A 57,671-nucleotide genomic window follows, 5' to 3' on the forward strand; every position below is an offset into this window, starting at 1 on the left:
AAGAATCGGGCCCTGAAACAACTCAAGTCCCTGGGATACGAGGTCCACATCACCCCAGCAATTGCCTAACCCACCATCGTTTTCCTAGCAGATCCGGCCCCAACCCTCCGGCTCACCGAGAAGGCGGCGTCCCTCCGCCCAGCCCTCCACCGCCCGGCCCTCCACCGGGCGCCGAACCCGCGGTGGGCGTGGTGGCGGTGTCGACACGGACGGCGAGCGACACCTGGTAGCCCGACGTGGCATCCCCGGTCACCGTCGCCAGCTGCGACGCTCCCCCGTCGTCGCTAAAGACGTTGTCGTCGGTCAGAGACACCTGCGACAGGTTCGCGGTGGACCCCGAATACTCGGAGAGCGCGTAGACCGTCTTGCTGACGTCCGCGGGCACGGCGACCTGCGAGGTGGCGATCGCGTTGCTCGCATCCGTGATCCCATCGACCGTCGGGTACACCTCGAAGTGGATGTGCGGCCAGCGCCCCGTGTAGCAGGCCGGGAAGACCGAAGTGAACGAGACGGTGCCCGAACCGTCGGCGACCTGCACCCCGCGCAGGTAAGTTTCGTTCTCGATGCCGGAGGAGTACATCGAGTACCCGCCGGCGCTGTCGCAGTGCCAGACGTAGACGGCGGCATCCGTGAACGGGGCGTCGTTGCTGGCCATGTCGAGGACGGTCAGCGAGAGAGTCATCGGCACACCGGATGCCGTCGTGCCTCCGTCGAGACTGGACCGGATGTCGCTGCGGACGACGCCGGACTGCTCCAGCACGTTGACGCCATTGGAGCCGTCGCCGGGATAGGGCCCGGCGGTCTCGTCGGGGATCTCGCCTGCGCTGGTAGCGGCCGTCGACCCGGCCGAGTTGCCGCCGGCGGTGCCGGTCGAGCAGGCGGCGAGCGCGACGATGCCGACGCCCAGGCCCAGCAGGGTCAGGACGCGGCGGCGGCTGACCAGGGTGTGGAGGTCGAAGGCGACGCCCTGGTCGACGACCTCTTCGTCGGCCCGGTCGAGCAGCCGGCCCTCGTAGGGAGGACCCGCAGGGGTCAGATCTGGTTCGGGTATGCGACTCATGGTTACCTCTTCGACGTCGGACTCGTTCCGATGAAGTCCAGCATCGGCGACGTCTTTATGGATCGCCTATGAACTCCCTACGAGGCCACCCGGGAGCACCAACGCGGGAGAGGAGCGCCCGTACGAGCGTTCCCGCTCACTGGAGGAGCGCCAGCGACGAAGTGGAGGGAACCCCCAATGCGGGTGAAGGCGGCTGTCGAACCTCGCGTCCTAAACTGGCGGGCAGCCGCTCGTCCACCAGCAACCGGAGACCATGCCTGCTCGCGCTTCCCGGACCGTCGCCCTCTCTTTCGTGGGCATCCTGGTCGTCGGCGTCGGGATGGTGCTCCTCTGGCCCACGCCCGTCGACCGGGTGCTGCACAGTTCGCTGAACCCTCTACTCGATGGGCTCCGGGCCGCAGGCTTCCCGAGCATTTTTCGTTACGGCGTGCTGGAGTTCGCCGCCAACGCCGCGCTGTTCCTTGCTCTCGGTTTCGTGCTCGCCCTATTCATGCCGCAGGGCCGCCGGTGGATGGCGCCGACCCTGTGCGTGGCCGGCTCCTTCGCCGCCGAATTCACCCAGCTGGTGTTTCGCCCTGGCCGGCAGGCCGATCCGACCGATGTTCTCGCGAACTCGATCGGCGGGCTGGTCGGTACCGTCCTGGTGATTGCGATGCTTCGGCGGCGGGAACGGCAGAGCCACGGGAGGCATACAGCGCGCTGACCGCGCGCCGTTGTGTCGCGTTACTGCGCAGGTCGCAGGTACGCTCCGAGCGCCTCACGCGCATCCCGCGGCACGAAGCCGGTCGCCTCGATCTTCGCCAGGTCCAGCACGCTGTTCGTGGGTCGCGGGGCGAGGTCCTTCCCTGCCCCGTACTCGGCTGCGGACACACCGGTGACCGCATCGCGTCCGACACCGGCGATCTCGAAGACCTCGCGGGCGATATCGGCCCAGCTCTGTACCGGGCCTTCGTTGCTGAGGTTGTAGGTTCCGAAGGGCGCTTCCGTCTCCACCAGGTGACGGATGCCTGCGGCCAGGTCCTCGGCGAAGGTCAGCCGCCCGTACTGGTCGTCGACGACGCTCGGGCGGATCCCGCGCTGGGCGAGGGACTCCATCGTGCGGACGAAGTTGTTACCTTCGCCGATGACCCAGCTGGTCCGGACGACGTAGTGCCGCGGAACCGTACCTACGAGGGCGTCGGCTGCTGCCTTCGTCTGCCCGTACACGCCGAGGGGGCTGAACGCTTCCGTCTCGGGGTGGGTCTCCGCCGTGCCGTCGAACACGTAGTCGCTCGACACGTGCACGAGGGTGAGCCGGTGCTCGGTCGCGATCCGGGCGAGCCTCGCCGTGGCGTCGACGTTGACCGCCCACGCAGCTCGCCGACCTTCCGGCGTCTCGGCGGTGTCGACGGCGGTGTACGCGGCCGCGTTGATGACGGTGTCGTAGCTCGCCCACGGCACCGACTCGAAGTCGGCCGGATTGGTGAGGTCGAGCGTGGAGCGGGTGACAACGTCTGCACCAGGCAGCGCCCGGCGGAGCGCGGTTCCGAGCTGTCCGCCGCCAATCACGAGCGTCTTGAGCCGTGGGATGGGCACGACGTCGCCGAGGCGCGGGTGCGCGCGGTCCTTCGCCGAGGTCTCGGCATCCTCGAGTGCGATCGGCCACTCAATAGCCGCCGACTCGTCGGCGAGGTTGACGAACGCGTAGGACGCATCCGGCGACCAGTGGTCGTTGACGAGGTAGGTGTAGGCAGTGTCGGCCTCGAGGGTCTGGTAGCCGTTCGCCACGCCCCGGGGCACGAAGACGGCGGACGACGCATCGATCTCGATCGTGAAGGTGGCGCCGAAACTCGGCCCCTCGCGCAGATCGACCCAGGCGCCGAAGATCCGGCCGGTGGCGACGGAGACGTATTTGTCCCACGGCTCGGCGTGCAGTCCGCGGGTGGTGCCGATCGCGTCGTTGTAGGAAATGTTGTTCTGTACCGGCCCGAAGTCGGGAAGCCCCAGCTCCAGCATCTTGGCGCGCTGCCAGTTCTCCTTGAACCATCCCCGGTTGTCGCCGTGGACGGGGAGGTCCACCACCAGCAGCCCGGGGATGCCGGTCTTCGTCACAGTCAGGGGCTTGCCGGTTTCAATCACAGGGTGGAGAACTTTCTACTGGTTGGTGAGCTGGTACTTGGCTTCGGTGGCCTGCTTCTGCGGCAGCCACCACTCGCGGTTGTCGGAGTACCAGGCGATCGTCGCTTCGAGTCCCTGCTCGAAGTCGGAGAAGGCGGGGAGCCAGCCGAGTTCGGTGCGGAGCTTCGACGAGTCGATGGCGTACCGGCGGTCGTGTCCGGGGCGATCGACGACGTGCTCGTAGGCGTCGCGCGGCTTGCCCAGGTGCTCGAGGATGAGTTCGACGACCTCTTTGTTGTTGCGCTCGCCGTCGGCGCCGATGAGGTAGGTTTCGCCGATCGCTCCGCGTTCGAGGATCGCGAGAACGGCGGAGGAGTGGTCTTCGGCGTGGATCCAGTCACGCACGTTGAGCCCGTCGCCGTAGAGCTTCGGGGTGGTTCCCATGAGCACGTTCGTGATCTGGCGCGGGATGAACTTCTCCACGTGCTGGTACGGCCCGTAGTTGTTCGAGCAGTTGCTGATCGTCGCCTGCAGGCCGAAGCTGCGCACCCAGGCGCGGACGAGCAGGTCGGATGCTGCCTTCGTCGACGAGTAGGGGCTGGACGGGTTGTACGGGGTCTCTTCGGTGAACCGGGCCGGGTCGTCGAGTTCCAGGTCGCCGTAGACCTCATCGGTCGAGATGTGGTGGAACCGGGTGCCTGTGCGCCGGGCGGCCTCGATCAGCGTGTAGGTGCCGATGACATTGGTGGTGAGGAACGGGGCCGGGTCGTTGAGGGAGTTGTCGTTGTGCGACTCGGCGGCGTAGTGCACGACGGCGTCGTGGCTCTCCACAAGCGGGTTCACGACTGCAGCGTCGGCGATGTCACCCTCGACGAGTTCGAATCGGTCGGCGGGGAGCCCCTCGAGGGAGGCGCGGTTGCCGGCGTAGGTCAGCTTGTCGAGCACCGTCACCGAGTAGTCGGTGTTGCTGAGCACGTAGTGCACGAAGTTCGATCCGATGAACCCGGCGCCGCCTGTAACGAGGATATTTTTCATAGTTCTAATGCCTTTGCTGTCTGCCACAACACCTGCGGCGAAAGTCGTCGAGCCCCGAAAGCGAGCCTACCGCAGGCGCTGATTGGCCGAAAATTGCCTACCTGCACCTTGGCGCGCGTTTCCGAGGTGCGAGTTTTCAGACGGAAAGGGTCAGCGCACGCCTGAAGAGGGCCACGGCCGAATCAACGGCCGGGCGCAGCTCGCTCACCGAGCGCTCGTAGACGTCCGAAGGTCGCCGGTATGGGTCGATGACGTCATCATCATCTAGCGCACCGGCGGGGCTCACCATTCCACGCATCGCGGCGACGACGCCCGCCGTCTCGGCAAGCCGACCGGAGACATCGTCGAGTGGCAGCGCTGCGACGTGAGCAAGGTCGTCGTCGGTGACCTCTGCGGCGATCCGCGCGAATTCGCGGATCGTGAACGTGCGGCGAACGGCTCGCGGAGACAACTCTGCGACCGCCCTGCGGTGATCCCGCGACATGGCGAAGATCAGTTGGGCATCGTCGATCAATCGAGTGTTCAGCTCCCGGGCCACATGCTCTGCACTGTCGGCCACTCCGAGCCTGACGGCCAGCGCCGCCGACTGCGCGTCCATCGGTGAACCGACCATTCCCATGGTCCCGGCACTTGAGACTCGCACATCAGCGAGATCGGCGAGTGCCATCCGCAGAAGCTGCTCCGCGAGCGGGGATCGACAGATGTTGCCGGAGCACACAGTAAGAATGGAAAAGTCTGGCATTATCGCTCCGCTATGAGTCGGGTTCGGGACCGACGCAATCCAAGTTTCCCACACCAACAGCGACGCACTTCCTAGCCGCCGGGCGACGAAGACTGATACTCCGACAGCGTGTCGTCTCGGAAGTGCTGTTGCAGAACAGCGAGCTGGTCCCAGTCGACGTTGACCACCGATTGGCTCCCCTCCATGCCCGTTCCCCTGGTCGGCATGGTGAAGAATGCCACGTCCTCCATACGGATGTCACGAAGCTCCAGCCCGAGACCGGCCGCGTATGCGGAGGTGAAACCGGCATCGAGGGTGACAAACGGCGCGATCGACGACACCAGGTTACTGATGGTCATTGGGTTGGTGAGTGTTTCAGCGCTGAGGATCTCGCTCATCACACCCCTGATGAAGGCTTGCTGGTTGCGCACCCGCTGGTAATCGCCGTCAGTGAAGGCATAACGCTCGCGCACAAAGGCAAGTGCCTCTTCGCCCGTCAGGGTACTCAACCCCTCGGCGAAGACTTTTCCCTCCAGGTGATACGAGTCAAACGCCACCGGGTTGTTAACTTCAACGCCGTGCAGAGCATCGGTGATGCCTTTGAACCCCTCGAAGTCGACGATCGCGACCCGATCGATCCGGGAGCCGATGAGACCCTCGATGGTCTGAACGGCGAGTGGCACTCCCCCGAAAGCGAGGGCGGCATTCATTTTCGCTTTGCCGTGACCGGGAATGTCGACCCAACTGTCGCGCATGATTGACATGACCTGCACACTGTCGCGGTTCGCGGAGATGTGCACGACCATCATCGTGTCGGAGCGTGTTCCTCCGACATCGTCGATGTCGTCGGCGAGGGCGCCTCGGCTGTCCGATCCCATCAGCAGGATGTTCTGGGAGGTGGTCGCCGACACCACCGGGCGGGTTGCCTCCTCGGGAAACACTTCGCTGACGGCCACCTTCTTCGCGCTGTCGAAGGTGCTCGACAAATTCGCCGTATAAGAACCGATCACTCCGGCTGCCCCCACGAGCAACGTCGTGATGATGGCCACGACAATGACAAGAAGGGTGAGGAGGGCATTGCGCAGGTGATGGCCAGGGGGCGGCGTGTGGAACTCGGGGACGAACATCTGGCCGCCTCTGCGTCAGTCGGCGCGGCTCGGCATACGAAAGGTAGATGCCCCGAGCCGCGTGATGCGGCCCCCTCGTTGGTTGTGTTGGATCACCGCCCGCCCTGGGCAGCTTCAATCAGGGTCGACGACCCTCCGACAGACGCTTCTCGCGACGCTCGGCTATTTTCAGCAGGTTCACTATGATGAAGCCCACCGCCGAAAGAAGGGCGGTGTAGGTGCCACGCTCAAGAGTTGTGCGTACGGAATCGGCACTGACCGCCGCTCGAGCGCGGTCGCCGTGACCGTGCCGAAAATGGATCGCAGAAAGCGCCATTGCTGCTCCTCTGTCGGTGAGACTTGGTAAACTGAGCATATCTCACGAACCCCGTCAGAAACCCGATGTACCCCGTATTGGGGACCAGTACGGAGCGTGCGAATAGGCTGTCGATGGCCTTCAGCAGCGGTCCTCAAGTTCTCAGCCAGTACCCAGTGCTTTTGCAATGGAGGAGGCGTAGCCTGTAGGCATCGAGCGATGGCATTCGTTGACTTGTCCGAATCCCGCCGTACTCGCGTAGACAAATCCCCCCAGGACTGCCTGCGAAGAGGAAAAGAGGGCCCCGGCGATAGCCGAGACCCTCTTTTTTATTAAGTGGCCGCGCTCAGGATTGCAGCGCCGGCGCAGCTGGCTTTGGCATCCCCGTGCGACCGTGCTTGCGGGCGAGGGCGGGCCGCTCCACGACCAGACAGCTGAGGAACGCCAGCGGCGCCGTGAGAACCAGGCTCAAGGCGATGAACCCGGCCACAGGCATCCCGGTGCCGAGCGTGACGAGAGCCAGCAGCTGTTGCACCGGCCAGCCGTAGATGTAAATGCCGTAGGACATGTCGTACCGCGCCCCGACCCGGTGCAACGGCAGAACAGCGCTGAGCCGCAAGAGAAGTAATACGAACGGCAGGGCGGCGAAGGCTGCAGCAAACCCGACAAGCACGGATGCGACGATCACGAGGATGCAGGCGACCAACACCGGCCAACTGACGTCGATCGCACGACGGAACAAAAAGGCGAGCGACCCTGCGAAGAATGCCACGAAGAGCGGGAACACCGCGCCCGCCGACGGGCCGACCGTCAGCACCCCAGCCGTCGTCAGCACGACGAGAACCGTGGCAGCTCCGAACATCGCGACGACGAACACGCGCACCCACCTCTTCGGCAAGACGCTGACGAGCACCCCGACGAGGAGATAGCAGCACGCTTCCCAGAACAGCGTCCACAGAGGCCCGTTCCAGTAACCAGTGATCGGCACGCCGAGCAGCGTCGACTCGATGCCCTTCTGAGAGAGGAACTGCGCCGAGAGCGGCAGGTTGGTGAGCACATAGGTGACCGCGCTCGGTATCGAGTACGAGGCACCCGGCCGCAACAGCACCGAGAGGGGTGCAAACACGAACGCGACGACGAGGATGCAGACGAGGAAGGCGGGAAGAATCCGGAGTGCGCGGTTCCGATAATACGTCCCCGCGGACCTCGCCGAGAGTCGGCTGCGGGTGATGAGAAAACCGGAAATGCCGAAAAAACCGAGGACCGCCCAGGTGCCGAGGTCGATGCCTCCGAGCCTCGGTTGCAGCCCCGTACCGCTGAGCAGCCACGAGTGTGACACGACGACGAGCGATGCGAGCAGGAGGCGGAACGCGTTGAGCGAATTCCGCTGTGGATTGAACGTCTCGTCGAGGGTCATGTCACACCGCGCGGGTCAGCGTCGTCCGAGACCGATATAGCGCCACCCTGCTCCGCGCCAGGCGGCGACGTCGAGGCAGTTGCGTCCATCGACGACGATGGTGCCGTCGACGACGGAGGCCAGTTCTACAGGGTCAAGCGACCGATACTCGTTCCATTCGGTCACCACGACGACGATGTCAGCGCCCTTGAGCGCTTCAGCTGTGGAGCCGAAGGCCAGCTGCGGGTGCTTGAGCTTCGAGTTCGCGATCGCCTCGGGGTCGGTGGCGACGACGTGGGCGCCCAGCCCGTGCAGGCGCACGGCGACGTCGAGCGCGGGCGAATCACGAATATCGTCGCTGTTGGGCTTGAACGCCAGACCGAGTACGGCGACCTTTTTCTGGAATGCACTGCCGCCGAGCGCGTCGACGACGAGCTCGACGACACGGTCGCGGCGGCGCAGGTTGATCGCGTCGACCTCCTTGAGAAAGGCGACGGATTCTCCGCGGCCGAGTTCCTCGGCGCGGGCAGTGAAAGCGCGAATGTCTTTCGGAAGGCACCCGCCACCGAAGCCGACGCCGGCGTTGAGGAATTTGCGTCCGATGCGGGCGTCGTAGCCAATGGCATCAGCCAGCTCGGTGACGTCGGCCCCAGCGACTTCAGCGATCTCGGCCATAGCATTGATGAAGGAAATCTTGGTGGCGAGAAAAGCGTTTGCCGCCACCTTCACGAGTTCAGACGTGGCGTAATCCGTGACGACGAGGGGAGTGTCGGCGGCGATGGCCTGCGCGTACACCTCGTTAAGGATCGCGACGGCGCGCCTGGCTTCTTGGCGCGAAGCTCCCCCTCCGCCGCTGGCTGGAGGGAGCGAAGCGACCGAAGCCGAGGGATCCTCTCGCCGAACCCCATAAACCAGCCGGTCCGGAGAAATGGTGTCCTTCACGGCGTACCCCTCGCGAAGGAACTCTGGGTTCCAGGCAAGCTGAGCACCGGTTGGTTCGATGATCGCAGCGAGGCGCTCGGCGGTGCCGACGGGCACCGTCGACTTACCGACTACGAGGTCGCCCGGCGCAAGATGCGGCAACAGTCCCTCGATGGCAGCGTCAACATAGCTCAGGTCGGCGCCGGTGCCGCTCTTCTGCTGGGGAGTTCCCACCGCGACGAAGTGGACTACGCTGCCCGCCACGTCCGCCATGTCGGAGCTGAAGCGCAAAGACCCCGCTTCGATTCCGGCGATCAGCAGCTCAGGTAGGTCGGGCTCGAAGAACGGCGCCTTGCCCTGAGAGAGTGAGTCGATCTTCGCCCTGTCGACATCAATGCCGATGACGTCATGACCGAGCTGGGCCATAGAGGCTGCGTGGACGGCGCCAAGGTACCCACAGCCGATTACGGAGATTTTCATTGTTCTTCCAAACTATGGCCCCTGCAGGCGGCATACGCGCGAAGAAGGCCCCAGGCCAGAGCCTGGGACCTTCTTCGGTGATCAGTGTTCAGAGATCCGCTTTGTCGGGTTGCGAGTCTCTTAGTCCTGCGAGAGACGCTGGCGACGAACGAGCGTCATGACAGCGATGAGGCCTGCACCGAGGGCGAGTGCGCCACCGGCGGTCCAGAGAGCGAGAACCGGAACTTCGCTACCGGTGTCCGGGAGGTTGCCGCTACCGGCGTCGGATGCCGGAACCGTCAGGCTGGCGGTACCGATGTTGCCGTCTACGTCAGTGCCAGTGATCGAGTAGGTGCCTGACGCGTTCTCGGGCAGTGTCACGTCGAGCTCGATCGAGCCGTCAGCGTTGGACTTCTTCTCGAAAGAGGTGGTGGTTGCGGCCTTGAAGGCACCGAGGGTGACAACGCTGTTGCCAGAGACGGTGAACGAGACGTTGGACGATCCGGAGAACGCGTTCGGTCCGAAGACGATGGTAACGCTCTGACCGGGGACGATCGGGCCGACGACGGTGCCGTTGGAGTTGGGACCGTAAGCGTTGGCTGCTGCTGGTACGGCGAAGAACGCCATCGTTGCGAGCGCAAGCGTCGCGAGTACTTTTTTGAACATGGTTATAGACCCCCAGGACTATGGTTTTGTCGATCCGACATTGGCGTGTCTAGAACGACACGCTCCTACCATAGGGGAAAGTCGCAACTTAACGTTAGTTTCGATGTTTCGTGACGGTTAATTACGGGAGTCTGTTGGGTGTCCACTTCGCCCTGGAATGGTTGCTCTCCGAGGAAACCGAACTGTACCGTCGTGCTCTCGCCTGGGGCGAGTTCAATAGCAATTTGGCTCACCTGATACCCACCGTCAGTTGCCGGGAGATGAGGCACAGCTACTCCATCCCGCGCCACGCCTAGGTTCTGGAGTTCCGGAGTGCCGTAGACGTTGACTAACGTCTTGATGTTTCCGGGCGTTACTCCAAACGCCCCGCCCCCGGTCACGTACTCCGGGAACGTGGTCGGCGCGTCCACGGGTGCCGTGTTCGTCAAGGTCACCGAAACCCCGTAATGAGGCCGGCCATCCGCCCGGCATGTGGTCTGCCCATCTGCCACTTGAACGTCGAGGTAAAAGTCCATTTTCGACGCCGTGGCGTCGTTGAGGTACACACCGAACGGCTGTACCGCGTTGGTCTTCTGCGGAAGCGCCCCTGCGAGGGTTGTGCCCAAGAGTTCAACCTGTTCGGCTTCGACAGCACTCCAGAGGCTGATGCGGCGCTCTTCCCCACCCCTCGCGAGCGCAGCGATGAGTTTCACCGGGTCCAGATCGCCGCTCGCTACCTTGTCGAAGACCGCGGATGCCGCCGCTGCAAAGAAGAGGTCTTGCTGCGCTGGCTCGCTATAGCGGACGTAGACGTCGCGCAGGAGGAGGCTGACTGCGGTCTCAGCCGACAGTAAGTCCCCGGTGAGAAGCGTGATCGGCCCAGTGGCTTCAAGCAGGTAGGCCAATGCGACCGGATCGACGGAGAGCACTCCGCTGACTTCGGTGCCGTACTTTTGCTTCCACATTTCTCGCGCGAGCTGCGCAGATAGTGGGAACCGCGGCGTGAGGTTCACGTTCTGCATGAACTCGCCGGTGATGTCGCCGTAAAGCCCCCGGGTCTCGTCGGACAGAGGAAGCACCGGTTCGTCGAATCGAGCGAAACCAGAAGCAGCAGCCTGCTGACCTAGGTCGATACGCCCGGCTTCGGTGTGCAGCAGGGCGAGCGCCCCGGGAATACCCCCACTGGCCCGCAATTCGGCGGGGTTCTGGAAAAGAAGAAGAAAGTCCCGCGGCCCAGATGCTCCGAGCATGTCGGGAACAAGAACGACCGCTGTGCGGACGGCGTGCACGGGATCGGCGAGTGCAGCAAGCTGTTCGGCGAGTTGGAGCTTCGCGTTGCGAACCTGAACAATCGTGGAATCGGTGTCGATGCCGGACATCGTCGACTGTGCCTCGTCGATTGCCGACGCAGCGCGTTCGACCACCGGGCGGGCATCAATCAGCGGCTGGACATCGAGCGCGCCACCAGCGGGTTTGAAATCGGCAACCTCGATGGAGGCGGCGAGCTCGGTCAACGGACCCACGGCATCGTTAGAGAGGTTATCGACGACAGCGGCCAGTTCACGGAACGCCGTGAGGTTCGGCCCCACCAATGGCAGGAACTCAGCGATCCGCCATAACAGATCGCTGGTAAGCGACGCGGCTGTTGCGGCGTGGTTGTCGAGAGCCGCGGCCGTAGTCCCGATCTTGTCGGTCTCTTGAGCGATGACCTGGTCTTTCAGGGCCGAAGCTAGCGGAACCGCCGCTTCGATCTCGCTCTTCGCCATTAGGCCCCGCACGCCCACCCATGCGACAAAAGCGATGAGCACCAGAGCGAAAGCACTCACAACCCAAATTCGGGTTCGACTTTTTTCCGCTCGCCGTCCCTTCTGGCGACCGTGCTTCGGGGGTGTCATGCCTTCATCCAATTCGATGCCTCGACGTCTGCAATCGACGGCGATTAGTCGCGGATCGTGTCGACGTGCTCGCGGTACCAGTCGACGGTCAACTTCATCCCGTCTTCGAGGTTGATCTGCGCGGTCCAGCCGGCATCGGCAAGCTTCGAAACGTCCAGAAGCTTCTGCGGCGTTCCGTCAGGCTTCGTCGTGTCCCATTCCGTGACGCCGGTGAAGCCGACGACGCGGGAAATTGTCTCGGCGATCTCCTTGATGGTGACGTCACTTCCGGTGCCGACGTTGACTTGCTCCGGCCCGTCGTAGTGCTCCATGAGGTGGAGGCACGCAGCAGCCATGTCGTCGACGTGCAAGAACTCGCGACGAGGCGACCCGGTACCCCAGTTCGTCACGGTCTCGGCGCCCGACTTCACAGCCTCGTCATATCGCCGGATGAGGGCGGGCAGCACGTGCGAGCCCTTCGGCGAGAAGTTGTCGCCCGGGCCATAGAGGTTCGTCGGCATGGCCGAGATCCACGGCAGCCCATACTGCCGCCGCACGGCCTGCACCTGCAGGATGCCGGCGATCTTCGCGATCGCGTAGGCATCGTTCGTAGGCTCGAGGTGCCCGGTGAGCATGTACTCCTCTTTGATCGGCTGCGGAGCAAGCTTGGGGTAAATGCAACTCGAGCCGAGGAACAGTAGCCGCTCGACGCCGGCAGCGACCGCCGCGTCGAGCACGTTGGTCTGGATCTGCAGGTTCTCGCTGAGAAAGTCCACTGGGTAGGTGTCGTTCGCGAGAATCCCGCCGACCTTCGCCGCCGCGAGCACGACGTACCGGGGCTTGGTCTCAGCGAAGAAGTCGAAGACCGCCTGGCGGTTCTTCAGATCCAGTTCGGAGGAGCCGCGCCCGACCAGCCCGGTGAAGCCCTCTTTCTGCAGAAGGCGCCAGATGGCGGAGCCGACGAGGCCGCGGTGGCCGGCGACGTAGAACGTCGCGTCGCGCTGGAGTTCCCCGGGCGTGAAGTCTACGTTCTCGGCGGGCATTACTTCGTTCCCCAGCTCGTCAGCTTCGGGGCGTCGATCCAGTGTGTGCCGTCGTGCTTGAGTGCTTCGACGTCGGCGTCGACCATGATCCGGGCGAGCTCCGCGGTGTCGACCTCAGGAACCCAACCCAGCACGTCTTTCGCTTTAGACGCGTCGCCGACGAGGGCGTCGACTTCGGTCGGCCGGAGGTAACGTTCGTCGAAGCGCACGTGCTGTTCCCAGTCGAGTCCGGCCCGCGTGAACGAGGCCTCGACGAAGTCGCGCACGGTGAAGCTTCCGCCGGTCGCGAGCACGAAGTCGTCGGGCTCATCAGCTTGGAGCATGCGCCACATACCTTCAACGTATTCGGCGGCATATCCCCAGTCACGCACGGAGTCGAGGTTACCGAGGTAGACGACGTCCTGCTTGCCGGCGGCGATCGCGGCGACGGCGCGGGTGATCTTGCGGGTCACGAACGTTTCTCCGCGGCGGGGCGACTCGTGGTTGAACAGGATGCCGTTGACCGCGAACATGTCGTAGGCCTCGCGGTAGTTCTTGGTGATCCAGTAGCTGTACACCTTCGCGGCGCCGTACGGCGAACGCGGGTAGAACGGGGTCTCTTCGTTCTGCGGCGGCGGGGTGGCGCCGAACATCTCGGAGCTGGACGCCTGGTAGAAACGGCAGTGGATGCCGGACATCCGCACGGCTTCAAGCAAGCGGATTGTGCCGGTCCCGGTTGTGTCGGCGGTGTGCTCCGGCTCGTCGAACGAGACGCGTACGTGCGACTGCGCGGCGAGGTTGTAGACCTCGTCCGGCTGGATTTCACTGAGCAGGGTGACCATACGAGCGCCGTCACTGAGGTCACCGTAGTGCAGGAACAGTTTGGCCGTGGGGTCGTGCGGGTCAACGTAGAGATGGTTGATGCGCGAGGTGTTGAAGGTCGAGGCGCGGCGGATGAGACCGTGAACTTCATAGCCTTTGGAGAGCAGCAGCTCCGCCAGGTAGGAGCCGTCCTGGCCGGTGATTCCGGTAATCAGTGCTCGTTTGGTCACGCTGTTCCCCCTTGGGTGTCGGGCAGGCGCGCGCCGGCAGGGCGAGCTCGCTTCTCTGCCAGGCTTCTCAACCACTCAGCATACTGATCGATTGCGGCTTCTTCGCCGAGCACATCCTCCCGGTACCGCAACCCATTGCCTCCGAACCAGCGGCACCGCTCGGAATCTCTGCCGAGCGACAGAGCTTCCCGCACCAGCGCTTCAGGGTCTCCGGCTTGGATGATGACCCCGCCTTGCGCCGAGTTGACTTCACTTGCGGTCGCCCCATGAGCATCGGTCGCTGCAAGCACTGGGCGCCCGGTGCTGAAATATGAGGTGAGCTTGCTGGGGACGGCCATCTCCGAGACGCCCGGCTTCTCGTTCACAAGAAGGATGTCGGCAGACGCCAGCGCCGCTTGGAACCCGCCGTCGTCGAGGGAATCGATAAACTGGAGTCGCTGAATTCCCTGCCCTTTCTTTTCGAGGTGTTCCCTGCGGCTTCCGTTCCCGAGAAGAACGAAGCGCAGAGGCAGTTCGCGCTCGTCAGCGAGACGGGCTGCTTCGACGACGTTTCCGAGTCCCTGCTTCGCGCCCATGTTTCCGGCGTGCAGAACGACGGTTTCATCCGCGGACCATCCGTGCCGCGCCCGAACCTTTACTATGTCCGGTGCGGGTGCGGGCTCAAGGTGCGTCCAGTTGCGCACGATCTGAACGCGCTCCGGGTCTACGCCGAGCGTGTCGGTGATGTACGACGAGAAACGCGAGTGGATGACAACCACGCCGGTCGCCGCGCGGAGTGTCGCAGATTCAACTGCCTTCATCACTCTGGCCACCGTCCCCCCACCTGCGCCGGTCTCTGTGACACCGAGACTGTAGATGTCTTGCACCCAGACGACGATCGCAGGATTCCGTCGACTGAGACGGGCGCGGATGGTGGCGATTGCCGTCGCGAAGAGAGCGGGCGACACCAGCACCACCACATCGGGTTTTCCCCAGCGGGCGAACGCAAGGCGGAGGCCGAAGGTGATTTCCGACAGCAGCCGGCGGATGCCGTCCGGCTTGCTCGGCATGTAATGAAGGAAGCGCGTGACGGCAATTTCATCGATATCCTCGCGCCTCGTCCACTGTCCGTAACCTTGCCGAAACTCCCATTCGGGATAGTGAGGATGCGCCGTATAGACACGCACAGGGAGCCCGCGTTTACGCAAGCCACGAGCGAAAGAACCCAAGTACGGGGAGATGCCTGTCGGCTCGGGCGGATAATTCAGCCCTAGAATTGCAATGCGAGGAGTCGACACCATGTGGCGAGACTATTCGATTAACGCTGTGAACAACGTACGGGGGATACGGTGAATCAGAACCTGCCGCTCGACTCCGAAGAGATCCCAGTCATAAATTTGGCGGAAGCACCAGGACAACGGGAAGCGTGGGACCGCCCGCGAGCCATCGTTTACCTTTGGGCGATCTGTGAACTCCTTTTCGTTACCAATTCCTGGCAAATCAGCTCAGCCCTGCGTGTCTGGGTTCTAAGGAAATTCGGGGCTCAGATCGGTCAAGGAGTTATTTTCCGTCCGCGCACCCGTGTGAAGTTTCCGTGGAAGCTTCACATTGGAGACCGTTCCTGGATAGGCGAAGGTGTGTGGTTTCACAATCAGGATCACATCTACATCGGTCACGATGTCGTCGTCTCGCAGGAGACTTTTCTTACCACGGGAAGCCACGCGCACAGGCGTGACATGGCGTTGATTACCAGGCCGGTTCACGTCGGACCTGGTGCCTGGATCACAAGTAGATGCATTGTTCTCGGCGGCTCAGTGGTCGGGCGTTCAGCGATAGTGCAGCCGGGGACCGTTGTGTCCGGCCAAGTCATCCCTCAGAACACGATCTTCGGTTCAGGACCGGCCACCCTACGCGGCACACGCTTCGCCCATCGCACATCTGCCCAAACGCAGGGGAGAAACAGTTGACCGCCAACCGAGGTATCCCGGTGACGGTGATGGTACAAACCAAGAACGAAGAGGTTGGGCTTCGGGCGTGCCTCGCCGGACTCCGAGACTTCGACGAGGTGGTTGTGATCGATTCGAACAGCACCGATGCCACTGTGGACATCGCTCAAGGGATGGATGCCACTGTCGTTAATTTCACCTGGAACGGCAAGTACCCGAAGAAGAAGCAGTGGCAACTCCAGAACGTCGAAACCAAGCATGCCTGGGTGCTCTTTATGGACGCTGACGAGACTCCATCGACTGAACTCATTAATGAGCTTCGAAGCCTTCATTTGGAGCGGCCGACGACGGCGGCAGCCTATGACATTCGCCTGGATTATGTATTCGCTGGACGGGTTTTGCGACATGGTCACCGGGTGGTGAAACGTGCACTCGTCCACCGTGACCGGGTTCGATTTCCGATTGTGGACGACCTCGATGCCCCCGGCATGGGGGAATTGGAGGGGCACTACCAACCTGAGGCGAGCGGACCGGTCAAGTCCCTCCGAGGCCGAATAACCCACGACGACAAGGATCCAGTCAGAACTTGGTTCGATCGACACAACCGATATTCCGACTGGGAGGCATTTCTGCGGTTGAGGCCGGACTCTCGCGAGGAGATCGCGCAAAGGCGCTCCAAACAGGGCAAACTTTTCGACCTCGTTCCGTTCAAACCCGCGATATTCTTCGGTTACTCCTTCATCATGAGGGCTGGTTTCCTTGACGGAAGAGCAGGACTAGATTACGCGTTAGCCCTCTCGATGTACTACTGGCAAATCGGGCTGAAGACTAGGGAATTGGACAGAAACACCCGCCTAAGTTGTGTGCTCGGAAAGTCCGAGTCACCGTGAAGGTGGTCCAGATCGTCAACACTTTGGGACTCTCGGATGGCGGCCCGGCGCGCAACTCATTTGAACTCAACCTGGCACTCAACCGGCTTGGGGTCGTCGACGCGGATCTCGTTTGGATCAACGGTCATCTCAACGACTCAGTCGTCATGGGCTATCCGGGACGCCTCCCCACGCCTGGCCCGCGCAAGCTCGGCCTGCGCGGATCCACCCGGGGTCGGGCGATCGCGCTCGGGAATCTTATCCGCGCCATTCGGCGCGCGGACGTCGTAATCTTGCATGGTTACTTCCTCGCGTGGGTGCCTGTGGTAGCTGCTATCTGTCGCGTCAACGCAGTCCCGTTCGTCATTACCCCTCATGGGTCACTTACTTCTCACCAGGCGAAAGCTGCCCGGCTCAAGAAGCAGATATTCGAAGTGATCGTGGGATCACACGTCCGCAGGTGGTGCGCCCAATTCGTGACAGGGTCACCAATAGAGGCGCAAGAGCTTCTGCAGGCGTTCCCTGAAGCGAGCGTCGGAGTCGGGGGCGTCGGTACTTCGCTTCCCTCCCTGCCTGAGAGGTCGGTGGCCGCGTCCTCTGGCATGTCGCTCCTGTCACTCTCCCGAATCGCGCCGAAGAAGCGGATCGATCTGATGATTGACGCGATGAGGGCGCTCAAGGATTTGGGCCATGACGCAGAGCTCGTGATCGCGGGCGTGGGCGACGCACGCTTGACTGACGAGCTCCGCCGTCAGTCTCAGAGGTTAGGGGTCGACCGATCAGTGAGGTTCGTCGGTCAGGTCCATGGGGATGCCAAAGAACGGCTATTTGCAGGAGCGGATATCTTCCTGCTACCAAGCGATGACGAAAACTTTGGCATTGGCCTTGCCGAGGCGCTGGCGCACGGTCTCCCCTGCATCACCAGCGATCGCGTGGCGGCTGCCGAAGCAATGTCATCCGCTACTGGTCGCGTGCTGTCTACCCCGACAGGGGAATCCATCGCTCAAGCTGTGCTCGAGCTCCACGAAGGATCAAACTTGGGTATTGCTAGAATCGCGGCAAGGCGCGATGCCGAGCGTGAGTTTTCGTGGGACTCTGTTGCCCTCAAGTGGGAGCGGCAGCTTCTTGAGGCGACGCGGAAATAGTGATGAGTTGGTCAGAGCGGTTTTCTCGGCGCCGATCTGCTCCAGTCAGACCGAAGCGCTCCAAGTTTGATTTTCGCCTGGTTTCGGACAGATACCGCGACCATCAAACATCTGTCCAGCTTTTGAGCGAACCCGCTGAGGTTGAGACGTTCGGTCCGAATTCGATGAAGGAGTTCGGGAACCAGATGCCCGTGCTTCTCCGAAACCCCACCCCCCAGATAGCCGATGAGCAGCGAGCGCTCTTCGAACGGCCGACTTGCTAGACCGATTCTCAAGATCAAATCAAAATCGCCAGCGAGGCCAAATCCGAGAGAATAACCGCCGATTGCGTGGAAAGCGTCATTCTTAAACCACGTCGCCTGATGGCAGTGCGACTGCAGCCCGAGCGCATGCCGCCACCACAAATGGGGCATGTTCGGGATTTCCCTGCCTGGACCCTGCCCGCCCGCCATGTTCTGTGCGCCGGCAACCATCCAAACATTACCTGCGTGGTCCGCACGGTCAAGGGCAGCTAGCGTCGTCGCTAGCGAGGTCGACTTGGTGAAAACATCTCCTGCATTCAAAAAATGCAACCATTCTCCGTTCGCTAGCTTGGCACCCTTATTCATCGCGTCATAGATGCCTTCATCGGGCTCTGTAACGATCCGGGAGATCACTCGGCTTGCCTTGGCCACCTCCACGGTTGTGTCGCGAGACTGCCCGTCTACGACTATCACTTCACAGCGATCGAGAGCAGCTGCAGGCTGTGTCTCAATCGACGCGAGAGTCGCAGGGAGGAATTCACTAGCGTTGAACGTTGCAATGACAATCGTCAACAACGGCCGCGCCGTTTCGTCAGCCAAGCGCTACCTCCCAGCCTTGACGAGACTCTAAGGCCAGTTGCTGAGGGGTCATCCGGTATGTGTCCCATCGGTCCTGAAGAAATTCACTCAACTTTTCTCCCAGTTGTTGCGGTCCGGTCACTAAGGACCGCGGAGATACAACTCTCGCCAAGGCATTTGATTCATACCCAAGGACAGGTACGCCTAGGCTCAGCGCCAAGAGCACCGAGCCACTCTCAGTGACTAAACGATATGGAGCAACCACGACGTCGCAGCTTCGCATGGCTGCATGCAACTCCTCCTCAGTGGGCGCACGACCCTCCGCGGCATACTCCACATGAACTCCGAGTATTCCGAGCTGATCAGCCACGTCCGGCGCGACAGCGTCAGGCCCGGCAACGACGAGGCACCACCCGCCGCCGCTGGCACGGGCGATCTCGGGAAGATCTTCTGATCCCTTATCGGGGCGCAGTGCGCCGACGATACCAACCCGCCGCGCGCGCGGGCTAACGGCTCCTGGAGCGCCAGCCATTTCAGCTGCGAAGGAGAAGGGCGGGTGAGGAGTGACCACAACGTCGGCACCTATCGGTCTTACGAGGTCCGCCATCCACGGAGCATGCACACACACCCGGGAGTGGCGAAGAAGGCCTCTCTCTAGGAGACCCTGAAGACCCGTCCGGGGGCGAACCTGGGCGGGATTGTGATACACAAACAGGGTCTCGCCACCAAACTTGGCTCGAATAAGAAACACGACTGCATCCCACGCGTCGCGTGTCCAAACAACCACGAGGGGAGACGAAAGCGGGGCAGAGAACGCCACGCGAACAGGTCCAGTGATTCGGCGAAACACCTGCTTAGGCAGGCTGCCGCTCTTCACCGAGCCAGCGAGTTCAGCACGAATGCTGAGCTGAGTTGAAGATGGGAATCTTCGCGAATCGACCCCCCAGTAAGAAACCGGCGCACCGAGAGTGGAGATAATTCGACCTACCTCGAGGCCGTAAGGATTCAGATCGTTCGGATCGTAGATCGAGACGGTACGGTTTCCATGTACGACGCTCCCTCGGAAGTATCGCCTGCTTCGGAGAAGGCAAGGAACCACCTGACATGCCCCTACGGCGATAGCCATAGCCCAGACTGGCCCTGCGGCTCCAATTTGCGCCGACAAGTACACTGCCAGCGGAATACAAACGAGCACCATCGCGACGGATGATCCAGCCTGAAATTTCAGCAGCCTTGGAGTCGTCAATAGGTACGCCGAAGGTTGGTGCAACGCCGTGACCAGAATCAAAGCGGCGAATCCCGCAGCGACATTCCATGTCACCTCGATTTGCTGACCAGAAACGAGCCAGGCAATGGGGCGCACCAGTAGGAAGAAAAGAAGAGCGGCCGCCAGCCCTACCGCAGACATAATCACGAGGCTCTTGCTCCACAAGGGGCGTCCCTGGGTGCCGAGGCGCGCGAATGAGGGCCAAAGTGTGATACCTGCAGTAGTGATCAGCGAGACGGTTGGAGCGTAGAACTGCGCTGCCAAAGAATAGGTTGCGAGCTGATCGGCGGTTCCAACGTGCGCAAGGATCAACCTCCCACTTTGTAGAGCGAGCGGAACCGTGACCAGCATGATCATCATGGGCGCAGCAGCACGCCAAATGTGAAGTGGAGTTGATGTCGCCTCCCGTGCTTCCAGGACTGTGCGCCATCTCCAATTAGCCTGTCGAAAAGCAAGAATGAAGCAGGTAATCGATACAGCGAGGACGCCGAGCGGAGTGGCAATCGCCATCACGAGCGGTTCGGCTCCGACCATCGCGAGCGCGAGGGTCGCCAGTGTCGCAAGGACCGGCCCAATCACTGCGACAATATTCACCACGTGATTCTTCCCCTCGCCGAGAAGCATTCGTTGGCCCAAACCAAAGGGCAACGAGATTGCGAAGGGCGCTAGGCTAACGAGGATTGCCCAGCCTGACGCTTGCCCGACTGATGCCGGCAGACCTAGCAGACCGGGCCAGAGGCCCAACGCGCTCGCGATCGACAGAGCGAGGAGGAGGACCACAGAAGATGCCACCAGGGCACGGAACGCAGCCTTCACCGTCTCTCGAGCGAACTTCGAGTCTTCCGCCGTCAATTCTCGACGTGCGATCGCGGTAGAAACCGCGGCTCCCAAGCCGAGGTCGGCAAACGGGATGAGCTGGAAGAATAGGCCGATGAGCGCAATGTACCCGTACATACTCGCCCCGGCATAGGCAATAACTATCGACGTGGTAACAAAGGTAGCTAGTGCTGTGATGGGGAGCGTTCCCGCTCGGGAGAGGCCCGCAAGTCCCATGCTACGGAACGCAGACGTCAACTGAGCGCCCGCAACTCGTGGGTTTTGGAATCGACCGCAGCAAGTTCGTAAGTGCGACTCTTCACGTTCTTACCACCACCAAGTCTTAAGCCGGGGGTCTGCAACCGTATATTGTAAATCTCGTGGCCGTTCTCCGAGCTTCTTAGCTGGCACACCTCCAACGAGGGTGAACGGCGCAACGTTTCCTTTTACAACAGCGCCAGCCGCCACGACAGCGCCTTCACCGATGGTGGATCCCGGAAGGATGGTCACGCGCGGTCCGATCCAGACCCGGTCAGCGATACTTACTGGACTGTCCGTGTAGTCAAAGTCCGGCGAACGCCAATCGTGCTGCGCCGTCCAAACCTGAACCCCCGTCGAAAAGTTCACGTTCGAGCCGATTGTGAGTCCCCCGCGAGCATCGAGAATCGCTCGATCGCCGATGGAGGTGTTGGCCCCAATTCGAAGAAGCCGGGATCCGCGGACCTGAAACCCGTGGTACAGCACAGCCGTTGGGCTCACATCCGCGCCAAATGCTTTCAAGATATTGACCCGAAGACGGTGGATAGGGATGCGCGCCGCCACAGCAATGGCGACCATCTCAACGGCACCGTAGCGGCGATAGAGAAAACCAGGCAGTCTTGGCACGCGTGCTCCTTACGTGAGTTTGCGTAGTACCACACGCATGAATAGGGCTAGAGGTGGCGACGGCCTCTGCGCGGACTTCACACCGCAATCCGCCATGCCCCAGCCTAATTGGGCGAACAGGCGCAATTGACCAGAGCAGAAGGTCCGTCTCTCGAATGCGGTCCCGGAGCACTAGGGCAGTGGCCCAATCAATAGTCGGACAATACATAGGCAGAGCGGGATACCGCAATGATTTAGTAGGATGCCCGAATGCGAACCGTCAAAGTAGTGTTGGGCCCTACCGGTCGGGACTACCTCTTGAACTCGGTTCTAAATTCCCGTGCCTTCCCCCGAAGCCTTCGTTCGCGGGCTTGGAGCTGGGTGGGCCACCAAGTTCATACGAGCGCTCTAATCAACCCTACGTCGTTCCTTGGCGCGCGAACGGGGCTGACTATAGGCCCCCAAGTGTTCATCAATTACGGGTGCTTCTTTGATCTCGCGGCTCCCACGGTGATCGGGGCGCGCGCATCTCTCGGCTTCGAGGTCATGTTACTGACAAGCACACACAAAATGGGCCCTCCTTCCAAGCGGGCAGGCGATAGTGACGCGAAGTCCATCACGATCGGCGAAGGCGCCTGGATCGGGGCGAGGGCAACGATCATGCCCGGCGTGAACGTGGGCAGCGGCTGCGTCATCGCCGCAGGTAGCGTTGTGGTATCCGATTGCGAACCGGATTCGCTCTATGCCGGGATTCCCGCCGTACTTAAGCGGAGACTCGAGGATCCGTCCGACCCCTCGGCCCAGCACGATGAAGTTCTGTATGCCGACTGAGAACGGCCCGAAGCTCGTTTTGTATCATCGAGGCTCCGCCTCAGTAGGCCCCCTCGCTGGAAAGTACAGCTCGTGCGGTTCTCCAAAGGATGATCAAATCGCCTGTCATCGACCAATTTTCCACGTAGTAGAGGTCGAGGCGAACACTATCTTCCCACCCGAGGTTTGAACGGCCGCTGACTTGCCATAACCCTGTTATTCCAGGCTTCACCAGAAACCGCCTATGAACGTGTTGCTCGTAACTGGACACTTCCCTCTCAAGAGGCGGTCGTGGTCCGACGAGAGACATACTCCCTAATAGAACGTTGAATAACTGGGGCAGTTCGTCCAGGCTGAACCGTCGTAGCAACTGCCCAACCGGAGTCACACGCGGGTCGTTCCTCATCTTGAAGAGGACCTCGTTGCCTTCACCGCGGCCAAGCTTGCCTACTTCCCCAAGGCGCAGCTCAGCGTCAGAAACCATAGACCGGAATTTCAACATCTCGAAGTGATTCCCCTGCATCCCTACGCGCCTTTGCTTGAACAGGACGGGGCCAGGGGAACTCAGTTTGACCGTGGCGGCAACCACAAGGAGGAGGGGGGACAAAGCCATAAGAAGCACTCCAGACCCGAGGAGATCAAGAGCACGCTTGGCGACGATCTTTCGCCCGTCATATCTCGGAGTTTCGACGTGTATGAGCGGCAGTCCGGCCACTGGCCGAGTATGAATACGCGGGCCAGCGATGCCAGTCAAGCTGGGTGCGACAACAAGATGTTGTCTCCCCGGCTCGAGGGACCAGCTCAGTTCGCGCACGCGTTCCGGCGGCAGCTCGTCGGAACTCGTTATCACCACTGTGTCGGCGCCGGTTGCCTCGAGCGCCTCTGCCAATTTGGTCAGATCGCCGGATACGGGAATCGATAAGCCCGGCAACTGATCCCCGATAAGCCCACTCGGAACACACGCACCCACCACTTTGTAGCCAGCCTGCGGCTGACGTGCCAACTGCCTCGCGATGTGGAGAACTGAATCCTCCGATCCGACCAACAGCACTCGGGATGAATACAAGCCCTGTAGGCGTCTCACACCCAGCCACTGTCGCCAAATCCACCGAGAAAGCAACAAAACAACAACGCCTAACGGGAACGCCATCAGGATGTATCCGCGAGCGAGGTCGATTTTGAAAATGAAGGCAAGTATCGCAATGATCCCAAAAAGTCGGACACTGGCATTGGATATCAGCTTGTATTCACTGGCGCCCACCCCCACGACTCGGTCAGTGCGGGTTCCATAATTGCTCAGAGCAATCATCCACGCGACGATAATTACAACCGAAATGACGGTGTAGCTTATGGCGATGTCACCGCGGCTACCGCTAAAACCGCCTGCCGCGCTGTCTAGCCCGAGCCATGCAATTTGCACCCCGAAAACTACCCAGATCAGCACGAGCAGATCGGTTAAGACGAGCCGCGCCGCGTACGCCGACCTCCAGTCGGCGCCCCCAGCTTTCGTAGCCAACGCCGGTGGTTCTCCGGTCTTGCTGGTCATTTGTCCCCCGCCTCACGATGTCAGTGGTCGACAATGACCCGTTCCCTGAGTTTACTTGCTCCCGCCCTACTCCCTACTGTCCCCTGAAAGCCTCCTGGCGCCTCAGTAAGTCATGAATCGACCATCGCGTGGCACGATCAACTCCTCATTGTTAGCTGACTGGGAACGGATCGTTCGGTGGGAGCCAGGCGGCGCGCCCTACTTCCAGAGTGCGGTGGAGGTGGTGGGACCACTGTGATAAGTCGGACCTATTTACGCCTGCGAAACTGGGACGGGCTCATCTTCACCATAACCGTATGAGTATCCATACCGCCCATAGCCGTACGCGTCAGGGCCCCTCGTTGGGAGCATAGTCAAGACGATTCCGGAGACCGGAGCCCCAACGTTCTCAAGCGCGGTGACCGCGCCACGCAGCTGGTTTTTGTGCGTGCGGCCTGCCGCAACAACGACGATCGCACCTCCAACGCTCTTCGCGAGAATAGCGGCATCAGTAACGGGCAGAAGAGGCGGTGCGTCGAAGATTACAGCGTCGAACTCGCGATTAAAAAGCTCAATCAGATCTGCCATCGCCTTGGAGCCCAAAAGCTCGCTCGGGTTCGGCGGAATCTTGCCGGCGGGTAGCACAAACAGCTTAGACCGGCCCCACGGTTGTACTACGTCCAGCAGCTCGGCACGGCCGATGAGCACATCAGTCAATCCAACGCCGCCCTCGATACCCATGTACTCGGCAATCTTGGGGCGACGAAGATCAGCATCGATAAGGAGGACGCGCGCGCCGGAGTCAGCCAGGGATATTGCAACATTCGACGCAGTCGTGCTTTTTCCCTCGCTCTGCACCGAGGAGGTGACCACGAAAGTTCGCCCTCGCGTGCCTACTTCGAGGAAAGAGAGGTTGGTACGGAGCGTACGGAATGATTCCGCCCGAGGACTGCGCGGATCAGCGTGCACGATCAATGGGCGCTGCTTGGCCTTTGGATCGAAGGCAATTCCCCCAACGATGGGAGCATTCGTGACGAGCTCGACGTCGCGCTCGTTCCGGATGCGATTGTCGAGAACTTCTCGAAGCACGGCGGTCCCAATGCCGACCGCAAAGCCGAGGAGAGCACCGATACCCAAGTTCAGCGGAATCCGGGGGCTCTCGGGTCGTGCAGGAACTTCTGCCTGCTGCACCATCGTTAATCGAACTGGCGACGTGGCTTCCTCAGCAGTAGGCGTTTCAATTCGCTCCACTGCGACTGTCAAGCTCTCAGAAACCGCGTTCGCAACGTCTGCCGCCACTACGGGGTCAGGGTCAGTAACCACTATCTCAATGATCGTGGTGTCAATGGCCGCCGAGACCGAGACACTTCGGGCCAGCGATTCTGCGGTCGTATTCAATTCGAGGGAGGCGATGACAGGCAACAGAACGATCGGAGTCGTCGCCAAGTCGGAGTATGTCTTCACTCGCTGAACGGTGAAGTTGTTCCCTTGCGCCAGGTCGTTTGCGGTCTCTCCAGAAGATGTTGATACGAACACTTTCGAAGACGCTGCATATTGGGGGGACTGAGTCAGCGAGAAACCCGCAGCTGCAGCCACGCCAACGAGCGTCAACAAGAGGATCAGAACCCATCCTTTTCGAAGGATTCGGATATAGTCGCGAAGCTCCACTCGAGCAGCCTTCCGATCATTGAGGACCCGACCTCGCTCGCGCCCCCACTTATGTTGTCACAAGTGGAAGGTAGTTTCTTCACGCTCGCGCACTCAAGCGTTCGAGCCACCGCCACACTTGTCCCTAGCCTGCGTGACGTTTAGGGCGATTTCGGATTGTTTCGGTCAGTCTCGACACCGCGCCACTGTCCGGCTCTGATTTGACCTCAGCGCACAGCAGCACGAGCGGAACCCAGATAATCCAAGCTTGGCTGCTCAACGATATAAAATCGGTCGGCATCTCCAACCACCCGGTGACCAACAGGACGACGGCGTAACTCGCAAGAGCGAAGTGTCCGGCCTTTCCATGGGCGACCGACCGCACAATCATGAGAATGACAAGTAGGACGAATGCGACCACGCCGAGAACGCCAGCCGTAACCAAGATGTGAACTAGGAGATTGTGGCCGTGAAACGCGCCAGATCCGACCTCGTTGTTGAAGTTCTTAATGATGTGGAAGATGCCGGGACCCTGCCCTACCAAGGGACTGTCGCGCCACAAATCGAGGCTACCCGACCAAATGTAACCCCGCCCCGTAAAGCTATCGGGACGTGCGGTAGACACGATCAATGGGCTAACCAAAAGCGCTCCCGTGTACACGATAATCAAACCGAGCGGGCTAAGGGCTCGGAGTACTTCCGACTTTCCTTTGCTGAGCTTCCAAAGCCCAATCGTGAGTAGGCCAAGCGCTGCCGCGATCAGCGCGGTCCTAGAACCTGTCCAAACCAATGCAATCAAGACGATTCCGAACCCAATTCGGCATCCTTTAACATTGCGAATTAAGAGGACGAAAGGGAGACCAAATGCCAGCATCTGGCCGAGGGCATTTGGGTGGTAGAGCACCCCGGCAAGCAAAGAATTGCCAATCAAGGCCTTTGTAGTCTGTAAGTCTTGCGACCAAAGCCCTTGCGCCGGAAGAAATAGCCCTACTGCAACGCTTACGGCTGCGAGCCCAACGGTCAATGTGCCCATGAGACGCAAGGCGTTCTTAGGATGCAAGGCGCCAGCTGCGATGACTACGACCAGAGGGTAAACAAGTTGCTGGGGGCCAATCGAGCCCGCTCCATAGAGCGTCGCAATAATTTGTGCGAGCCAAGGCAAAACTAGGAGGACCATCCACCAACGAAGTCCAAACCGCGCAGTGGCTAGAAAGGCAAACAGAACGATTGCTAGGAGCGCGAACGTGAGCACGGTTCCGAGGCCAGAAGCAACCGTCGACGTCGTGATCTCGAGGTTGGCAGCAATTCGTGAGCGAGGGTTCAGCACATTCTGGGCAGCCGCAGGAACCACCGCGTAGGCGAAAAGAGCTCCCACCGTGACTGAAGCCCAATCGACGGGCGACCGACGCGATCGACCGTTTGTGGGCTCTCGCGTCACAACCGATCCGGAGGCGCTCATCTGAATAGTATGCAGGACGGATACGTGTTCGACGCGCGAGTCGTCGCCGCGACAGCGCTCCTGTCGGAGTCGCGGCTGGATGATTACATCCTCGCAGTATGCTCGGATCATGACGAAGCGCGGGCGCCAGTCGCGCCCAACTCGGCTTTATGGTTCGCAGGGAACTAGCGGTACATCTATTGGGATTAGTGACAGTGCTGGCTGCTTTTCTCGTCACACCGGCCTTAACGCGACCGAGTCCGAAATTCGCACCATCGCCACGATCTCCTTTCGCTTCAACACCGAGTTCGACGCCGATAAGTCCCGCATCAGGACGTCCGAGCGGAAATGACTCGCGGCACAGGGTTGTATTCCTGAGCGACTCGAGCACAGCAGGGATAGGTGTATCGAATCCAGCAACTCGTTGGTCAACTCTTCTAGCTCGCGAGCACGCCTGGGCGGAGGCGAACCTCGGAGTCGAGATCTCCGGTGACGGCACAGCGGGAAGTGGAACCACATTCCCGGGAGGCGTCGATTGCGCAATGGAAGCAAAATCCCTCCGTGGTAATCATCTCCAGGGGTGCAGGTTCGACTATTCGGGAAGCTCCGGGGTTTCCGTTGTTTCCCGCGCGATCAAAGCAAATCTTCACCACCCTGCGGGTGGGACTACCCGACGTGCAGACCTTCGCCGTCAATCCAATATGGGACGGGAGTGAGGCACAGCTCGGCTCGCAGCGATCGCAACGGATAGTGGGTTGGCAGCAGACGCGCGGTGAAAGGCGGCGAACCCCGCGATTCTCAAACCGCCGAAAGTTTGAGACGTGGATTGCCCTGGTGGAGGGCCGGGGGGTTCGGCGGACTGAAAGGCTTGCCTGGCACGTTTGCTGCTCCCCCGACCGCTCTAACCGTTTGCTGGAACGACCACGGTGGAGGATGTCTGCCCTGTGCCAGAGGGGCTCCTCCGGCGACCCGTACTGTTGTATGCATGAGTCCGATTCCTCCACGCTCTTCCAGTCAAAGGTTGCAGTGGAGTATCCGAGACGCAGTCGCCGGTTTCGCGCTCGCCGTCCTTCTCGTGGGGCTCGTTGGCACTCAGGCTCTGCGGGCGTGGCCTCCGTCGGCAGAATGGCAGGTCGCTCTGAGCTACCTTGCGGCGTGGCTGCCCATGCTCGGCGCCGTTCTTGTCGCCTCTTATTTGCACGGCCGACGATCCCTCGCGCTCGACTTCGGTTTGCGCTTCTCTTGGCTGGACATTCTCTACGGGCTTACGCTGGGATTCTTTCTGCGGTCGATCGTCACCCTGATCGAGATTCTCGGTTACGGCGGACCGGCCGGTGGCGCTGTCAGGTTCGGGCCCGTCGACTACAACCTCGTTTGGATGCTGCTCGCCGTGGTGGCGCCGATACTGGTCGCGCCTGTCATCGAGGAGCTGTTCTTTCGCGGACTCCTTCAGCGCTCCGTACTGAACGCGTCGAAGTCGTCTATACGAGGATCGTCGCGCTTTCCGATGGTTCTGGCGGTGGCCATGAGTTCAATCACTTTCGCCGTAGTCCACATGCTTCAGACCGGCGGCGGCGCCCAGACCGTTGTCGTGGGACTGGCCACGTTGATCCTCGGGATCGGACTGGGGACACTCGCCGCGATCACCGGCAGGCTCGGCGGAGCGATCATCGCCCACATCGTTTTCAACGGGCTGGGAGTGCTCGGTACCCTGCTCTGAGCGTGCCGCCAATGCGTGACTGAACGACAACCGTCGCGGGCCCGCACTGAGCAGGACTAGTTACCGGTCTCAGGTACGACCACTGGGGGTACGGGCGGTGTCGGCGTTTGGTCGTCGGTTTCGTCGTCGGTCTCCTCGCCGGGTGAAGGACCGGGCGTCGTCGGCATCGGGGTGGGGGTCGTTGTCGGCGTTGTCGGGGTCGACCGCGGCCGGGTCGGAGTCTGACGCGGCTCGTCCTCTTCGACCGGAGCGACGACGGTCTCCTCTTCGAGGACCACCCGGGCGTTCTCGGCCTGCAAAGCGAGAACCTCGGCGGCGTAGGTCTGGAGCTCTTCGAATCCTGAACCCTCGTCGGCAGCCAGGGTGAGCGCGGTCACCGCTTCGGCGACCGCATCTCGCCACTGCTGGTCGGCATCTGGATTCGCCCCCAGAATGGCGGTCGCCGTCGCCGGGATGGTCTCGGCGAAAGCGGTGAAGGCTGTCGTGACTATTCCGCGAGCATCTGTGATGGCTGTCAACGCGGCATCCAGTTCGAGCTGGGCAGTCTCGATGCGGGTCATCTCGGCGGCCATCCCGTTCAATTCGGCGGCGATCACCTTGAGACTGGAGTTCGCCGTGACCTCCGGGGCGTCGTACGAGCTGTCCGCGGGGTCGGCCACCGTGATTTCGGCGATCGCGGCGGCCACCGCTGTGCGCTGAGCGTCGGCGGCGACACGGGCTGCCTCGTCCGATACTCCCGCGACGGCGGCGAGCGCGGCGGCCGCTGCGGCGTTGTCCGCGTCGGCCTCCGCTTTGGCGATTTCGATCGCCGTGAACGTCGACCCCAGCTTGCGGGTGGCCGTTTCGACGCTCACCAGCCGCGGCGCGTACGCCTCGTAGGCCTGCTGCGCGGGCGTTGTCGCCTGGCTTTTCACCGCGAACAGGATCCCGACAACCACGAAGGAGAGGACGGCCAGGATCGACACGGCGACGGTCAGCGGGCTGCGCGGCTCCCTCTGCGTGTGGCCCCGGCGGAAGACGGGACGTCTGGCTTTCTTCGGCTGGGTGCCGGCACCCGTGGGCTTGCGTTCGGGAACCGGAGGGCGCGCGCCGTCACGTTGGAGCTCGCGATCGACCGCGGTCGCCTTCATGTCCATCCCCCAGGGCAGTCAGATCGTCAAGTGTGCCCGTGTCACCATATCGCGACGGCGGTGGTCACCGATCGGTTCGAGGAGCCGCGCGCTGGGACGGGTGGCACCCGGCCCTCCGTGACCGGATCCGGGACGGCGCCACCTGCCGTGATCGCGTGTTGCGGCGGCGTTAACGTTTCGTAAAGCGAGCCGTCTTAGGTTGCGGAGGTGGCCGTTCGCCCGCAGACTGGCTGAACGGCCAACCCTGGGGGGAAGACGAACATGGTGACAAACGCAACACGGTGCAAGAAGCATGGACTCGTCATGGTGACGCACGAATGGCAAGACGGGGCCGAACGCGCGCACGTGTGGTGCCCGGTCTGCGAGCCGGTCGGGGGCTGAGGCGGGCTCGATCTCGATACACCGGCCTCGCTTCGCTCGGTCGGCACTCGATCAGCGGGGCGAGGGCAGTCGGCCGGCCGGCACTCGATCAGCGGGGCGAGGGCAGTCGGCCGGCCGGCACTCGATCAGCGGGCGGGGCCGCTCGATCGGCGGGCGGTGGCTCGATCGCTGACCCGGGTGGTGGAGTGCACCGATGCAGGTGCAGAATCTGTGCATGAACGCTTCGCCAGAGAACCAGGCGAGAATTCGGACGCCTGATCAGCGACTTCGTATCTTTGTGAGTTCGACGCTGAAGGAACTCGCACCCGAACGCCAGGCGTCGCGGGCCGCCATAGAACGCCTCCGCCTGGCACCGGTCATGTTCGAACTCGGGGCACGGCCGCACCCGCCGCGTCAGCTCTACCGCGCCTACCTGCAGCAAAGCGATGTCTTCGTCGGCCTGTACTGGGAACGCTACGGCTGGGTCGCGCCCGGCGAAGGCGTGTCAGGGCTTGAAGACGAGTACAACCTGGCGGGCGACCTGCCGAAGCTCATCTACATCAAGGAGTCGGTCGGCACCCGTGACACGAGGCTCCAGGAACTTCTCGACCGCATCCGAGACGATGACAGCGCCTCGTTCAAGTACTTCTCCACGACGCGCGAACTGAAGAAGCTACTCGAGTCGGATCTCGTGACGCTTCTCGCGGAACGATTCGACCAGAGCCACGCCCGGCCGGCCGCGAGCGCACCCTTCGCCGGGACAGCGCAAGAACTGCCCGCTCCTCTCACCGGTCTCATCGGGCGAGACCGCGAAGTCCAGGAGGCTGAGGCTCTCCTGGAACGTGCGCCCGTGCGTCTGGTGACCATCACCGGCCCCGGTGGCATCGGAAAGACCCGTCTGGCCATCGCTGTCGCCAACCGGTTCCGAGACGGCACAGGCCACGAAGTTGCCTTCGTCGACCTGTCGCCGTTGGACGACCCTGCCCGGGTGCCGAACGCCATCGCCGAAGGCCTGGGTGTCAACGACACCGGGGATGAACCTCTCAATGACAAACTCGTCTCTGCGCTTCGCGGACGCCGGATCCTGATCGTGCTCGACAACTTCGAGGTGGTGCTCGATGCGACGCCGACAGTGACCGCACTTCTGGCGACCCTCCCCTCGCTCAAGTTCCTTGTCACGAGCCGTACCCGACTGCACGCCTCGAGCGAGTACATTTTCGACGTCGGTCCCCTCGCATTGCCGCCGACCGAGTCACCCGAGGGTGAAACGGTTGCGCCGGCCGCCCTGCTCAACGTTCCGTCAATCGCCCTCTTCGCCGAACGGGCCCGCGCGGTCAAGCCGGACTTCGAGCTCACCGCCGAGAACGCGGATGCCGTCGCCGCCATCTGCGTCGCACTGGACGGCGTCCCGCTCGCTCTGGAGCTGGCATCCGCTCGGCTTCGCATACTGGCACCACGAACGCTGCTCGCCCGGCTCGACCGTCGACTCCCCCTCCTCGATGGCGGCCCGTCTGACCGGCCGGCGCGGCAGCAGACGCTGCGACGCACGATCGAGTGGAGCACGCAGCAACTCGGCGAAGATGAGGGCACCGTTCTCGCCGAACTCGGCGTCTTCTCCGGACTCTTCACACTCGACGCCGCCGAGGCGGTGTCGCAGGACTCCATCAACTCAGACCTCCTGTCATGTCTGGACACTCTCGTCGACAGCAGCCTGATCCGGGAGCACGACCGTGGCGGGGAGTCCACATTCTCGATGCTGAGCACGGTCCGTGAATACGCCATCGAGCGGCTCGAGTCGAACGGGTCGCTCACGGCGACGCGCGAACGCCACGCCCGCTACTACATCGAGTGGGCCGAGGAGATCGAACGCGAATTGTTCGGGCCTCGACATTACGAGTTGATCGACCGCGCGAACGACGATCGCGACAATTTCCGTGCCGCGATCCGGTTCCTTCTCGACACTCGCAACTGGGACGCGGGCGCCGGGCTGGCATGGTCGCTTCGGATGTACTGCTTCATCTCTGGGCTCCAAGGCGAGGTGCGCGACTGGATGGAACAGGTGCTCACCGATGAAGAGAACCTTTCCGACCGTACCCACGCCATCGCCCTCACCGGCATGTGGGGTCTCATGCTCTTCAAAGGTGTCAACGAACAAGCGATCTCGGCACTGTCGGAGTGTCTGGACTTGTTCCGTGCGGCAGGGGATGCGGTCGGTGAAGCGCAGAGCCGCATCTTCCTGTCGACAGCCCTGATGTCACGCGAGAACCCCGACACCGCCCAGATCGCCGACAACGTCACGACGGCGCTGCTCGTTTCGAGAGAAGCGGACGACGGTTGGGGGCAGGTGTTCGCGTTGGTGGCGCTTGGCTCAACCGCTCTCATGGAGCGCGACGTTCCTCGAGCCTTGGGGCGGTACGAGGAGGCACTCGATGTCATCCAGCGCCGCGACGCAGAGGGGTTCGGCATGGCGTACGCCATGGGTCACCTCGCCTGGGCGAAACTGGCCGCAGGTGACCTTGAGGGGGCGCACCGTGCCTTTTCCGAAACGATCGCCGTTTCGGGCAAGCTAAGACACGCCATTAGTGTTGCCAGCACACTCGACGGCCTGGCCGCGGTCGCCGCAGCCACCGCGGACTATGAGAGGGCCGGCCGACTTCTGGGAGCGTCAGAGACGATGTGGAAACGAGCCGGACAGTACAACGCGCGGCAGATATCGCTCAGCCTCGCCTTCCTCGCTCCGATGCTGTCCTCCGAAGGCATGGCTCACGTTGAACCGGCCCGAGCCGAAGGAGCCCGGATGTCGATGGACGAAGCCATCTCCTATGCGCTCGCCGACCACGCCCCCCCTCTGCGTCAGGCCACGGCACACTAGACCCATGCAGAACGCGGAGAAAGTGTCGGCTCGTCGCTCCACGATCGAGGGCTGGACCGAGGCGTTGGCCGAATCCACCGGATCGCCCGGCGGTGGAGCCGCCGCAGGCGTGATGCTCGCCATCGCTCACAGCCTCACCTCGATGGTCGCCGGGTACACCGAGGCCAACGGCGCCCTGGGCGGCGAGCTGGAGTCGCTGCATGCCCGTGCTGTAGCCGGACGGGAGGCCGCGCTTCGGTTGGCCGATCAGGATGCTGTCGCGTCGGAATCGTTCGGAAGCGCGTTCCGGTTGCAGCGCGGGGAGGGTCGCGATGAGGCGATCCGTTCGGCGTCGGTCGAGGCCGCCCGAGCCTCGGCAGCGGTGGGAAAGCAGGGGGCGGACGCGGTCGGCGATCTGGAATGGCTGGCCCGCCACGGTAAGCCGGCTCTCGTCGCCGACATCGCGGTCGCCTGCGGAGCGCTCCGAGCTGCGATTGCCGGCGCCCGCGCCAATGTGAGCTTCGATCTCGGGTCGCTCACGTCGAGCGGTGAGTCCCTCGACGAGGTGCGTGAGCGGCATCCGGTGCTGTGGGAGACGGTGCAGGAGCTCGACGGCGTCCTTGAGCGGATCGACCGGTTATCGCGGGAGGTCGAGGGACGCGCAACCCCGACGACGTAAATGTCGGGTTGCTCACCTTTGCCGTGCTATAAATCAGCTGGGGGCAGTTCGAGGGGGAACTCGGCGTCGGGCCTTCACTATTGAAAGGCGTCGGCATGCACCGGTCCCGTATATTCACGCACTTAAAGACGGCATCCGTTGTGCTGGCTTCGGCCGGTCTTCTGCTGGTCTCAGCGGCACCCGCTCAGGCCGCTGTGGTTCTCGACGGGCCGGTCGGCCTTGGGAGCGCAGCAACCTTCGGCGTGCTGGGCGCATCAACGGTGACTAACACCGGCCCGTCTGTCATCGAGGGCAACGTCGGAGTCAGCGGTGGAACGGCAATCGAAGGGTTCCCGCCCGGGATCGTTGTCGGCGGAGTGTTCCACTCTGCCGACGCCGAAGCCGCGCAGGCGCAGAGCGACCTCACCACCGCGTACAACGTCGCGGCGAGCCTCACACCCGTTCAAACCGGGCTGGGCGAACTCGCCGGCTTGTCACTGACGCCCGGCGTCTATTCCGGCGGTGAACTGTCGCTCAACGGCGACCTCACCCTGGCCGGTTCGGCCGAATCGGTCTGGGTGTTCCAGGCCGCAAGCACCCTGACGGCAGGGTCGAGTTCGCGAATCACCATGACCGGAGACGCAAGCGCGTGCAACGTGTTCTGGCAGGTCGGAAGCTCCGCAACACTCGGCAGCGAGTCACAGTTCGTCGGCACGATCATGGCCAACGCGTCGATCACGGCCGTCACCGGAGCAGACATCACCGGTCGGCTGCTCGCCGACACGGGAGCCGTCACCCTGGACTCGAATGTAATTACAGCCCCGACCGGATGCGACGCGGGCAGCAACGAAGTGTCGACCAGCCCCACGATCACGTCGGAAGCACCTCCGTCGGCCACGGTAGGCGCAAACTACTCGTTCACCGCCACCGCCTCCGGCACACCCGCTCCGACGTTCTCGGTCACCACGGGCGCGCTTCCTGCGGGTCTCGCCCTCGACGGTGCGACCGGGGTCATCTCGGGTGTCCCGACGACAGCCGGCCCGTCCACGTTCACGCTCACGGTCAGCAACGGGACCGCTCCGGACGCGACAGCCACCTACACGCTTGTCACGGCGCCCGCCGCGGTCGTGCCGCCGGTAACCCCGGTTGTTCCGCCGGCGGTGCCTGCTGTGCCGGCTGTGCCGGTCGCGGTTGCCCCACCAGGTGCGGTCGTGACGCCGTCCGCTGCGCCGGAAAAGCCTGTGGGCTCGAGAGAATCGACTCTGCCGAACACCGGTGCCGAGTTGACCGTGCCGTTGCTCGCCGCGGGGGCGCTACTGGTGCTCGGTGGACTTGTTGTGGTTTTGCGGCGTCGGCGGTTGGGTTCCCGGGATTGAGAGTGGGAGAGGCGCTTCGGTCGCGGAGCCGTTGATCGAGCTTGTCGAGATCTCCCTGCAGCGAACGGATACGTCAGGCGCGCGTGAGCTTCACGGGATAAAGAGCGTATCGGCCGACGCGCTTCGGTCGCTTCGCTCCCTCCAGCGAACGGAAGAGTCGCGGAGCCGTTGATCGAGCTTGTCGAGATCTCCCTGCAGCGAACTGTAGGTCAGGCGCGCGTGAGCTTCACGGGATAAAGAGCGTATCGGCCGACGCGCTTCGGTCGCTTCGCTCCCTCCAGCGAACGGAAGAGGGAGCGAACGGATACGTCAGACGCGGTTGAGTTTCACGGGATGAAAGCGTAACTGCCGACGCGCTTCGGTCGCTTCGCTCCCTCCAGCGAACGGAAGAGGGAGCGGGCGGAAGAGTTGGGGCGGCTTTACGGGCCACTCGCGAACCAGTCGAGGACCCGAAGGGCACGGAGGGTGATCCAGCGGCTCGGCTCGCCCACCTTCTCCATCTCGAAGTGCACCTTGCCCGGATGCATGCTCTCGAGCAGCCACCGGCCGTCGGTGCCCCGCTTGGTCTCGACCAGGTCGATGGCCTCATCGAGACGCGGGTCGGGCACCAGGCCCGCCGCCCGAAAGTAGTCGAGGCCCCTCAGGGCGTCGTAAAACCACCGGGGCGGAAACGAGAAGAGTGTCCACGAGGGGTCGGCCAACTCCCCCGTCGAGAGGCGGCGGAGCATCCGTCGTTCGAGGAGGTACTCCTCCGCCCGTCGTCGGGCCGCCGCGACTTCGGGTGAGGGGCCCGCGGATCGTTCGTGCTGCAGCAGGCCCTCGAGTACGCAGATCGTGGTGTGGAACGACGAGCGGGTGGAGCCGATCTCGACGTCGCAGTTCCAACCCCCGTCGCCGAGCTGTTCGATGAGCAGCCGGTCGACGATGCCGTGTACGTTCTCGCCGAAGTAATCGCCGACGGCTACCGCCATACCGTTGATGCAGGGTTCGACCTCGCCGTCGAAGTAGCGCTGGCCGGCGTGGTCCCAGGTGACGTTGTCGCGGACAAGGCCGATCGCCCTGCGCGCTTCGGCGCTCGCGGGGTCGAGGCCCAGCTCGCGGAGAAGGACAAGCGTGTGGTGGGTGCCGGTCCAGGGCTGGCCGGGGTCTTCAGGGTTGCGGGGCTCGGCCGGGTCGTAGGTGCCGCCGTCCCACAGGCCGGTTGTCGGGTCCTGCAAGGTGAGGAGGTGGGCTCCCCAACCCTCGGTTCCGACCCGCGCCCGCTCGGCTGCGACCAGCTCGGCGGGCTCGTCGAGGAGGTCGCGCAGAACCTGCCAGCGGATCGCCGGGTCGGAGTCGAGCAGCCAGTCGGTGACAGTCATGCGGGGAAGTTTAGGGCGCGCCCATGGCGGCGTGAAGGGCGTCGAAACGACTCAGTGCCGGGTTGCGACCCCGGGCTCGGCCTTCCGAGCGCTTGCTCGAGAACACCGGATCGACACGCCGCCCCCGCTTTGGGGTAGAAGCTGTCTTCGCACAGCAGGGGCGCCGTCTCGTGTCCCCCATATGGTGGAACACACGGCGAAAAGCCAGCCGGATTATGGGGGAAATCATGGACGCACGGGCGCGCACGGCAAGCACACGCAAGCGAAAGATCTTCGCTCTTGCATCAGCGGGGATCGTTCTCGGGATCGGCGCGACAGCGACGCTCGCCGCCTGGAACGACAATGAGTGGGTCGTCGGTGGGTTGGATGGTGGTGGCGACGGGATCGGCACGTCGCGATTCAACGTCCAGCAGAACACCCTCCTGCCGACCGCCGACGTGACAGACTTCGTGGCCGCATGGGACGACCATGAGACCCAATCCGATGCCGGGGTCCTCCTCTTCAGCCTCGGCGCTCTTGCGCTGACGCCCGGAACGACGGTCTATGCCCCCGTCGCACTTCAGACCGAGGCGAATTCGATCGCCGGAACCGTGACGCTGCAGGGCGCCGTGAAGCCGACGACGACGGCATCCCCTGACCTCGACGCACCGCTGTGGGACACGTTGACGTACTCGGTGCGGTCGTCGACAACAGCAGCTGACTGCACGGACGCCGCGTCGTTCGCTGCGTTCCCTGCGGTGACGGTCGCTGACGGAACGGCCCTCGGCTCGGCGCTGACAGCTCCGGAACACGCGCTCGCAGCCGCGGCGGGCAGCACCCAGTACTACTGCTTCGCCATCACCCTGCCCGACTCGCCTGAGGCACAGGAAACACAAGGCATGAGCGTGGCGCCGGCCTGGCGCTTCGCTGCGGAGTCGGCGTAGCCCAACACCATGCTTTCGCCCGTTGTGAGCACGGTCGATGCGGAACGCACTTCCACCGGCACCAGGACGCCGGCCCGCCAGCGGCTGACCGACCTGGTCTTCGTTCTTCTCGGTTCGGTTGGAGCCCTCGCAATCGTCTGGTTGGTCTTCGCAGGGGTCACCGGCGCAACGGTGATCGTGTTCAAGACTGGATCGATGGCTCCGACGCTGCCGCAGGGGGCGGCATCCGTTTCGATGCCCACGCTCGCACCCGACCTGCGCGTGGGCGACGTCATCACCGTGGCCATCGACGACTCCTCGCTGCCGGTCACGCACCGCATCGTGTCGATCAACGAGACCGGGGATCCCACCACGCGCGAAGTCGCCCTGAAAGGCGACGACAACAACACAGCAGACCTCTTTCCGTACGTCGTCTCCGAGGTTCCGAAGGTGATCATCGGCGGCCCGGGCTGGGGCACGGCGCTTGACACGCTGCGCGCGCCGTTCGTCATCGGCGGCCTGACACTCGGGGTTGCCGGGCTCGTGCTCTGGGCGTTCTGGCCTCAAGAGCCGGACCGGTCGGCTCCGGAGCGCAGCGGCGCGGCGACAACGACCGAGTGATGTTCCGGATGCCCACTCCCGGCAGGCTCGCACTGCGGCTCGCGGCGGCGGCCGCCATCGGCAGCGGCGTGGTGCTGACCGCGGCGAGCGCCCACGCAGCGATGACCGACGTGCCCGACAGCGGCATGCCCGGACACCTCCAGCTCGCGGCCGGCCCGTATCCGTTCTCGATCGACGACGTGTCTCCGGGCGACACCGAAGACCTGTTCATCGAAGCCTCGCTTGCCGACGTCGAGTCCAGCACCCTCGCTTTACAACTGCGTGGCTGGGGGCCCGTCGTCGAACATCCCTCCGGCGTCACGATCAGCGTGTCGTCGTGCAGGGAACCCTACGCGGCCGGTCGGTGCGAACGCGGCGAAGCCTCAATCCTGGCGACCACAGCACTCGCGCCGATCGAGGCGGGACGCTCCTGGGTGCTCGAGAACCTCCAGGCGGATGCTCCGCGCTATCTCCGCGTGCGACTGGGGCTGCCCGAGACAGCCGGGTCCGACCCGTCGCTCGAGGGCCTGGACGGCAACTTCGCGGTCGGGCTCTACGCATCCGGGGCGAGCGACGCTCCGAAGGGCGAGCCACCGGTCAGCGTTTCACTGCCTCGAACCGGCGTCAACGTGCTCGCCATCGGGCTGGTCGCCGGTGGCGCGGTGCTTGCCGGCCTGACCCTCCAGCCTGCCCGTCCCCGGCGGCAGAATGCTCCGCGACCAGGCCCGGGGAGCACGCCATGACCCCGCACTCGCTTCGGCGCCTGCGGCCGCGAACCCGTCGGCGGTCGGCGCTCACCTCCGCGGCAGCGATCGCCGCGGTCGTCGCGACCAGCTTCTCGGCCACACCCACACTCGCCTCCTGGTTTGAGGAGGAATGGGTGGCTGCACCGGTCGGGGTCGTGGACTGCGACTCGGCAAACGGCGTGTTACAGTCGCAGGCGGAAGGCAGACTCCTCAGCGGGCAACTCGCGAGCCTCGACCTCGACACCCTCGCAACGCTCGGCGGTGTTCAGGTCCACAACTCCCCCACCGCCATGACGGTGACTCCGACCAACGCGCAGCCGGCATTGCCGACGCCCGACGCGCACGCCAACCCGTTGAACGTTGCGGCACTCAGCACGGTGACGGTCGAGCTGGGCGGCGTCAGCCACCTGCTCGGTGACATCGTCGAGATCGTGACGACCCCCGGCAGCCCGTCGACCGAGGTGAGCGCCCTGGGCCAATACGCGCGAGCATCGACCAACGGCCTGGCGACCGGAGCCGCCGGGTTCGTCAGCGACATGGGAGCCATCGAAGCCTATGACGTCGGTTCTGTGCCGGGCCTGGCCAGACTCGACCTCTCCACTCTCGTCCAAGCGCTCGCCGGGAGTGCGGTGAGCGGCGCACTCGCCGACGTGACCGATGTTTCGCTCGAGGTGGGCGCCGTCGGCGCGAACGCCACCCTCGACGCCTGTGGGGTGGCTTTCGGCGGCGTCAGCGACGAGACGTTGCAGCGCGAGTATTTGATCACTTCGCTAGACACGGTGATCACATCCCCGTCGGTAGCCTCACTTGTCGGTGACCTGGAGACCTACCTCAGCGACGTCGAGACCGCCGTCAACGGGCTGACGACGGATGCGGGTGTCGTGACGACGCTGGAAAACGGCGTGACCGGCATCCTGAACACTTCTCTGGCCGGCGGGCTGCGCCTGGGGACGGTTGATGCCACCGTGTCCGCCACGATTGACCTGGCCCCGGTCCGAACCTTCCTGTCTCTACCGTTCGCCGATGCGGACGGGCTTCTGCTCATCGATCCCGGCACCGGCACTCTCCGTGTCGACACCGCCTCTCTCCTGGGCTCCGCGTATGCCAGCGACCGCAGCCACCTCAACGGGCTGCCGCCAAACACCCCCCTCTTGCTGACCGACGCCGTCGTTGACGCGCTGACCGCGGCACTGGATGCCGCCATCGTTTCGTGGCTCGGCCAGGCGCAGGCGTTGCTCACGGATGCGCTCGACGCTGTCCATGTGAGCGTCGGTATCTCTGCCGACATCGCGGTGTCGGTCGGCGTCATCCTCCCCCAGGTCGTTCCCATCGGTTCTCTCGACGCAACAGCGACAGGCACGCTGGGTTCGTTGAACACCACAGCCGAGTTCAGTGTTCTGCCTGGCCTCGAGGAGGTGATTCTTCTGGGGCCGGTGCTCGATTCGATCCTCAACGGGCCGATCGCTGATCAGCTCGATCTTCTCGTCACCGGACTCAGCACCGGACTCGGCGCGGTTGTGGAGAGCACCGTGCGCGGCGCAGTGCCGACCGCCGACGGCATGGTTCCAACCGGGCAGGCTTCCGCGCCCATCGCGTCGATGCTCGGTGCGGTGATGGCGCTGTACGTCGACGGAGTCGTCTCTCTCACTGCCAACGCGCAGAACGACCCGCTCACGGGGTCACCCGAGCCAGCGGACTGGGCGTCGGTGCCTGACGACGAATACCGCGTCGCTGCGCTCCGGATCGGTGTTCTGGATGCCCTCGGCCAGTCTGCGGGGGGCATCTATCTGGCCAAGGGGTCAGTCGGGCCCGGGTGTCCGGTCCTGGCCTGTTAGACCTTTCCCGACTCTCGCGCAGCCTGCCCATGCGAATTTATGCATATGCATGGAATAGAAGACGAGTAGCCTGACGTTGGACAGAGTGACGGTCCGATCACGGACCGCCTGGATCAGGGGACTGCACAACAGGTCCCCGCGCAGGAGGAAAACAACATGGGTAATTTCGAAGGCAAAACGGCACTGGTCACCGGCGGCGGCTCGGGGCTCGGTGAGGCGATCAGCAAAGACCTCGCCAGCAACGGCGTCAACGTCGTCGTTGTCGACATCGACCTTGACGGCGCCAACCGCGTGGTCGACGAGATCACGGCCGCCGGCGGAACCGCTGTCTCGTTCAAGGCCAACACCATGGTGGCCGAAGACAGCAAGAAGGCCGTCGACTTCGCCGTCGAAACCTACGGAAGCCTCAACTACGCGGTCAACAACGCCGGCATCGGCGGCGCAAGCGCCCCTACCGGTGAGATCGACATCGCCGACTGGGACCGCGTCATCGGCATCAACCTCAGCGGTGTGCTCTATGGCATGCGCTACCAGATTCCGGAGATCCTCAAGGCCGGTGCTGCTGAAGGCGCCATCGTCAACATGGCCTCCATTCACGGCACGGTCGCGGCTATCGGCAGCTCCGCGTACACGGCCACCAAGCACGCCGTCGTCGGCCTCACCAAGAACGCGGCTGCCGAGTACGGCGCACAGGGGCTGCGTATCAACGCGGTCGGCCCCGGTTACATCGAAACCCCGCTGCTGAAGACCGCTGCCGCTGAGATTCTCAACGGCCTGGAGGCCAAGCACCCGCTCGGCCGGCTCGGCCAGCCGGAGGAGATCGCCAACGTGACGACGTTCCTGCTGTCAGACAAGGCCAGCTTCATGACCGGCTCGTACGTGCTGGTCGATGGTGGTTACACCGCGCTGTAGGTTCGACGCGCTCTCGCGTGACAAAGGGCACCGGATGGTTACATCCGGTGCCCATTGCTTTTGCCGATGTGCTCGCTACACCGACGAAGCCCGCTTGCGGCGGACCCGAAGCAGAATCAGCCCTCCGAGCAGAAGCGCCGCCACGGCGCCGAGGATGGGCCAGGGTGCAACGTCGGCGCCCGTGACCGACAGGCTGTCGCGTCCAGGGCCGGCAACCGGGTCCACATCGTCCACGGCAGGCGCCGGAACGGCGGGAGCCGCGGGAACGGCGGGAGCCGACGGAGCAGGCGGCGTCGTGACCGGCGCCGGCGGGGCCGGAACCGAGATGGCTGCTGTTGCCGCGTCAGCGAACGCAACCGAGACGGCATCCGAACCGACCAGTTCGAGGTCCAGTCCGAGCGAGACGTCCCCAGCTGCGAGAGCCTCGAACGACAGGGTCGCGAGGGTGAGGTCGCCGGCCGCGCTCGGTGAGGTTCCGAGCTTGGTGTGGACGAACCGCACCTCACCGCCCGTTGCCGTGGCGGAGCTCTGACCGGAGATCGCGGTCTGGGCACTGCCGTCGACGTACTCCAGCACGTCGGCGTCGTACCCCAGCGACAGGTCGTAGGCGTAGAGATCCACGGCGCCGGTGACCGCCACCATGACGTCGACCGTCTCGCCGACCTGCACCGTGGCATCCGACACCGCTATCGAGAACGTCGCCGCACTCGGTGCTGCGACGGCTGGCAGGGGCGCCGCAAGAACGAGCCCTCCCACCAGCGCGGCGAACACCGGAACTGCAGCACGGTTTCGGATGCTCGCCGCTCGTGACATGGATGGCTTACCTTTCAATTCATTACTCGTGTTGTTTCGTGTGATCGCCATGGCTCAACCCGCCAATGCCGGGAACAGGGCCGGCGAGGTGCGGTGCAGGGTCGCCTGCTCGTAGTCGAACGCGAGCCCGATCAGAGTGGACTCCGCGTAGGACCGGCCGAGGAACTCGATGTTCGACGGCGCACCGTCGATCGCGCTGCCGTCGATCGCGGTGGACGAGAGGCCCATCGGAACGGTGACCGCCGGCATCCCGCTGTACGGGCTGAGGCGGTTGTTCGCCCCTGTGCTGTACTGCCCGGTCGTGGTCGGGTAGACCATGGCCGACACGTTGTGGGAGTCCATGGCGCCGCTCAGAATACGCTCACCGTTGGCGATTTCAGCGTTGTGCCTCACGATCCAGGCCTGGTACTGCTCTTCGGTGACCGCTTCACGCGCCTTCATGGTGTTCGTTCGAGCCGGCGCCTGGTAGTCCTCGGCGGCGATGATCTCGGCCAGCGAGGAGTACGGCACGTCAGGATCGGTGACGAACTTGGCGAAGTACTCGTTGAGGTCGTGCTTGAACTCGTTGGTGCTTCCGCTCGAGTAACCCTGAACAATGGGCAGCTCGGGGATCACCATCTCCACGACCGTGGCGCCCTGCGCTTGGAGGTCGGCGAGGGCCTCGGAGAACAGGCGGTTGACGGCAGCGTTGGTGCCGACGATCGACGGGACGTACCCGATGCGGACGCCTTCGAGGCTGGAGTCATCCAGCGACGAGGTGAACGAGGTCGGGATGTTGCCGTTCGATTCTGCCGTGATCGCGTCTTCCGGGTCGTAGCCGGCGATCGAGTCGAGGGCGATGGCCGCGTCAGAGACGGTGCGGGTCATCGGGCCGCCGGTGTCCTGCGACAGGGCGAGCGGGATGATGCCGTCACGGCTGGCGAGCCCGACGGTGGGGCGCACGCCCACCAGCTGGTTGAACGACGACGGCACGCGGATGGATCCGCCGGTGTCGGTGCCGAGGCCGATGATGCCGAGGTTCGCGGCAATCGATGCGCCGGTTCCTCCACTCGATCCGCCCGCGTTCTGGGTGCGCACGTAGGCGCTGTTGGTGACGCCGCCGAGCGAGCTGTCGGTCGACAGGTTGAACGCGAACTCGTCGAGGTTCGCCTTCGCCAGGATGACCGCGCCGTCAGCGCGCAGCTGCTCGACGATCTGGCTGTCGGCATCCGTCTGGTTGTTCCTCAGGCAGGTGCAACCCGCCGTCGTGGGCATGTCGACGGTGTTGTAGTTGTCTTTCGCGAGAACCGGGATGCCGTGCAGCATGCTGCGGGGGCCGCCGGCGGCGCGTTCGGCGTCGAGTTCGGCCGCTATCTGAAGCGCGTTCTCGTTGACCGAGATGATCGAGTTAAGCGTCTCGCCCTGGTCGTCATAGGCGGCGATGCGGTCGAGGTACATTTGCGTGAGCGAGACGGCCGTGACGACGCCGGCGTTCATGGCTTTCTGCACGTCGATCGTGGTGGCCTCGACCGGCGAGAACGGGCCGTCATCGTAGAGCGTGCGCTGCGACAGCGACGCCACGTCAGTGACGGTGATCGTTCCGTTGGCGTCGAAGTCGGCTGTTTCGACCGTCGACCAGGTGGCATCCGTGGTCGACGTGCCGAGTGCCGTCATCAGCAGGTCGATGTCGTTCTCATCGACTGCGTCGTCGCCGGTGAGATCTGCCTCGCTGTAGAACGGGGCGAGAAAGTTCAGGCCGGTGGTGTCGGACGGCGCTGCTGTGGCGACGCTGAAACCGCCGAGGCTGGTGGCTGCGACGGCAAGCACCGCTCCGGGCAGCAGGACGAAGGTGCGGAATCGATGCCGTGGTGGCTGACTCAAGGGTGATCCTCTCGGGGCGTTCAAGAAGCGCGTGCGAGACTCCCGCGCCGCGTTGACCGCGGTGCGCGGCGTGTTGCTCATGCTCACAGCGCGGTGTTGCGGCGATGTAACGCCGGGGTTTCCGGGCCGCCCTGTTTTCTCCGCCGCAGGACGGATGCCGGATGTCACACCCACCCGGTACTGTGAACGACGTGAATCCCGACCCCGCCACCCCTGCAACCGACGACGCGCTCGCGGCCGGCGAGGCGGCATCCGCTGTGTCTGGTGGTTCCGATGTGCCTGCTGTGCCTGCGCACTGGAAGCGGAACGTCGGCCTGTTTCTGAGCGGCCAGACGATCTCGCTGTTCGGTTCGATGATCGTGCAGTACGCGGTGATGTGGTACGTCACGTTCGAGACCCAGTCGGGGTTTGCGATCGCGCTGTACGCGATCGCGGCGTTTTTGCCGCAGGGCATCGTGTCGATCTTCGGCGGCGTCGTGGCCGACCGGATGAACCGGCGGGTGCTCGTGATCCTCGCCGACAGTGCGATCGCCGTAGTGACGTTCGTGCTCGCGCTCGCGATGCTCAACGGCGTCACGGATCTCTGGGTGATCCTGCTCGCGGTCGGTGCGCGTTCGATCGGCGCGGGTTTTCAGACGCCGGCGGTGCAGGCGATGATTCCGCAGATCGTGCCGGCCGACCAGCTGATGCGGGTCAACGGCCTGTTCGGGTCGATCCAGTCGGCGATGGCGCTACTCGCGCCGGCGGTCGCCGGTGCGGTGTTCGGGCTCTTCGGCATCGTGCCTGTGTTCTTCATCGACTTCGTCACGGCGGTGATCGGCGTCGGTTTCCTCGCGTTCGTGGCAGTGCCGACGCTCGCCTCGATCGCCGCGAAGACCTCGACCTATCGCGAAGACCTCGTCGAGGGGATGCGGTACATCTGGCAGCACAAGGTCGTCCGGTGGCTCCTCGGCGTCTTCGCGATCATCTTTCTGCTCACCGTTGCGCCGTCGTTCATCACCCCGCTGCTGATTGCCCGCACCTTCGGCACCGAAGTGTGGATGGTGACCGTGCTCGAGATCGCATTCAGCGTCGGCATGATCCTCGGCGGCATCGTGGTCGCGACGGTTCTAGCCAAGCGGAGCCGGATCGGCCTGATCCTCTTCGCCACGTTCGGCTTCGCGGTGTTCACGATCGCTCTCGGCCTCGCCCCGAACCTGTGGGTGTTCTACGGCTTCATGTTCGTGTTCGGACTTCTGGTGCCGCTGTTCTCGGCCCCGTTCATGACCCTCGTGCAGGAGACCGTCGAACCCGAGATGCACGGCCGGGTCTTCAGCTACGTGAGCATCGTGATGGCGCTGGCGACGCCGATCGGCATGACGGTGTTCGGTCCGCTCGCCGATGTGATCAGTGTGCAGCTGCTGCTCATCGCGGCCGGCATCGCCACGATCCTGGTGATGGTGATCGCCGTGCTGCTGCCGTCCGGGCGGGCGGCGATGGCGGCGGCTCGGGATCAGAAGCCGCTGGGGCACGCGGCTGCTTCGGGTGCTGCTACTTCTGGTGCTGATGCTTCTGGGGCTGACGCCGCCGACGCTATCGACGGAGCACCAGCACGGGGCAAGGAAAACAGCGCCGAATAAGGACCAACGTTGCCGCGGCATCCTTGCCTCGCGGTTCTTTCCTTATGCCGTGCTGATCGGGTGCGGGCCGAAGCACGCGCATGGGGAGGCCGTGCGGATGCTGATGCTAGTGCTGATGCGCGACTTTCGCGCCGCCCATTCAGCCGGCAGCACCGACGCCGATGCAGCCGGCAGCTCCGACGCTGATGCAGCCAGCAGCTCCGACGTCGCACCAGCACAGGGCAAGGAAAACAGCGCCGGATAAGGACCAACGTTGCCGCGGCATCCTTGCCTCGCGCTTCTTTCCTTGTGCCGTGCTGATCGGGTGCGGGCCGAAGCACGCGCAGGGGGAGGCCGTGCGGATGCTGGTGCTTGTGCTGATGCGCGACCTTCGCGCCGCCGATGCAGCCAGCAGCACCGACGCCGATGCAGCCAGCAGCTCCGACGCTGATGCAGCCGGCAGCTCCGACGACGCACCAGCACGGGGCAAGGAAAACAGCGCCGGATAAGGACCAACGTTGCCGCGGCATCCTTACCTCGCGCTTCTTTCCTTATGCCGTGCTGATCGGGTGCGGGCCGAAGCAGGCGCAGGGGGAGGCCGTGCGGATGCTGGTGCTTGTGCTGATCCGCAGCCTTCGCGCCGCCGATGCAGCCGGCAGCACCGACGCTGATGCAGCCAGCAGCTCCGAAGCAGCACCAGCACGGGGCAAGGAAAACAGCGCCGGATAAGGATTAACGTTGCCGCGGCATCCTTGCCTCGCGCTTCTTTCCTTGTGCCGTGCTGACCCATTTCGGTAGGAAGCATCTGCAGCGGGGGGCGTGCGGATGCCGTGCTGACCCGTCGCGCGCGCCCAGCCGCCAGAGGCGCTGTTCGCAACTTCAGAGATGTGCGCGCGAAAGGCCCCCGACGGGCGACAACGACCGTTTCGATGAGAAATCTCCGTGCTTGCGAACGACTCATTCGCCTCCACGGATGCTGAATACCGCACGGCACAGAAAAGTGCTCACGATCAGGCCTGCCGTGCCTCCTTCGCGGGAGTATCGCAGGCAGCATCCGTCCCCTAGTCTGAGCGGAGGCCCGGGTATGACCCGGGCCTCTTCTTTGCATGCAGATACCTTGGGGGAAAATTTGTCACGCTCGAAAGCGGCCGCGCAGCCACTACACCGTCCGAAATGGCCGAGGCGAGCGCTCGCTCTCGCCGTGACCGTGCTTCTCACGGCCGGGGGTTTGGTCGCTGGTGCGACGCCCGCCGTTGCCGAGGTGACCACGGGGAGCATATCGGGCACTGTCGCGGGTGGTGGCAAGAACATCGCCAACGCGTGGGTGTCGCTCTACGAAGCCGATTCGCTGTGGCACATGCAACTCGCTGGCACCACCACCGATGCCTCGGGCAACTACACGTTCACTGATCTGGAGCCCGGCAACTACAAGATCGAGTTCCAGGAGTTCTCTGGGGCTTATGCGCCGCTGTGGTGGAAGAACGCGACGACATTCGACTCAGCGACCTCGGTAGCTGTCGCGGCGGGTGCCACGACGTCCGGAATCAATGGCGCCCTCGTCTTGGGTGCGACGATCTCCGGAAACGTCAAGCTCGGTAGCGCTTCTGGCGCCAACCTCGACGGAGTGTACGTTTACGCCATGTCCGACACCGGAGATGGCGGGCAAGCAGTCACCGACGCCTCGGGCAACTACACGATTCGTGGGCTCGTCGCGGGACCGTACACGCTGCAATTCGAAGACTCGAACTATCGAGGCGCGGCCCAATGGTGGAGCGGAAAGACGACACGCGATAGCGCAGACACCTTCACTGTCGCCGCCAGCGCAACGGTCTCGGGCAAGAACGCCATCCTCGCACCAGCCGCGACCATTTCAGGGAACGTCAAGGGCGCCGGAAACCCTGCCGTCAACCTCGCGGGCATCTCTGTATCGGCGATGTCTGACGAGGGAGTCTTCGCGTCGGCCACCACTGACGACGCCGGCAACTATGCCCTCCAAGGTCTCCCGGCGGGCAGTTACAACGTGCAGTTCGACGCCAGCGGCACTCTCTACATGAACCAGTACTGGGACGGAAAATCGTCACCGCAGGATGCGACGTCGATCGTGGTCGCCGCGGGTCAGACACGTGTTGCAAATGCGGTCCTCGCGAAGGGCGCTTCCATTTCGGGCAACGTCAAAGGCGCCGGATCCCCGAACGTGAATCTCGCCGGAATTCAGGTGCAGATTCTGGCCGACGACCCCAATTACTGGGGCGGCTATTTCGAGACGGATGTCAACGGAAACTACGTCATAACCGGACTGCCCGCAGGCAGCTACACGCTCCGCTTCGACGCTCGCAACTCCGGGAAGAATTACGTCTCAATGGGCTGGAGCACCTCTGGCTCCAGCCAGGATCCGACGCCGATCACCGTAGTTGCGGGCGAGACGGTCACCGGAAAGAATGCCGTACTCCCCGTTGGGGCGACGATCTCGGGCAACGTCAAGGGAGCGGGCTCACCGGCGGTCAACCTCGCCGGCGTCTACGTGTCCACCATGTCCAACAGTGTCGGCTCGTGGGGGTCAGCGGTCACCGACAGCAACGGAAACTACACCGTCATCGGTCTACCTGCCGGCGATTACTCTCTGACCTTCGATGCGGCATCGGCCATGCTCAACTACGTTTCCCAAGCGTGGGGAGCGACCTCCGCCGGTGATGCACCACGGTTCGCCGTCGCAGCCTCGTCCACCGTGACCGGCAAGGACGTCGTCATGGCGAAGGGCGGCACCATCTCCGGCAATGTGAAAGCCGCGGGCTCTCCGACGCGAAACCTCGAAGGCGTGACGGTGTCCGCCAGCGGCATCAGCGACGACTTCTACGCGTGGCAGTCGGCCAGCACTGACTCCTACGGCAATTACACCATCTACGGTCTTGCTGCCGGTGCCTACACGGTCTCGTTCGACTACTACGGCGGCGGCTACAACGAGCAGCCTTTCGCCCGGCAGTGGTGGAACGGCGCAACTGTCGAGTCGGCGGCCACTCCGGCGACGGTTGTTGTCGGACAGGACTCCGCCGGCAAGAACGCGACACTGGTGGAAGGTTCGGAGCTCACCGGCACCGTCACCGACGCAGCCGGCAGCCCGCTCGCCGACATCATCGTGCCGGTCTGGCAGAAAGTCGGAACCGAGTGGACCATCGTGCAGGCGTCCAGCACGGATAGCGAAGGCATTTACCGCATTTCGCGGCTCAACAGCGGCACGTACAAGGTCGGGTTCACCGATACTTGGGAAGATGAATACTGGAACGCCTCGCTCATCGGCGATGTGTACAGCGCTCAGTTCTTCTCCGGCAAGGCGACGCTCGCCACTGCTGACTCCATCACGGTGGGCGCCGCCACGACCGTCACGAACCCGACCGTCGTGCTCCAGAAGAAGGCGGCAGCGCCGACCCCGTTGACGGCAACGCCCGTGCCGACCGTCGGTGGTACGGCGCAGGTCGGAAAGGTCCTCACGGCATCCGCTGGGACCTGGACGCCGGAGCCCGTGACCCTCGCGTACCAGTGGAACCGAGACGGAACCGCTATCACCGGAGCGACCGCAGCGACGTACACCCTCGCTACGGCTGACCTCGGAAAGGCGATCACGGTCACGGTGACCGGCAGCAAGGCAGGGTTCACGACCGTGTCGAAGACGTCGGTCGCAACCGCCGCCGTGATCGCGGCCGCAACACCTGAGTTGCCGGCACTGACCGCGGCTCCGGTTCCGACGATCGCCGGGACGGCGACGGTCGGAAAGGCCCTGACCGCCACGGCAGGCACATGGACACCCGCCCCGGTGACGCTGGCCTACCAGTGGAACCGCGATGGTGTCGCGATCAGCGGCGCAACGGCAGCGACCTACTCGCTCGTCGCCGCTGACGCCGGAAAGAAGGTGACCGTCTCGGTCACCGGAACGAAGACGGGGTACGCCAGCGCGACGAGGACATCCGCCGCGACGGCGACGGTGACTGAGGAGATCAAACCCTTCGTCACGACGCCGGTGCCGACTGTTTCCGGTACGCCTGAGGTCGGTCGCACGCTGACCGCCGCGGCCGGAGCCTGGTCACCTGCACCTGACGCCCTGTCATTCCAGTGGCTTCGGGATGGCGTTGCGATCAGTGGCGCAACGGCGGGAACGCATGCTCTGACGACTGCCGATCTGGGCAAGCGCCTCACCGTGACCGTGACCGGGGTCAAGGCTGGCTACACCACGGCGGCCCAAACCTCGGTTCCCAGCCCGGTCATCGCCGCAGCCGCGGTCTTCGAACCGGTGGTGAGTCAGATCTCCGGCGACGACCGCTACAAGACGGCTGTCAAGATCGCGGAGAGCTTCGAGCCGGATGTGAAGGTGGTTTACGTCGCCACCGGCGGCAAGTTCCCTGATGCGCTGGCGGCCGCACCGGCCGCTGCCGTGCAGGGCGGGCCGCTGCTCCTGACCACCGACTCGTCACTCCCCGAGCCGGTGAAGAAGGAGATCGAACGGCTCAAGCCGCAGAAGATCGTCGTGGTCGGCGGCGAAACGGCCGTGTCGGCATCCGTCTACACCGAACTGTCGAAGCTCACGCCGTCGATCCGCAGGGATGCCGGCGGCGACCGCTTCGAGACGGCACGCGTGATCGTCGAGAAGGCCTTCGGTGAAATCGGCTCGGACAAGGCCTTCGTTGCGACGGCGCGGGACTTCCCTGATGCGCTCGCAGCGTCGGCGGCCGCCGGAGCGGTCGGCGCACCCGTTGTACTCGTCGACGGACACGAGAGTGGACTCGACGCGGCCACGACGAAGCTGCTGACCGACCTCACGGTGTCGGAAGTCGCGATCGCCGGAGGAACCGCCGTCGTCAACACGAAGATGGAAGCCTCGCTCAAGTCACTGGTCGGGGCAACGAAGGTCAGCCGCCTCGGCGGCGCCGACCGGTACGAGACGTCGGGCGCGATCAACCGCGCGTCATTCACCGACAGCGACTTCGTCTACCTGGCGGTGGGAACCGGTTACGCCGACGCGCTGGCCGGAGCCGCGCTCGCGGGAAAGAACAAGGCTCCGCTCTACACCGTGCAGGGCCACTGCGTTCCGCCGTATGTGATCGCGGACATCGCGTCGCTGGGTGCGACCAAGGTCGTGCTGCTCGGCGGCGTGAATGCGCTTGGCGTCGGGGTGAAGACGCTGACCCCGTGTAGCTGACCCGTTTAGCTCGCATCTCACGACGAGCGGTCGTCGCCGGTAATCCGGCGGCGGCCGCTCTTTTGCGTGCGCGCGCCGGGGCCGCCTGCTATTCGGGAGGAAGATCGTGGGGTCTGTCCACGTATGGACGATGGACCCCCGGATCATCCTCCCGAAAATACGGTACGGACCTCAGCTGAGCGCGATGATGAGGCAGAGCCCCGCGAGCACGACACAGACCGGGGTCATCAGGTTGCGCTCGGGCTTGCTCCGCGAGATGCCGTTCATGACGATGCCCAACGTGAAGTAGGCGGTCAGAACCCAGATGCCGATCTCTGCGACGGCGTCCGGCAGCAGGTTTGTCAGTCCGGCCGCCTCGAGAATCACGATGGCGAAGATGGCGTAGAGCACGATCGAGACCGCGCTGCCGATGCGGAGGTTGCGCGGGAGAACCTCGTGCTGGCCGCCCCAGGCGAAGCGGCCGAGGGGGCGGCCCGCGATGAGGAGCGCCTGGAAGACGGCGAGTGCGACGAGGATGAGGCAGGCGAGGATCGCCGCAGCGGTGGTCATAGGTGCACTGTAGCGGTGCTGGGAACGGCGAGAGACCGGAATGATACGACGAGAGGGCACCCGCGTGAACGGATGCCCTCTCGTCGAGGTGGGGAGGAACGCTACTTCGTGAGCGCCTCTTCTGCCTTCTTCGCCGTGAGGCGCTTGGCGACGCGACCCAGCAGGGCCGGGCCGAACGCGAAGAACACGGCGGCGATGAGGATGACCACGGAGATCGGGCTCTCGAGGATGATGCTGAAGCTTCCCTGTCCGAGAGCGGATGTCTGCACGAGCGCCTTCTCGAACAGTGGGCCGAGCACGAGGCCGAGCACGAGGGGCGCGACCGGGAGGTCGAGTTCCTTCATGACGTAGCCGATGAGCCCGAAGATGAGCACGAGCACCACGCTGAACATGTTGTTGCTCACCGAGTAGGCGCCGATGAAGCTCGTCAGCAGGATGATCGGGTAGAGGTAGCCGTACGGGATGCGGAGCATCTGGGCGAACACCGGCGCGAGCGGCAGGTTGAGCACCAGGAGCAGCACGTTGCCGATGAAGAACGAGACGAGCAGACCCCAGACCAGGGCGGGCTGGGTCTCGAACAGCAGCGGACCCGGCTGGAGACCGTAGATGGTGAACGCGCCGAGGAGCACGGCGGTCGTTCCACCACCCGGGATGCCGAGGGCGAGCGTCGGCACGAAGTTGGCGTTCGCAGCCGCGTTGTTCGCAGCCTCGGGAGCGGCGACACCTTCGATGGCGCCGCGGCCGAACTCGCCGCGGTTCTTCGACACGCGCTTCTCGATGCCGTAGGCCATGAACGAGGCCAGCGTGGAGCCGGCGCCCGGCAGGATTCCGAGCAGGAAGCCGATGCCACTCCCCCGGAAGATCGGGGCAGCGCTGCGCTTGAGCTCCGACTTGGTGATGACCATGTCCTTGAAGCGGGTGCGGATCGGAGCAGCGGCACCGATCCGGATCTGGTACAGCACCTCGCCGACGGCGAAGAGACCGATCATGACCTCGACGAACGGGATACCGCCGAGCATGTCGACGTTGCCGAACGTGAACCGCGCCTGGCTGAACCCGGTGGCGACACCGACGGTCGAGATGAGGAGACCGAGGGATGCCATCATCAGGCCGCGTTTGAGCGATCCGCCCGCGAAACTGACCACGATCACGAGACCGAGGATCATGATGGCCAGGTTCTCGACCGGGCCGAAGTTGAGCGCAAGGTCTGCGAGTGGTGGCGCGAGCGCCATCAGCAGGGCGAGGGAGATGATCGCGGCGACGAACGAGCCGATCGCGCTGATCGCGAGGGCCGAACCGGCCCGGCCCTTGCGGGCCATCTGATAGCCGTCGAGAGTCGTGACGACACTCGCGGCTTCACCCGGTGTCGAGATGAGCACCGAGGTGATGGTCCCGCCGTACTGGGCGCCGTAGTAGATGCCGGCGAGCATGATGAGCGCGGTGACCGGCTCGAGCGTGAGGGTCAGCGGGATCAGGATGGCCACACCCGTGGTGGAGCCGAGACCGGGCATGAGCCCGATGATGGTGCCCATCAGAACACCGATGAAACACCAGACGATGTTCTCGAATGTCAGAGCGGTCTGAAAACCGAGGATGAGGTTGTCGATCATGGCTAGAACATTCCGAAAAGGCCCTGGGGCAGCGGCACACGCAGCAGCACTCCGAAGACGAGGTAGGCCACACCCAGTGCGATGACCGCAACGAGGATGGAAGGAAGGAGTTTGCGTCGTTCGACGAGCACAGCCGTAACGACCAGCATGATGCCGAAGGCAAGGATGAAGCCGAGGACCTCGACGAGGGCGACGGTGGCGATCAGGATGCCGATCACCGCGATCAGCTGCTTGTTGCGTTGCTTCTGGCTGCGGCCGAAGATGTCGATGTCGGGCACTTTTGCTTCTGCTTCGAGCTCGGCGGCCGACTCGTCGTCGAGGAGGAGCTCTCGCTCGTCGACGGGGTGCTTGCGAGCCAGAAGCCGCGAGATGATGTCGCTGATGGCGAAGAGCGCCACCAGCCCACCGGACATGACCGGCAGGAAGCCGGGGCCGATGAGCCCGTCTTCAGCGAAGACGCCGTACATGAGACCGCCGATGACGGCGGCAATGCCGACGGCCGCCAGGACCGCGGTGAACGCGATCCCGGCGACCTTGAGTCGTACAGATTCCACTAGCCCAGTGCTTTCTCGAGCGATTCGTAGTTGCCGTCGAGGTACTCGGCGAAGTCGTCGCCGTAGACCGCGTTGGCCTGCATCACGTTCTGTTCGATGTACTGCGCGTACGCGTCAGACTTCTCGAACGCCTTCGCCTGCTCGATCCAGTATTCCTTGGCCTCGTCAGAGATGCCGCCGGGAGCGATGAAGCCACGGAACTGTGCGAACGACACGTCGACGCCCTGTTCCTTAGCCGTCGGGATGTCCTTCAGCTCCTTGTACTCGTAGCGCTCGTCGGAGAAGGCGCAGAGAGCCTTGAGGTCACCGGACTCGAGCTGGCCGAGAACTTCACCCGGGTTCAGCGACGCGATGTCGATGGTGCCACCGAGCAGTGCGGCGAGGACTTCGCTGCCCGACTCGAACGGAACGCGGTCGAATTCGACGTCCATCTCGTCTTCGACGAGCGTGAAGACGATCTCGTCAAGGCTGGTTGCGCCGGAGACGGCGGCGACGACGCGGTCCTTCTTGGCTGCGTCGACGACCTCGTCACAGGTTTCGTAAGGAGAGTCAGGTGCGACGACGAGGAGCGTGTAGTCGTCGCCGAGCTTCATGATCGGGGTGAAGTCGGTGTACTCGAACTCGACGTCCTGCGTGAGCGGGAGGGCGAGCAGAGCGGTTTCGGAAGCGAGGAGGTAGTTGTCCTTGCCTTCCTGGCCGAGGAAGTGCGAGTAGCCGATCGCGCCGGATCCGCCTTCGCGGTTCTCTGTGCTGACGTTGATGTCGGCGACCTCTTCGAGGCCCGAGGCAATGGCCCGGCCGCTCAGGTCGCTGCCGCCACCGGCCGAGAACGGCACGATCATGCGGACGTCACCGCTGAGCTTGAAGGCTTCGCCGCCCTCTGCTGACTTCTCCTGGGCAGCCGAGGCGCTACATCCGGTCAGTGCCAGCAGGGCGATGCCTGCGACGGCGACCGCTTTAACTGTGGTTGACACCATTGTCTATCTCCTTTGATTTCATACCAGTGATTGTGAGGTACAAGTGACGGCCATTGAGGCTGTAATCAAAGATCCTATCGGATCTACGACTGCGTTGCTGCACTATTGGCGGCCGAAACATGATTGTTACGTTGTGGGGGTTCAGGTTGGGTCGAGAACGCGATCGGATGCCTCGTCGAGCACGCGCGCGAAACTCGCGGGATCGTGGGCGAAGCGCCCGAGAAACAGACCGTCTGCCGCAGGAAGCCGTCCGAGCAGTCCCGGGCCCGCGCTCCCGCCGTAGACGATCGGCGGGACGGAGTCAGTGAGCGCCGCCAGCGCGGAGCGGAGTCCGGTGAGCACGGCGACGACGTAGTCCGGGTCCGCCGGCTCGGCGGCGCCGATCGCCCAGATCGGTTCGTAGGCGACGATCAGGGATGCCAGCTTGCCGGCATCCGCGCGGATCGCGCTCCGCACCTGCGCGAGGCAGAACGCCACGGCCTCGTCGGGGTCCGTGCGTTCCGGTTCACCGATGCAGAGCAGGGAACGCAGCCCGGCGGCATCCGCTGCCTCGACCTTGCGGGCGATGACCTCATCGGTTTCGCCGAAGTGCCGCCGGCGCTCGGCATGGCCGATCTCGACCAGGCTGACGCCCATCTCAGCGAGCAGAGCAGCTGACACTTCGCCGGTCAGTGCGCCGTCTCCCCAGCTCACCGCCTGCGCACCGATCAGCACGCCCCGGGAGGCGAGCCGATCGAGTGCGGCAGGAAGCAGGGGGAAGGACGGGATGACAAAGGGGACGACTCCGGCGAGCCCAGGGCGCGCGTCGAGTTCGGCGGCGATCCCGTCGAGCCAGGCTACGGTCTGGGCGTAGCCGAGGTACATCTTCGTGCTTGCGCCGATGTAAACGGTCACGCCGAGGCCAGTGCGGGGTCGAGGCGGTAGATGCGGATCGCGTTGGTGAGGAACGCCTGACGCTGTTCGTCGTCGCTCCAGCCCTCGGCGATCGTGACGAAGCCGCCCATGATGTCGGCATAGCTGCCGGTAAGACCGTCGACCGGAAAGTTGCTGGCGAACATGATGCGGTCAGGCCCGAAGATTTCGGCCGTGCGTTCGACGATCTCGCGGTTGTTCTCGGCAGTCCAGGGCACGCCCTGCAGACCGATGCCGGAGATCTTGATCGACACATTCGGCGCTGATGCGATCGAGGTGAGGGCCTGAGCCCAGCCGTCGATGCCCTCACGGGACCGGTCCACCGGCAGCGCCGTGTGGTTGACGATCATCGGGATGTCGGGGTGACGCTGCGCCAGCGTGAGCGCGTCGTCGAGGTGCCACCACGCGGTCTGCAGCTCGAAGTCGAGGCCGTACCGAGCCAGCAACGCGTAGCCGCGCTGCCAGTCCGGGTCGGTGAGCAGGGTCGGCGTGGCCGGGGCGGTGGCAGCGGATGCCGCCTGCCCCGGCTTGTTCCGCACGCCGCGCACGAGCGGAATGGAGGCCAGCTGTTCGAGGGTTCCCTCGACGTCGCCGCGCTTCAGCTGCGCGTGCGCGACGGCACCGCTCGGCAGCCCGAACCGGTCGGCGATCGACGCCATGTGGCGCATCTCCCCCACCGGGTCGTCGAGATCCCATTCGGTCTCCATCGTGACCGTTCCCACGATCCGGAATCCGGCGGCATCCGCCAGCAGGTCGTCCGGGAAGTAGTCCTTTTTGATGGACTCGTAGCCGCCGTAGCGGAAGGGGATCGCAGCATCCGGAAGCAGCCACGGGTTGCGCCCGAGTGACGGCTCCCAGAAGTGGTGGTGCGCGTCGACGATGCCGCCGGCGTACCGGCTCACGTCGCGGACCCGACAGTCTCGCGCTCGCCCTCGCCTTCGGCGGTCGGCGTCGTGTCGGTGTGGCGGGCGACGGCCAGCGGCTTCTCGAAGTTGATGAGCATCGAGCCGAGGAGGTACACGGTCGCGCAGACGCCGAGGAACACGAAGGACCCGGCGAAGCTTCCGCCTGAGGCTCCGATCGCGAAGCCCATGACGATGGGGGCGAGACCGCCACCACCGGAGGAGGCGACGTTCATCACACCGCCGACGGTGCCGACCTGCTTCTTCGGGGCGAGCCAGGCGGGGAGTGCCCAGTACAATCCACCGAAGTTGATGAAGAACACGGCGATGCTGAGTGCGGCCAGCGCGACGGCGCCATCGGTGACACCCGGGAGGGTGAAGATGGCGATCGCGGTTCCGATGCCGGAGATGCCGAAGATCGTCTTCATGACCACGTTGTAGCGGGTGGTCTTCGACCGCCACTTGTCGGCGGTGAGGCCGGCGACGATCTGGCCCAGTACGCCGCAGCCGTAGACGAGGAAGGTTCCCCAGCCGAGGGCGGCGAGGTCGAAGTTGAGCGCGGTAGACAGGTACGACGGGGTCCACGAGATGATGCCCCACCACACGGTCGCCCAGCCGAGGCGGCCGAACATCAGGCCCCAGAAGGAGCGTGAACGCAGGTAGTCGCTGACGCGGGGAAGCGGACCGGATGCGGTGTCGGCTGTCGCGACGTCGCTGCGGATGTGAGCGAGCTCGGCTTCATTGACGCCCTTGTGCTCTTCGGGGCGGTCCTTGAGGTAGAGGAAGTAGAGCACCGCGACGATGATCGTGACGGCGCCGGTGACGATGAACGCCATCCGCCAGCCGCCGAACGCACCGATGAGTGCGGTGACGATGAGGCCACCGACAGCGGACCCGAACGGGCCGGCCGCATCGACGAAGGTCGCGCCGCGGGCGCGCTCCTTCGCCGGCAGCCAGTTGGCGTTGAGCTTCGCGCCGGCCGGGAAGACCGGAGCCTCCGTCGCGCCGAGACCCAGACGGGTCACCGTGAGGAACATGCCGCTCGTCGCGAAGCCTGCGATGAGCTGGAAGAAGCCCCACAGGACGCCGGCTCCGCCGACGATCTTGCGCGGACCGAAGCGGTCGAGCAGCCAGCCGCCGGGAATCTGGAACAGGAGGTAGGTCCAGAAGAACGACCCGAGCAGGAAGCCCTGCATCTCGGGGGTGAGGTTGAATTCCTCACTGATGAACGGCATCGCGACCGACAGCGTGGCGCGGTCGATGAAGTTCAGCAGGACGAGGATCCAGAGGATCGAGAAGATCTGGACGCGCACCCAGGTGCGCTTCGGACGGATGGTGCTCATGGAACGACTACCTTGTCTGTGTTTCTGTACGAGTGGTGCGTCGCTTAGGCGACAGCGATCTTCCGGCGTGCGATGCCGACGGC

At 63.8% G+C, this 57,671-nt stretch carries 47 protein-coding genes (1 of these 47 running past the window's edge); 16 read left to right on the forward strand and 31 right to left on the reverse strand.

Annotated features, from left to right (window positions below; all coding sequences use genetic code 11):
- Nucleotides 1-112 precede the first annotated feature (112 nt).
- On the reverse strand, nucleotides 113-1,060 hold the full coding sequence (locus tag ABIE24_RS12570) for an intradiol ring-cleavage dioxygenase (RefSeq protein ID WP_354500170.1): 948 nt from the start codon (nucleotides 1,058-1,060) through the stop codon (nucleotides 113-115).
- A gap of 253 nt (nucleotides 1,061-1,313) precedes the next feature.
- Between ABIE24_RS12570 and ABIE24_RS12575 the strand changes: the two genes are divergently transcribed.
- Nucleotides 1,314-1,763 (forward strand): VanZ family protein, encoded by a 450-nt coding sequence (locus ABIE24_RS12575; protein WP_354500172.1) that lies wholly within the window; start codon nucleotides 1,314-1,316, stop codon nucleotides 1,761-1,763.
- A 20-nt stretch (nucleotides 1,764-1,783) separates the two neighbouring features.
- On the opposite strand, the gene ABIE24_RS12580 is transcribed toward ABIE24_RS12575, so the two are convergent.
- The 12 genes from ABIE24_RS12580 to ABIE24_RS12635 all read right to left on the reverse strand — a co-directional run bounded on the left by ABIE24_RS12580 (nucleotide 1,784) and on the right by ABIE24_RS12635 (nucleotide 14,984).
- Nucleotides 1,784-3,178 carry a sugar nucleotide-binding protein gene (locus tag ABIE24_RS12580; RefSeq protein ID WP_354500174.1) on the reverse strand — a complete coding sequence of 465 codons (1,395 nt, stop codon included), beginning with the start codon at nucleotides 3,176-3,178 and terminating at the stop codon, nucleotides 1,784-1,786.
- A 15-nt stretch (nucleotides 3,179-3,193) separates the two neighbouring features.
- A complete protein-coding gene (gene rfbB, locus ABIE24_RS12585; protein ID WP_354500176.1) occupies nucleotides 3,194-4,192 on the reverse strand; it encodes a dTDP-glucose 4,6-dehydratase in 999 nt (332 codons plus the stop codon).
- A 136-nt stretch (nucleotides 4,193-4,328) separates the two neighbouring features.
- Entirely contained in the window at nucleotides 4,329-4,934 is a 606-nt protein-coding gene (locus ABIE24_RS12590; RefSeq protein WP_354500177.1) for an arsenate reductase/protein-tyrosine-phosphatase family protein, read from the reverse strand.
- A gap of 71 nt (nucleotides 4,935-5,005) precedes the next feature.
- Nucleotides 5,006-6,040, reverse strand: a complete 1,035-nt coding sequence (locus ABIE24_RS12595) for an LCP family protein (protein WP_354500179.1) — start codon at nucleotides 6,038-6,040, stop codon at nucleotides 5,006-5,008.
- Between the two features lie 118 nt (nucleotides 6,041-6,158).
- Nucleotides 6,159-6,356 carry a hypothetical protein gene (locus ABIE24_RS12600; protein WP_354500181.1) on the reverse strand — a complete coding sequence of 66 codons (198 nt, stop codon included), beginning with the start codon at nucleotides 6,354-6,356 and terminating at the stop codon, nucleotides 6,159-6,161.
- 325 nt (nucleotides 6,357-6,681) lie between these two features.
- Entirely contained in the window at nucleotides 6,682-7,752 is a 1,071-nt protein-coding gene (locus tag ABIE24_RS12605) for an acyltransferase family protein (RefSeq protein ID WP_354500183.1), read from the reverse strand.
- 15 nt (nucleotides 7,753-7,767) lie between these two features.
- Nucleotides 7,768-9,132 carry a UDP-glucose dehydrogenase family protein gene (locus tag ABIE24_RS12610; protein ID WP_354500185.1) on the reverse strand — a complete coding sequence of 455 codons (1,365 nt, stop codon included), beginning with the start codon at nucleotides 9,130-9,132 and terminating at the stop codon, nucleotides 7,768-7,770.
- Between the two features lie 120 nt (nucleotides 9,133-9,252).
- On the reverse strand, nucleotides 9,253-9,777 hold the full coding sequence (locus tag ABIE24_RS12615; RefSeq protein ID WP_354500187.1) for a sortase: 525 nt from the start codon (nucleotides 9,775-9,777) through the stop codon (nucleotides 9,253-9,255).
- Nucleotides 9,778-9,842: 65 nt separating this feature from the next.
- Nucleotides 9,843-11,582, reverse strand: coding sequence for a DUF4012 domain-containing protein (locus tag ABIE24_RS12620; RefSeq protein ID WP_354500189.1), 1,740 nt, complete (start codon nucleotides 11,580-11,582; stop codon nucleotides 9,843-9,845).
- A 113-nt stretch (nucleotides 11,583-11,695) separates the two neighbouring features.
- Nucleotides 11,696-12,673 carry a GDP-L-fucose synthase family protein gene (locus ABIE24_RS12625; RefSeq protein WP_354500191.1) on the reverse strand — a complete coding sequence of 326 codons (978 nt, stop codon included), beginning with the start codon at nucleotides 12,671-12,673 and terminating at the stop codon, nucleotides 11,696-11,698.
- The gene (gmd, locus tag ABIE24_RS12630) at nucleotides 12,673-13,704 is read right to left on the reverse strand and encodes a GDP-mannose 4,6-dehydratase (protein ID WP_354500193.1); all 1,032 of its coding nucleotides are present in this window, start codon (nucleotides 13,702-13,704) and stop codon (nucleotides 12,673-12,675) included. Before gmd ends, ABIE24_RS12625 begins: the two co-directional genes overlap by 1 nt.
- The gene (locus ABIE24_RS12635) at nucleotides 13,701-14,984 is read right to left on the reverse strand and encodes a glycosyltransferase (protein ID WP_354500194.1); all 1,284 of its coding nucleotides are present in this window, start codon (nucleotides 14,982-14,984) and stop codon (nucleotides 13,701-13,703) included. The genes gmd and ABIE24_RS12635 overlap by 4 nt, the downstream gene beginning before the upstream one ends.
- Before the next feature lie 662 nt (nucleotides 14,985-15,646).
- Here ABIE24_RS12635 and ABIE24_RS12640 point away from each other — a divergent pair.
- Together ABIE24_RS12640 and ABIE24_RS12645 are read left to right on the forward strand one after the other, a co-directional pair.
- On the forward strand, nucleotides 15,647-16,519 hold the full coding sequence (locus ABIE24_RS12640) for a glycosyltransferase family 2 protein (protein WP_354500196.1): 873 nt from the start codon (nucleotides 15,647-15,649) through the stop codon (nucleotides 16,517-16,519).
- Complete coding sequence (locus tag ABIE24_RS12645; protein WP_354500198.1) at nucleotides 16,516-17,643, forward strand: glycosyltransferase; 1,128 nt, start codon at nucleotides 16,516-16,518, stop codon at nucleotides 17,641-17,643. The genes ABIE24_RS12640 and ABIE24_RS12645 overlap by 4 nt, the downstream gene beginning before the upstream one ends.
- Nucleotides 17,644-17,654: 11 nt before the next feature.
- On the opposite strand, the gene ABIE24_RS12650 is transcribed toward ABIE24_RS12645, so the two are convergent.
- The 3 genes from ABIE24_RS12650 to ABIE24_RS17680 all read right to left on the reverse strand — a co-directional run bounded on the left by ABIE24_RS12650 (nucleotide 17,655) and on the right by ABIE24_RS17680 (nucleotide 21,432).
- Nucleotides 17,655-18,485 (reverse strand): glycosyltransferase, encoded by an 831-nt coding sequence (locus tag ABIE24_RS12650; protein WP_354500200.1) that lies wholly within the window; start codon nucleotides 18,483-18,485, stop codon nucleotides 17,655-17,657.
- A complete protein-coding gene (locus ABIE24_RS12655; protein ID WP_354500202.1) occupies nucleotides 18,478-20,685 on the reverse strand; it encodes a glycosyltransferase in 2,208 nt (735 codons plus the stop codon). Before ABIE24_RS12655 ends, ABIE24_RS12650 begins: the two co-directional genes overlap by 8 nt.
- Nucleotides 20,686-20,874: 189 nt before the next feature.
- Nucleotides 20,875-21,432 (reverse strand): acyltransferase, encoded by a 558-nt coding sequence (locus ABIE24_RS17680; RefSeq protein ID WP_502916280.1) that lies wholly within the window; start codon nucleotides 21,430-21,432, stop codon nucleotides 20,875-20,877.
- A gap of 444 nt (nucleotides 21,433-21,876) precedes the next feature.
- Between ABIE24_RS17680 and ABIE24_RS12665 the strand changes: the two genes are divergently transcribed.
- Nucleotides 21,877-22,242, forward strand: a complete 366-nt coding sequence (locus tag ABIE24_RS12665; protein WP_354500203.1) for an acyltransferase — start codon at nucleotides 21,877-21,879, stop codon at nucleotides 22,240-22,242.
- A gap of 40 nt (nucleotides 22,243-22,282) precedes the next feature.
- Here the strand turns inward: ABIE24_RS12665 and ABIE24_RS12670 are convergent, their stop codons facing one another.
- The 3 genes from ABIE24_RS12670 to ABIE24_RS12680 all read right to left on the reverse strand — a co-directional run bounded on the left by ABIE24_RS12670 (nucleotide 22,283) and on the right by ABIE24_RS12680 (nucleotide 26,852).
- A complete protein-coding gene (locus tag ABIE24_RS12670; RefSeq protein ID WP_354500205.1) occupies nucleotides 22,283-23,767 on the reverse strand; it encodes a sugar transferase in 1,485 nt (494 codons plus the stop codon).
- A 252-nt stretch (nucleotides 23,768-24,019) separates the two neighbouring features.
- Complete coding sequence (locus ABIE24_RS12675; RefSeq protein WP_354500206.1) at nucleotides 24,020-25,414, reverse strand: tyrosine-protein kinase domain-containing protein; 1,395 nt, start codon at nucleotides 25,412-25,414, stop codon at nucleotides 24,020-24,022.
- A 124-nt stretch (nucleotides 25,415-25,538) separates the two neighbouring features.
- The gene (locus ABIE24_RS12680) at nucleotides 25,539-26,852 is read right to left on the reverse strand and encodes an O-antigen ligase family protein (protein ID WP_354500207.1); all 1,314 of its coding nucleotides are present in this window, start codon (nucleotides 26,850-26,852) and stop codon (nucleotides 25,539-25,541) included.
- Nucleotides 26,853-27,852: 1,000 nt separating this feature from the next.
- On the opposite strand from ABIE24_RS12680, the gene ABIE24_RS12685 reads away from it, so the two are divergent.
- The gene (locus ABIE24_RS12685) at nucleotides 27,853-28,551 is read left to right on the forward strand and encodes a CPBP family intramembrane glutamic endopeptidase (RefSeq protein ID WP_354500209.1); all 699 of its coding nucleotides are present in this window, start codon (nucleotides 27,853-27,855) and stop codon (nucleotides 28,549-28,551) included.
- A gap of 56 nt (nucleotides 28,552-28,607) precedes the next feature.
- On the opposite strand, the gene ABIE24_RS12690 is transcribed toward ABIE24_RS12685, so the two are convergent.
- Nucleotides 28,608-29,681, reverse strand: a complete 1,074-nt coding sequence (locus ABIE24_RS12690) for a hypothetical protein (protein ID WP_354500210.1) — start codon at nucleotides 29,679-29,681, stop codon at nucleotides 28,608-28,610.
- A 595-nt stretch (nucleotides 29,682-30,276) separates the two neighbouring features.
- Between ABIE24_RS12690 and ABIE24_RS12695 the strand changes: the two genes are divergently transcribed.
- The 3 genes from ABIE24_RS12695 (at nucleotide 30,277) to ABIE24_RS12705 (ending at nucleotide 34,926) form a co-directional block, all read left to right on the forward strand.
- Complete coding sequence (locus tag ABIE24_RS12695) at nucleotides 30,277-32,913, forward strand: ATP-binding protein (protein ID WP_354500212.1); 2,637 nt, start codon at nucleotides 30,277-30,279, stop codon at nucleotides 32,911-32,913.
- Between the two features lie 4 nt (nucleotides 32,914-32,917).
- Nucleotides 32,918-33,571 carry a cyclodeaminase/cyclohydrolase family protein gene (locus ABIE24_RS12700; RefSeq protein WP_354500214.1) on the forward strand — a complete coding sequence of 218 codons (654 nt, stop codon included), beginning with the start codon at nucleotides 32,918-32,920 and terminating at the stop codon, nucleotides 33,569-33,571.
- 95 nt (nucleotides 33,572-33,666) lie between these two features.
- Complete coding sequence (locus ABIE24_RS12705; protein WP_354500216.1) at nucleotides 33,667-34,926, forward strand: ice-binding family protein; 1,260 nt, start codon at nucleotides 33,667-33,669, stop codon at nucleotides 34,924-34,926.
- A 419-nt stretch (nucleotides 34,927-35,345) separates the two neighbouring features.
- On the opposite strand, the gene ABIE24_RS12710 is transcribed toward ABIE24_RS12705, so the two are convergent.
- Nucleotides 35,346-36,287: a hypothetical protein gene (locus ABIE24_RS12710; protein WP_354500218.1), complete on the reverse strand. Its 942-nt coding sequence runs from the start codon at nucleotides 36,285-36,287 to the stop codon at nucleotides 35,346-35,348.
- Nucleotides 36,288-36,514: 227 nt separating this feature from the next.
- On the opposite strand from ABIE24_RS12710, the gene ABIE24_RS12715 reads away from it, so the two are divergent.
- The 5 genes from ABIE24_RS12715 to ABIE24_RS12735 all read left to right on the forward strand — a co-directional run bounded on the left by ABIE24_RS12715 (nucleotide 36,515) and on the right by ABIE24_RS12735 (nucleotide 41,282).
- Nucleotides 36,515-37,210: a SipW-dependent-type signal peptide-containing protein gene (locus tag ABIE24_RS12715; protein ID WP_354500220.1), complete on the forward strand. Its 696-nt coding sequence runs from the start codon at nucleotides 36,515-36,517 to the stop codon at nucleotides 37,208-37,210.
- Nucleotides 37,211-37,219: 9 nt separating this feature from the next.
- Nucleotides 37,220-37,810, forward strand: a complete 591-nt coding sequence (locus tag ABIE24_RS12720; RefSeq protein WP_354500221.1) for a signal peptidase I — start codon at nucleotides 37,220-37,222, stop codon at nucleotides 37,808-37,810.
- 8 nt (nucleotides 37,811-37,818) lie between these two features.
- A complete protein-coding gene (locus ABIE24_RS12725; protein ID WP_354500223.1) occupies nucleotides 37,819-38,532 on the forward strand; it encodes a hypothetical protein in 714 nt (237 codons plus the stop codon).
- A complete protein-coding gene (locus ABIE24_RS12730; RefSeq protein WP_354500224.1) occupies nucleotides 38,529-40,370 on the forward strand; it encodes a choice-of-anchor G family protein in 1,842 nt (613 codons plus the stop codon). The genes ABIE24_RS12725 and ABIE24_RS12730 overlap by 4 nt, the downstream gene beginning before the upstream one ends.
- A 156-nt stretch (nucleotides 40,371-40,526) precedes the next feature.
- Entirely contained in the window at nucleotides 40,527-41,282 is a 756-nt protein-coding gene (locus ABIE24_RS12735) for an SDR family NAD(P)-dependent oxidoreductase (protein ID WP_354500226.1), read from the forward strand.
- A 75-nt stretch (nucleotides 41,283-41,357) separates the two neighbouring features.
- Here the strand turns inward: ABIE24_RS12735 and ABIE24_RS12740 are convergent, their stop codons facing one another.
- The gene (locus tag ABIE24_RS12740; protein ID WP_354500228.1) at nucleotides 41,358-42,095 is read right to left on the reverse strand and encodes a cohesin domain-containing protein; all 738 of its coding nucleotides are present in this window, start codon (nucleotides 42,093-42,095) and stop codon (nucleotides 41,358-41,360) included.
- Between the two features lie 54 nt (nucleotides 42,096-42,149).
- Nucleotides 42,150-43,955: an amidase family protein gene (locus ABIE24_RS12745; RefSeq protein WP_354500230.1), complete on the reverse strand. Its 1,806-nt coding sequence runs from the start codon at nucleotides 43,953-43,955 to the stop codon at nucleotides 42,150-42,152.
- A gap of 161 nt (nucleotides 43,956-44,116) precedes the next feature.
- Between ABIE24_RS12745 and ABIE24_RS12750 the strand changes: the two genes are divergently transcribed.
- From ABIE24_RS12750 to ABIE24_RS12760, 3 genes are all read left to right on the forward strand, one after another.
- A complete protein-coding gene (locus ABIE24_RS12750; RefSeq protein WP_354500232.1) occupies nucleotides 44,117-45,574 on the forward strand; it encodes an MFS transporter in 1,458 nt (485 codons plus the stop codon).
- 381 nt (nucleotides 45,575-45,955) lie between these two features.
- On the forward strand, nucleotides 45,956-46,282 hold the full coding sequence (locus ABIE24_RS12755) for a hypothetical protein (RefSeq protein ID WP_354500233.1): 327 nt from the start codon (nucleotides 45,956-45,958) through the stop codon (nucleotides 46,280-46,282).
- A 472-nt stretch (nucleotides 46,283-46,754) separates the two neighbouring features.
- Complete coding sequence (locus ABIE24_RS12760; RefSeq protein WP_354500234.1) at nucleotides 46,755-50,741, forward strand: carboxypeptidase regulatory-like domain-containing protein; 3,987 nt, start codon at nucleotides 46,755-46,757, stop codon at nucleotides 50,739-50,741.
- A 171-nt stretch (nucleotides 50,742-50,912) separates the two neighbouring features.
- Here the strand turns inward: ABIE24_RS12760 and ABIE24_RS12765 are convergent, their stop codons facing one another.
- The 8 genes from ABIE24_RS12765 to ABIE24_RS12800 form a co-directional block, all read right to left on the reverse strand.
- Nucleotides 50,913-51,290, reverse strand: a complete 378-nt coding sequence (locus tag ABIE24_RS12765; RefSeq protein ID WP_354500236.1) for a hypothetical protein — start codon at nucleotides 51,288-51,290, stop codon at nucleotides 50,913-50,915.
- A 101-nt stretch (nucleotides 51,291-51,391) separates the two neighbouring features.
- Nucleotides 51,392-52,900 (reverse strand): tripartite tricarboxylate transporter permease, encoded by a 1,509-nt coding sequence (locus ABIE24_RS12770; protein WP_354500237.1) that lies wholly within the window; start codon nucleotides 52,898-52,900, stop codon nucleotides 51,392-51,394.
- Between the two features lie 2 nt (nucleotides 52,901-52,902).
- Nucleotides 52,903-53,454 (reverse strand): tripartite tricarboxylate transporter TctB family protein, encoded by a 552-nt coding sequence (locus tag ABIE24_RS12775; RefSeq protein WP_354500239.1) that lies wholly within the window; start codon nucleotides 53,452-53,454, stop codon nucleotides 52,903-52,905.
- Complete coding sequence (locus tag ABIE24_RS12780; RefSeq protein WP_354500241.1) at nucleotides 53,454-54,431, reverse strand: tripartite tricarboxylate transporter substrate binding protein; 978 nt, start codon at nucleotides 54,429-54,431, stop codon at nucleotides 53,454-53,456. Before ABIE24_RS12780 ends, ABIE24_RS12775 begins: the two co-directional genes overlap by 1 nt.
- Before the next feature lie 141 nt (nucleotides 54,432-54,572).
- Nucleotides 54,573-55,325, reverse strand: coding sequence for a triose-phosphate isomerase family protein (locus ABIE24_RS12785; protein ID WP_354500243.1), 753 nt, complete (start codon nucleotides 55,323-55,325; stop codon nucleotides 54,573-54,575).
- The gene (locus tag ABIE24_RS12790; RefSeq protein WP_354500245.1) at nucleotides 55,322-56,245 is read right to left on the reverse strand and encodes an amidohydrolase family protein; all 924 of its coding nucleotides are present in this window, start codon (nucleotides 56,243-56,245) and stop codon (nucleotides 55,322-55,324) included. The genes ABIE24_RS12785 and ABIE24_RS12790 overlap by 4 nt, the downstream gene beginning before the upstream one ends.
- On the reverse strand, nucleotides 56,242-57,588 hold the full coding sequence (locus ABIE24_RS12795) for an MFS transporter (protein WP_354500247.1): 1,347 nt from the start codon (nucleotides 57,586-57,588) through the stop codon (nucleotides 56,242-56,244). The genes ABIE24_RS12790 and ABIE24_RS12795 overlap by 4 nt, the downstream gene beginning before the upstream one ends.
- Before the next feature lie 44 nt (nucleotides 57,589-57,632).
- Nucleotides 57,633-57,671, reverse strand: the 3' portion of a protein-coding gene (locus ABIE24_RS12800) for a 4-hydroxythreonine-4-phosphate dehydrogenase PdxA (protein ID WP_354500248.1). The gene runs 969 nt beyond the window's last position; 39 of the gene's 1,008 nt are visible here — the last part of the coding sequence; its start codon lies off the right edge, out of view; it ends in the stop codon at nucleotides 57,633-57,635.

The sequence above is a fragment of the Mycetocola sp. 2940 genome (genome assembly GCF_040548835.1).
Taxonomy (GTDB): Bacteria; Actinomycetota; Actinomycetes; order Actinomycetales; family Microbacteriaceae; genus Mycetocola_A.

Bases quoted from the DNA above. Each gene is read 5' to 3' on its own strand.
- ABIE24_RS12570 (WP_354500170.1), bottom strand. From the start codon at position 1,060: ATGAGTCGCATACCCGAACCAGATCTGACCCCTGCGGGTCCTCCCTAC.
- ABIE24_RS12575 (WP_354500172.1), top strand. From the start codon at position 1,314: ATGCCTGCTCGCGCTTCCCGGACCGTCGCCCTCTCTTTCGTGGGCATC.
- rfbB (WP_354500176.1), bottom strand. From the start codon at position 4,192: ATGAAAAATATCCTCGTTACAGGCGGCGCCGGGTTCATCGGATCGAAC.
- ABIE24_RS12590 (WP_354500177.1), bottom strand. From the start codon at position 4,934: ATGCCAGACTTTTCCATTCTTACTGTGTGCTCCGGCAACATCTGTCGA.
- ABIE24_RS12595 (WP_354500179.1), bottom strand. From the start codon at position 6,040: ATGTTCGTCCCCGAGTTCCACACGCCGCCCCCTGGCCATCACCTGCGC.
- ABIE24_RS12600 (WP_354500181.1), bottom strand. From the start codon at position 6,356: ATGGCGCTTTCTGCGATCCATTTTCGGCACGGTCACGGCGACCGCGCT.
- ABIE24_RS12605 (WP_354500183.1), bottom strand. From the start codon at position 7,752: ATGACCCTCGACGAGACGTTCAATCCACAGCGGAATTCGCTCAACGCG.
- ABIE24_RS12610 (WP_354500185.1), bottom strand. From the start codon at position 9,132: ATGAAAATCTCCGTAATCGGCTGTGGGTACCTTGGCGCCGTCCACGCA.
- ABIE24_RS12615 (WP_354500187.1), bottom strand. From the start codon at position 9,777: ATGTTCAAAAAAGTACTCGCGACGCTTGCGCTCGCAACGATGGCGTTC.
- ABIE24_RS12625 (WP_354500191.1), bottom strand. From the start codon at position 12,673: ATGCCCGCCGAGAACGTAGACTTCACGCCCGGGGAACTCCAGCGCGAC.
- ABIE24_RS12635 (WP_354500194.1), bottom strand. From the start codon at position 14,984: ATGGTGTCGACTCCTCGCATTGCAATTCTAGGGCTGAATTATCCGCCC.
- ABIE24_RS12655 (WP_354500202.1), bottom strand. From the start codon at position 20,685: ATGTACGGGTACATTGCGCTCATCGGCCTATTCTTCCAGCTCATCCCG.
- ABIE24_RS12670 (WP_354500205.1), bottom strand. From the start codon at position 23,767: ATGACCAGCAAGACCGGAGAACCACCGGCGTTGGCTACGAAAGCTGGG.
- ABIE24_RS12680 (WP_354500207.1), bottom strand. From the start codon at position 26,852: ATGAGCGCCTCCGGATCGGTTGTGACGCGAGAGCCCACAAACGGTCGA.
- ABIE24_RS12690 (WP_354500210.1), bottom strand. From the start codon at position 29,681: ATGAAGGCGACCGCGGTCGATCGCGAGCTCCAACGTGACGGCGCGCGC.
- ABIE24_RS12695 (WP_354500212.1), top strand. From the start codon at position 30,277: ATGAACGCTTCGCCAGAGAACCAGGCGAGAATTCGGACGCCTGATCAG.
- ABIE24_RS12700 (WP_354500214.1), top strand. From the start codon at position 32,918: ATGCAGAACGCGGAGAAAGTGTCGGCTCGTCGCTCCACGATCGAGGGC.
- ABIE24_RS12705 (WP_354500216.1), top strand. From the start codon at position 33,667: ATGCACCGGTCCCGTATATTCACGCACTTAAAGACGGCATCCGTTGTG.
- ABIE24_RS12710 (WP_354500218.1), bottom strand. From the start codon at position 36,287: ATGACTGTCACCGACTGGCTGCTCGACTCCGACCCGGCGATCCGCTGG.
- ABIE24_RS12715 (WP_354500220.1), top strand. From the start codon at position 36,515: ATGGACGCACGGGCGCGCACGGCAAGCACACGCAAGCGAAAGATCTTC.
- ABIE24_RS12720 (WP_354500221.1), top strand. From the start codon at position 37,220: ATGCTTTCGCCCGTTGTGAGCACGGTCGATGCGGAACGCACTTCCACC.
- ABIE24_RS12725 (WP_354500223.1), top strand. From the start codon at position 37,819: ATGCCCACTCCCGGCAGGCTCGCACTGCGGCTCGCGGCGGCGGCCGCC.
- ABIE24_RS12730 (WP_354500224.1), top strand. From the start codon at position 38,529: ATGACCCCGCACTCGCTTCGGCGCCTGCGGCCGCGAACCCGTCGGCGG.
- ABIE24_RS12735 (WP_354500226.1), top strand. From the start codon at position 40,527: ATGGGTAATTTCGAAGGCAAAACGGCACTGGTCACCGGCGGCGGCTCG.
- ABIE24_RS12740 (WP_354500228.1), bottom strand. From the start codon at position 42,095: ATGTCACGAGCGGCGAGCATCCGAAACCGTGCTGCAGTTCCGGTGTTC.
- ABIE24_RS12750 (WP_354500232.1), top strand. From the start codon at position 44,117: ATGTCACACCCACCCGGTACTGTGAACGACGTGAATCCCGACCCCGCC.
- ABIE24_RS12755 (WP_354500233.1), top strand. From the start codon at position 45,956: ATGCAGCCAGCAGCACCGACGCCGATGCAGCCAGCAGCTCCGACGCTG.
- ABIE24_RS12765 (WP_354500236.1), bottom strand. From the start codon at position 51,290: ATGACCACCGCTGCGGCGATCCTCGCCTGCCTCATCCTCGTCGCACTC.
- ABIE24_RS12770 (WP_354500237.1), bottom strand. From the start codon at position 52,900: ATGATCGACAACCTCATCCTCGGTTTTCAGACCGCTCTGACATTCGAG.
- ABIE24_RS12780 (WP_354500241.1), bottom strand. From the start codon at position 54,431: ATGGTGTCAACCACAGTTAAAGCGGTCGCCGTCGCAGGCATCGCCCTG.
- ABIE24_RS12795 (WP_354500247.1), bottom strand. From the start codon at position 57,588: ATGAGCACCATCCGTCCGAAGCGCACCTGGGTGCGCGTCCAGATCTTC.